The sequence below is a fragment of the Staphylococcus rostri genome, from assembly GCF_002902145.1.
In the GTDB taxonomy this organism is placed as follows: Bacteria; Bacillota; Bacilli; order Staphylococcales; family Staphylococcaceae; genus Staphylococcus; species Staphylococcus rostri.
The window spans coordinates 1-56,528 of sequence record NZ_PPRF01000023.1 but is presented as its reverse complement, the minus strand read 5'-3'; the positions used below and the strand labels follow the sequence as shown (position 1 = coordinate 56,528).

Annotated in this window: 51 protein-coding genes; 34 read left to right on the top strand and 17 right to left on the bottom strand. The window is 39.0% G+C overall.

Features of this window, described 5'->3' with window-relative positions; all coding sequences use genetic code 11:
• The first annotated feature begins 107 nt into the window (after positions 1 to 107).
• Together norA and ybaK are read left to right on the top strand one after the other, a co-directional pair.
• Entirely contained in the window at positions 108 to 1,265 is a 1,158-nt protein-coding gene (gene norA, locus CD122_RS04645; protein WP_103357840.1) for a multidrug efflux MFS transporter NorA, read from the top strand.
• Positions 1,266 to 1,468: 203 nt separating this feature from the next.
• Positions 1,469 to 1,951: a Cys-tRNA(Pro) deacylase gene (ybaK, locus tag CD122_RS04640; protein ID WP_103357839.1), complete on the top strand. Its 483-nt coding sequence runs from the start codon at positions 1,469 to 1,471 to the stop codon at positions 1,949 to 1,951.
• Positions 1,952 to 2,020: 69 nt separating this feature from the next.
• On the opposite strand, the gene CD122_RS11745 is transcribed toward ybaK, so the two are convergent.
• Positions 2,021 to 2,551, bottom strand: coding sequence for a hypothetical protein (locus CD122_RS11745; RefSeq protein WP_142381179.1), 531 nt, complete (start codon positions 2,549 to 2,551; stop codon positions 2,021 to 2,023).
• 575 nt (positions 2,552 to 3,126) lie between these two features.
• Here CD122_RS11745 and CD122_RS04630 point away from each other — a divergent pair.
• From CD122_RS04630 to CD122_RS04610, 5 genes are all read left to right on the top strand, one after another.
• Positions 3,127 to 3,876 (top strand): DeoR/GlpR family DNA-binding transcription regulator, encoded by a 750-nt coding sequence (locus CD122_RS04630; protein WP_103357838.1) that lies wholly within the window; start codon positions 3,127 to 3,129, stop codon positions 3,874 to 3,876.
• A 2-nt stretch (positions 3,877 to 3,878) separates the two neighbouring features.
• Complete coding sequence (gene pfkB / locus CD122_RS04625; protein ID WP_103357837.1) at positions 3,879 to 4,802, top strand: 1-phosphofructokinase; 924 nt, start codon at positions 3,879 to 3,881, stop codon at positions 4,800 to 4,802.
• Position 4,803: 1 nt separating this feature from the next.
• Positions 4,804 to 6,711 (top strand): PTS fructose transporter subunit IIABC, encoded by a 1,908-nt coding sequence (locus CD122_RS04620; protein ID WP_103357836.1) that lies wholly within the window; start codon positions 4,804 to 4,806, stop codon positions 6,709 to 6,711.
• Positions 6,712 to 7,029: 318 nt separating this feature from the next.
• Positions 7,030 to 8,376, top strand: a complete 1,347-nt coding sequence (locus tag CD122_RS04615; protein ID WP_103357835.1) for a hemolysin family protein — start codon at positions 7,030 to 7,032, stop codon at positions 8,374 to 8,376.
• A gap of 337 nt (positions 8,377 to 8,713) precedes the next feature.
• Positions 8,714 to 9,703, top strand: coding sequence for a glycosyltransferase family 2 protein (locus CD122_RS04610; RefSeq protein WP_103357834.1), 990 nt, complete (start codon positions 8,714 to 8,716; stop codon positions 9,701 to 9,703).
• 133 nt (positions 9,704 to 9,836) lie between these two features.
• Here the strand turns inward: CD122_RS04610 and CD122_RS04605 are convergent, their stop codons facing one another.
• The 6 genes from CD122_RS04605 to queC form a co-directional block, all read right to left on the bottom strand.
• Positions 9,837 to 10,094 (bottom strand): GlsB/YeaQ/YmgE family stress response membrane protein, encoded by a 258-nt coding sequence (locus CD122_RS04605; RefSeq protein ID WP_103357833.1) that lies wholly within the window; start codon positions 10,092 to 10,094, stop codon positions 9,837 to 9,839.
• A 70-nt stretch (positions 10,095 to 10,164) separates the two neighbouring features.
• On the bottom strand, positions 10,165 to 10,755 hold the full coding sequence (locus CD122_RS04600; protein WP_103357832.1) for a hypothetical protein: 591 nt from the start codon (positions 10,753 to 10,755) through the stop codon (positions 10,165 to 10,167).
• Between the two features lie 206 nt (positions 10,756 to 10,961).
• Positions 10,962 to 11,648: a type VI secretion system TssO gene (tssO, locus tag CD122_RS04595; RefSeq protein ID WP_103357831.1), complete on the bottom strand. Its 687-nt coding sequence runs from the start codon at positions 11,646 to 11,648 to the stop codon at positions 10,962 to 10,964.
• Positions 11,649 to 11,747: 99 nt separating this feature from the next.
• A complete protein-coding gene (gene queE / locus CD122_RS04590) occupies positions 11,748 to 12,464 on the bottom strand; it encodes a 7-carboxy-7-deazaguanine synthase QueE (protein ID WP_103357830.1) in 717 nt (238 codons plus the stop codon).
• Positions 12,465 to 12,893 (bottom strand): 6-carboxytetrahydropterin synthase QueD, encoded by a 429-nt coding sequence (gene queD / locus CD122_RS04585; RefSeq protein ID WP_103357829.1) that lies wholly within the window; start codon positions 12,891 to 12,893, stop codon positions 12,465 to 12,467. It abuts the gene before it with no gap.
• Positions 12,890 to 13,561 carry a 7-cyano-7-deazaguanine synthase QueC gene (gene queC, locus CD122_RS04580; RefSeq protein ID WP_103357828.1) on the bottom strand — a complete coding sequence of 224 codons (672 nt, stop codon included), beginning with the start codon at positions 13,559 to 13,561 and terminating at the stop codon, positions 12,890 to 12,892. Before queC ends, queD begins: the two co-directional genes overlap by 4 nt.
• A gap of 415 nt (positions 13,562 to 13,976) precedes the next feature.
• Here queC and CD122_RS04575 point away from each other — a divergent pair, with 415 nt between their 5' ends.
• The 6 genes from CD122_RS04575 to ltaS all read left to right on the top strand — a co-directional run bounded on the left by CD122_RS04575 (position 13,977) and on the right by ltaS (position 20,959).
• Positions 13,977 to 14,570, top strand: coding sequence for an anthranilate synthase component II (locus tag CD122_RS04575; RefSeq protein ID WP_103357827.1), 594 nt, complete (start codon positions 13,977 to 13,979; stop codon positions 14,568 to 14,570).
• Complete coding sequence (gene pabB / locus CD122_RS04570; RefSeq protein WP_103357826.1) at positions 14,554 to 15,699, top strand: aminodeoxychorismate synthase component I; 1,146 nt, start codon at positions 14,554 to 14,556, stop codon at positions 15,697 to 15,699. Before CD122_RS04575 ends, pabB begins: the two co-directional genes overlap by 17 nt.
• A 2-nt stretch (positions 15,700 to 15,701) precedes the next feature.
• Positions 15,702 to 16,319: an aminotransferase class IV gene (locus CD122_RS04565; RefSeq protein ID WP_103357825.1), complete on the top strand. Its 618-nt coding sequence runs from the start codon at positions 15,702 to 15,704 to the stop codon at positions 16,317 to 16,319.
• A gap of 230 nt (positions 16,320 to 16,549) precedes the next feature.
• On the top strand, positions 16,550 to 17,230 hold the full coding sequence (locus CD122_RS04555) for a 5-oxoprolinase subunit B family protein (protein ID WP_103357823.1): 681 nt from the start codon (positions 16,550 to 16,552) through the stop codon (positions 17,228 to 17,230).
• Positions 17,230 to 18,234, top strand: coding sequence for a 5-oxoprolinase subunit C family protein (locus CD122_RS04550; RefSeq protein ID WP_103357822.1), 1,005 nt, complete (start codon positions 17,230 to 17,232; stop codon positions 18,232 to 18,234). The genes CD122_RS04555 and CD122_RS04550 overlap by 1 nt, the downstream gene beginning before the upstream one ends.
• 790 nt (positions 18,235 to 19,024) lie before the next feature.
• Positions 19,025 to 20,959, top strand: coding sequence for a polyglycerol-phosphate lipoteichoic acid synthase LtaS (gene ltaS / locus CD122_RS04545; protein WP_103357821.1), 1,935 nt, complete (start codon positions 19,025 to 19,027; stop codon positions 20,957 to 20,959).
• A gap of 253 nt (positions 20,960 to 21,212) precedes the next feature.
• Here the strand turns inward: ltaS and CD122_RS04540 are convergent, their stop codons facing one another.
• Entirely contained in the window at positions 21,213 to 22,028 is an 816-nt protein-coding gene (locus tag CD122_RS04540; protein WP_103357820.1) for a ZIP family metal transporter, read from the bottom strand.
• Between the two features lie 113 nt (positions 22,029 to 22,141).
• Between CD122_RS04540 and CD122_RS04535 the strand changes: the two genes are divergently transcribed.
• The 6 genes from CD122_RS04535 to CD122_RS04510 all read left to right on the top strand — a co-directional run bounded on the left by CD122_RS04535 (position 22,142) and on the right by CD122_RS04510 (position 30,240).
• Complete coding sequence (locus tag CD122_RS04535) at positions 22,142 to 24,016, top strand: ABC-F family ATP-binding cassette domain-containing protein (protein WP_103357819.1); 1,875 nt, start codon at positions 22,142 to 22,144, stop codon at positions 24,014 to 24,016.
• A 10-nt stretch (positions 24,017 to 24,026) separates the two neighbouring features.
• Positions 24,027 to 25,805, top strand: a complete 1,779-nt coding sequence (recQ, locus tag CD122_RS04530) for a DNA helicase RecQ (RefSeq protein WP_103357818.1) — start codon at positions 24,027 to 24,029, stop codon at positions 25,803 to 25,805.
• Positions 25,806 to 25,980: 175 nt separating this feature from the next.
• On the top strand, positions 25,981 to 26,940 hold the full coding sequence (locus CD122_RS04525) for an ABC transporter ATP-binding protein (RefSeq protein ID WP_103357817.1): 960 nt from the start codon (positions 25,981 to 25,983) through the stop codon (positions 26,938 to 26,940).
• The gene (locus CD122_RS04520; RefSeq protein ID WP_103357816.1) at positions 26,937 to 28,451 is read left to right on the top strand and encodes an ABC transporter permease/substrate-binding protein; all 1,515 of its coding nucleotides are present in this window, start codon (positions 26,937 to 26,939) and stop codon (positions 28,449 to 28,451) included. The genes CD122_RS04525 and CD122_RS04520 overlap by 4 nt, the downstream gene beginning before the upstream one ends.
• Before the next feature lie 133 nt (positions 28,452 to 28,584).
• Positions 28,585 to 29,634, top strand: coding sequence for a histidinol-phosphate transaminase (gene hisC / locus CD122_RS04515; RefSeq protein ID WP_103357815.1), 1,050 nt, complete (start codon positions 28,585 to 28,587; stop codon positions 29,632 to 29,634).
• A 75-nt stretch (positions 29,635 to 29,709) separates the two neighbouring features.
• Positions 29,710 to 30,240 (top strand): 5' nucleotidase, NT5C type, encoded by a 531-nt coding sequence (locus tag CD122_RS04510; protein ID WP_103357814.1) that lies wholly within the window; start codon positions 29,710 to 29,712, stop codon positions 30,238 to 30,240.
• Positions 30,241 to 30,974: 734 nt separating this feature from the next.
• On the opposite strand, the gene CD122_RS04505 is transcribed toward CD122_RS04510, so the two are convergent.
• From CD122_RS04505 to CD122_RS04495, 3 genes are all read right to left on the bottom strand, one after another.
• Complete coding sequence (locus CD122_RS04505) at positions 30,975 to 32,486, bottom strand: peptide MFS transporter (RefSeq protein ID WP_103357813.1); 1,512 nt, start codon at positions 32,484 to 32,486, stop codon at positions 30,975 to 30,977.
• Between the two features lie 202 nt (positions 32,487 to 32,688).
• Positions 32,689 to 33,189 carry a preQ(1) synthase gene (gene queF, locus CD122_RS04500; RefSeq protein ID WP_103357812.1) on the bottom strand — a complete coding sequence of 167 codons (501 nt, stop codon included), beginning with the start codon at positions 33,187 to 33,189 and terminating at the stop codon, positions 32,689 to 32,691.
• Positions 33,190 to 33,209: 20 nt separating this feature from the next.
• Positions 33,210 to 34,097, bottom strand: coding sequence for a DMT family transporter (locus CD122_RS04495; RefSeq protein ID WP_103357811.1), 888 nt, complete (start codon positions 34,095 to 34,097; stop codon positions 33,210 to 33,212).
• A gap of 646 nt (positions 34,098 to 34,743) precedes the next feature.
• Between CD122_RS04495 and nrdI the strand changes: the two genes are divergently transcribed.
• The 4 genes from nrdI to CD122_RS04470 all read left to right on the top strand — a co-directional run bounded on the left by nrdI (position 34,744) and on the right by CD122_RS04470 (position 39,037).
• A complete protein-coding gene (gene nrdI / locus CD122_RS04490) occupies positions 34,744 to 35,142 on the top strand; it encodes a class Ib ribonucleoside-diphosphate reductase assembly flavoprotein NrdI (protein WP_103357810.1) in 399 nt (132 codons plus the stop codon).
• Complete coding sequence (gene nrdE, locus CD122_RS04485) at positions 35,105 to 37,210, top strand: class 1b ribonucleoside-diphosphate reductase subunit alpha (protein ID WP_103357809.1); 2,106 nt, start codon at positions 35,105 to 35,107, stop codon at positions 37,208 to 37,210. Before nrdI ends, nrdE begins: the two co-directional genes overlap by 38 nt.
• Positions 37,211 to 37,384: 174 nt before the next feature.
• Positions 37,385 to 38,347 (top strand): class 1b ribonucleoside-diphosphate reductase subunit beta, encoded by a 963-nt coding sequence (gene nrdF, locus CD122_RS04480; protein ID WP_103357841.1) that lies wholly within the window; start codon positions 37,385 to 37,387, stop codon positions 38,345 to 38,347.
• Positions 38,348 to 38,707: 360 nt separating this feature from the next.
• A complete protein-coding gene (locus CD122_RS04470) occupies positions 38,708 to 39,037 on the top strand; it encodes a hypothetical protein (protein WP_103357807.1) in 330 nt (109 codons plus the stop codon).
• A gap of 178 nt (positions 39,038 to 39,215) precedes the next feature.
• On the opposite strand, the gene CD122_RS04465 is transcribed toward CD122_RS04470, so the two are convergent.
• The 3 genes from CD122_RS04465 to CD122_RS04455 all read right to left on the bottom strand — a co-directional run bounded on the left by CD122_RS04465 (position 39,216) and on the right by CD122_RS04455 (position 41,062).
• Positions 39,216 to 39,533, bottom strand: coding sequence for a CHY zinc finger protein (locus CD122_RS04465; RefSeq protein WP_103357806.1), 318 nt, complete (start codon positions 39,531 to 39,533; stop codon positions 39,216 to 39,218).
• A 5-nt stretch (positions 39,534 to 39,538) separates the two neighbouring features.
• On the bottom strand, positions 39,539 to 40,456 hold the full coding sequence (murB, locus tag CD122_RS04460; RefSeq protein ID WP_240624120.1) for a UDP-N-acetylmuramate dehydrogenase: 918 nt from the start codon (positions 40,454 to 40,456) through the stop codon (positions 39,539 to 39,541).
• A gap of 90 nt (positions 40,457 to 40,546) precedes the next feature.
• Positions 40,547 to 41,062 carry a GrpB family protein gene (locus CD122_RS04455; protein ID WP_103357804.1) on the bottom strand — a complete coding sequence of 172 codons (516 nt, stop codon included), beginning with the start codon at positions 41,060 to 41,062 and terminating at the stop codon, positions 40,547 to 40,549.
• 117 nt (positions 41,063 to 41,179) lie between these two features.
• On the opposite strand from CD122_RS04455, the gene CD122_RS04450 reads away from it, so the two are divergent.
• The 4 genes from CD122_RS04450 to CD122_RS04430 all read left to right on the top strand — a co-directional run bounded on the left by CD122_RS04450 (position 41,180) and on the right by CD122_RS04430 (position 45,452).
• A complete protein-coding gene (locus CD122_RS04450; RefSeq protein ID WP_103357803.1) occupies positions 41,180 to 42,064 on the top strand; it encodes an EMYY motif lipoprotein in 885 nt (294 codons plus the stop codon).
• Positions 42,065 to 42,352: 288 nt separating this feature from the next.
• Complete coding sequence (ytxJ, locus tag CD122_RS04445) at positions 42,353 to 42,673, top strand: bacillithiol system redox-active protein YtxJ (RefSeq protein WP_103357802.1); 321 nt, start codon at positions 42,353 to 42,355, stop codon at positions 42,671 to 42,673.
• Between the two features lie 117 nt (positions 42,674 to 42,790).
• On the top strand, positions 42,791 to 43,906 hold the full coding sequence (locus CD122_RS04440; RefSeq protein ID WP_103357801.1) for a glycerate kinase: 1,116 nt from the start codon (positions 42,791 to 42,793) through the stop codon (positions 43,904 to 43,906).
• Positions 43,907 to 44,210: 304 nt separating this feature from the next.
• Complete coding sequence (locus CD122_RS04430) at positions 44,211 to 45,452, top strand: aminoacyltransferase (RefSeq protein ID WP_103357800.1); 1,242 nt, start codon at positions 44,211 to 44,213, stop codon at positions 45,450 to 45,452.
• Between the two features lie 59 nt (positions 45,453 to 45,511).
• Here CD122_RS04430 and CD122_RS04425 read toward each other — a convergent pair whose 3' ends face one another.
• Positions 45,512 to 46,552, bottom strand: coding sequence for a glycosyltransferase family 4 protein (locus CD122_RS04425; protein ID WP_103357799.1), 1,041 nt, complete (start codon positions 46,550 to 46,552; stop codon positions 45,512 to 45,514).
• A gap of 349 nt (positions 46,553 to 46,901) precedes the next feature.
• Here CD122_RS04425 and gdpS point away from each other — a divergent pair, with 349 nt between their 5' ends.
• Complete coding sequence (gene gdpS / locus CD122_RS04420; protein WP_103357798.1) at positions 46,902 to 47,972, top strand: GGDEF domain-containing protein GdpS; 1,071 nt, start codon at positions 46,902 to 46,904, stop codon at positions 47,970 to 47,972.
• Between the two features lie 49 nt (positions 47,973 to 48,021).
• Here gdpS and CD122_RS04415 read toward each other — a convergent pair whose 3' ends face one another.
• A complete protein-coding gene (locus tag CD122_RS04415) occupies positions 48,022 to 49,746 on the bottom strand; it encodes an NUDIX domain-containing protein (protein ID WP_103357797.1) in 1,725 nt (574 codons plus the stop codon).
• A gap of 201 nt (positions 49,747 to 49,947) precedes the next feature.
• Here CD122_RS04415 and CD122_RS04410 point away from each other — a divergent pair, with 201 nt between their 5' ends.
• From CD122_RS04410 to pepT, 3 genes are read left to right on the top strand one after another with little or no spacing between them, the layout of a single operon-like run.
• Complete coding sequence (locus CD122_RS04410) at positions 49,948 to 50,709, top strand: threonine/serine exporter family protein (protein WP_103357796.1); 762 nt, start codon at positions 49,948 to 49,950, stop codon at positions 50,707 to 50,709.
• 15 nt (positions 50,710 to 50,724) lie between these two features.
• Positions 50,725 to 51,228 carry a threonine/serine exporter family protein gene (locus tag CD122_RS04405; RefSeq protein WP_103357795.1) on the top strand — a complete coding sequence of 168 codons (504 nt, stop codon included), beginning with the start codon at positions 50,725 to 50,727 and terminating at the stop codon, positions 51,226 to 51,228.
• 15 nt (positions 51,229 to 51,243) lie between these two features.
• Positions 51,244 to 52,470 (top strand): peptidase T, encoded by a 1,227-nt coding sequence (gene pepT, locus CD122_RS04400; RefSeq protein WP_103357794.1) that lies wholly within the window; start codon positions 51,244 to 51,246, stop codon positions 52,468 to 52,470.
• Positions 52,471 to 52,532: 62 nt separating this feature from the next.
• On the opposite strand, the gene CD122_RS04395 is transcribed toward pepT, so the two are convergent.
• A complete protein-coding gene (locus CD122_RS04395; RefSeq protein WP_103357793.1) occupies positions 52,533 to 53,174 on the bottom strand; it encodes a YigZ family protein in 642 nt (213 codons plus the stop codon).
• Between the two features lie 347 nt (positions 53,175 to 53,521).
• On the opposite strand from CD122_RS04395, the gene fakB1 reads away from it, so the two are divergent.
• From fakB1 to CD122_RS04380, 3 genes are all read left to right on the top strand, one after another.
• Positions 53,522 to 54,400: a fatty acid kinase binding subunit FakB1 gene (fakB1, locus tag CD122_RS04390; protein ID WP_103357792.1), complete on the top strand. Its 879-nt coding sequence runs from the start codon at positions 53,522 to 53,524 to the stop codon at positions 54,398 to 54,400.
• A gap of 240 nt (positions 54,401 to 54,640) precedes the next feature.
• The gene (locus tag CD122_RS04385; protein WP_103357791.1) at positions 54,641 to 55,927 is read left to right on the top strand and encodes a DEAD/DEAH box helicase family protein; all 1,287 of its coding nucleotides are present in this window, start codon (positions 54,641 to 54,643) and stop codon (positions 55,925 to 55,927) included.
• A 167-nt stretch (positions 55,928 to 56,094) separates the two neighbouring features.
• Positions 56,095 to 56,528: ComF family protein (locus CD122_RS04380; RefSeq protein WP_142381178.1), on the top strand; the 434-nt coding region annotated here is incomplete at its 3' end.

The window sequence follows — 56,528 nt, the reverse complement described above, 5'->3', positions numbered from 1 at the left end:
ATGTATTTCTGTACAAGTTTATATACTGAGAATTAACTTCTTTATATAAAGATAGGGATAGTATATAATAATCCAATGCTAAAAATTTGATAACGAAGGAGGTCCACATGAAGAAACAATTTATTATTTTATATATGAATATTTTTCTAGTCTTTCTAGGCATTGGTTTGGTCATTCCAGTATTGCCTATTTACTTGAAAGATTTAGGATTAACCGGCGCAGACCTTGGCGTCATGGTAGCTGCATTCGCATTAGCACAGATGATTATTTCGCCGTTTGGAGGCGCTTTGGCAGATAAATTAGGTAAGAAACTGATTATCTGTATTGGATTAATTTTATTCAGTATCTCAGAGTTTTTATTTGCGGCAAGCCATGTATTTTCATTATTGATTGTTTCGCGTGTACTCGGTGGCTTTAGTGCAGGGATGATTATGCCAGGTGTTACAGGCTTGATTGCAGACTTGTCACTGCCACAAGATAAGGCGCGTAACTTCGGCTATATGTCTGCCATTATTTCTGCCGGCTTTATTCTGGGACCTGGCGCAGGTGGTTTTCTTGCGGAGATTTCGCATCGTATGCCATTCTACTTTGCCGGTGCACTCGGTGTACTCGCATTTTTCGGAACCGTTGCTTTTGTCCAATCACCAAAAGAAGAAACGGGACAAGGCTTTCCACACTTTGAAGCGGCAGAACTTGAAAAGATTCAGGTTAAACGATTCATTACGCCTGCTATTTTAACATTGATTTTGGCGTTCGGTTTATCGGCGTTTGAGACGCTCTTTCCACTTTATACAGCAGATAAAATGGACTTCCAACCGGGCGACATTTCGATTGCGATCACAGGCGGCGGTATTTTCGGTGCCATCTTCCAAATTTTCTTATTCGATAAAATGATGCGCTTTTTAGATGAATTGACGTTTATCACATATTCGTTGATTTACTCTGCCGTTATTTTAGGATTTTTAATCTTTGCGAATTCATATTGGCACGTGATGTTCATTTGCTTCATCGTCTTTATTGGCTTTGACTTAATACGTCCAGCATTGACGAATTACTTCTCAAATATCGCTGGGAATCGCCAAGGTTTTGCGGGTGGATTGAACTCGACGTTCACGAGTATGGGGAACTTTATTGGTCCACTTATTGCGGGTGGCCTATACGACGTAAATATTGAATATCCGTTATTGATGTCTATTCTCTTTATGATGATCGGTTGTGGCGTCATCATGATAGAAAAATTATTGCGTAAACGCGCGACAGCATAATACGAAGATCATGTAAGTGAGATGATGAGCAAGAGGACCCTGTGCTTGCAGTCTCGCTTTTTTGATTTTTGACAAACGATGATGCTAATAGTTCGTGATATAATGAGAGAAAATGTAGTATGAGAAACGAATAGGCAACGACGGTTAAAATAGGTATAGCTGAAATATGGCAACGTTGATTTTGTGTGAAAGGTGAGAGAAAGATGAAAGTGAAAAAAACAAACGCGATGCGCATATTAGATCGCGCAAAAATAGACTATGAAATGCGTACTTTTACTGTTGATGCTGAACATATTGAAGGTTCAGAAGTCGCAGAGCGTATCGGCGCCTCAGAAGCACAAGTATTTAAAACATTAGTGTTAACAAACAGCAATCGTGAATATTTCGTATTTGTGATTCCAGTATCAGGTCATCTTGATATGAAGGCAGCTGCAGCAAGTGTAAATGAGAAAAAGTTAAACTTAATGCCACTCGATGATTTGAAAAAAGTAACAGGCTATATCCGTGGTGGTTGTTCACCAATCGGTATGAAAACCAAGTTCCCAACCGTTATCGATACAGCAGTTGAAAAGATTGACCAAGTATTTGTTAGCGCAGGTCAACGTGGTGTACAAATGGGTGTCGCACCGAGCGATTTAATACAAGCGGCAGACGCAAAAGTCGTTGCAGTTGCAGTAGAAGCATAAAAAACGACGTACAAAGTTTGAGTGAAATCGAACTTTGTACGTCGTTTTTCGTTGTAATCATTTTATATATTACTGATTATTGTGCTGGTTCTGCTGTTGTTGATACTGTTGATTTTGTATGTTTTGTTGATTTTGTATGTTTTGTTGATATTGTTGGTTTTGCTGATATTGTTGATTTTGCTGATATTGTTGATGCATCATATACTGTCTATTTGGTTTATGAAAAGATTTTCCTTTAATGAGAGCGAGTATACCTGAAAGCATTAATAACACACATGTAGGGAAACCAAGGCCTCTAAGCAATAAGAAAATCATAATACTAGCAACAATTAAAATAATACCGATTACTCTCGGGCTTTTATTGAGCATATAACTTAAAACTAAAGTACTTAAACATATAAGCTGTCCTAAAATTGCAACTAGAAAAGGGATGATATCCGAAGTATCACTACCAATAAAACTATCGACCGCACTTGTAATGGCATTACTCATATAATGCAGGAGTAACATAAACATTGAGCCAATAATACCAAGTAAACTCCCAATGACGCCTGAAAATTTGGCTAAATCTGTCTCTAGAAATTCATTTTTGTTAATCATTTGTACATCTCCACTTCTAAACTTAATATCACGATAGGTGTTGAAAAATCTCGGTTTATCGTTAGTATACGATAGTGGATTAACCAATTCAATAATAAAATAGTAAATCAATGAATTAGTTATCGAATTAATTCGCTTTAATAAGTTAGAAATGCTTAAAAATAGCCATACAATGTTAGAGCTATGGCTTATTTTGGACTTCCAATATTTCTTTGCAAAAGGGTAGCCAAAATCTATTTCTATTTTTTGATAGTACCCATTATTTTGACAAAAGTTGTGTATGTCTTGCTATATTGAGTGGATTATTTCGTTACTTTGCACATGATATAGTCCACGTTTTGAATGTCTAGATATATGTTCAATGTCAATCACTTTCTTTTATTAGCAGATTATAAAGCTGATCATATGTGAATTTTTATATGTACGTCACCATAACGATAGCCACATAATTATTGATTGTGATTGCTATGTGTCTTTTTTGTGACTGTATATGACTGAATTTGAATGAGTATGAGCGAATTTGATTGATTTTTGAAAACGAATACAATATACTGTAAGAGAATTGAGGTGGTCAGATGTTAACGGATAAGCGACACGCGTTAATTATTGATGTGTTGGGACAACATAACTTTTTGAGCTTGCAACAGTTGATGGATTATACAGACTGTAGTGCATCAACGATACGTCGGGATTTGACGAAGCTTCAAGCGGAAGGGTTGCTCACACGTGTGCATGGTGGCGCGAAGTTGGTAGCTTTAGCAAAGGAGCCGGAGTTATCGACAAAACGCACACAACATATTGAAGAAAAGATTGAAATCGCTAAACAAGCAGCTAGCCTGATCAATGATGGTGATTGTTTGTATCTTGATGCGGGGTCAACAACGTTAGAGATGATTCCATACATCAGTGCGACAGATATTACAGTCGTGACGAATGGTTTGACGCACGTTGAAGCATTATTAAAACAAGGCATTCGCACATATATTGTTGGTGGCGAAATGAAACCAACGACAATGGCGGTTGTTGGAACACGTGCCGTGAACTTTTTACGCAACTACTGTTTTGATAAAGTGTTTCTCGGCATTAATGGTATTGACGCTACAACGGGGTTAACGACACCAGATGAACGTGAAGCGTTGATGAAGGAAGTAGCGATTCAACAGAGTCAGCAAACATACGTCCTTGCTGATGCTTCAAAGTTTAACCACATACATTTTGCCACAGTGAAGACAGTAGAACCACCGATTGTCATTACATCAGAACACGGGCGTCTGCTCGGTAAAGAGATTTTAGAAACAGCAAATCTGGAACTACTAGGAGGATAATTATGATTTATACAGTAACGTTAAACCCATCGATCGACTATGTCATGTTCGTAGATGGTTTTGAAGCGGGTGCGTTAAACAGAACATCTGCGACTGCCAAGTTTGCGGGTGGCAAAGGTATCAACGTTTCACGTGTGTTACAAACGCTGGATGTACCATCAACAGCACTTGGTTTTGTCGGTGGATTTCCTGGCAAGTTTGTTGAAGAGACTTTGACAGCTGCTGGGATTCAAACAGCGTTTACACAAGTTGATGAAGATACACGTATTAATGTGAAGTTGAAAAGTGGCACTGAAACGGAAATTAATGCAACAGGTCCAACGATTACAGAGGATAATATTGAAGCGTTATTCGCACAGCTGCGTCAAACAACGGCGGAGGATGTTGTCGTTATTGCAGGTAGTGTACCAAGCAGTGTACCGAATACGATTTATTCAGATATGGCGAAGATTGTGCAAGAAACTGGCGCACAGTTTGTAGTAGACGCTGAAAAGTCACTGGTTGAAGGTATTTTACCGTATGGTCCACGCTTAATTAAGCCGAACAAAGTTGAGTTGGAAGAAATGTTTGATACAACGTTAACTTCTGATTCAGATGTACTTAAATATGGCCGTAAGTTGTTAGACAAGGGTGCACAAGCTGTATTGGTATCACTTGGTGGAGAAGGTGCGATTTACGTTGATGGTACACAAGCCTATAAAGTGGCAGCACCTAAAGGCGACGTTATTAATACAGTTGGTGCGGGTGATAGTACAGTAGCCGGTATGGTTGCGGGATTCACACAAGGTTTATCACAACAAGACACATTAGCATTAGCCATTGCATCAGGTTCAGCAACAGCATTTAACGATGACCTAGCAGAACGTGCAATGATTGATACATTATTGAAAAACATCAGTATTACGCAGTTACATGAGGAGGGGTAATATGAGAATTACAGAGTTATTAACAAAAGACACTGTCGCAATGGATCTTGAAGCGACATCGAAAGACGCGGCGATTTTAGAGTTAGCCCAACAATTGAACCAAGCGGGTAAGTTGAATAACTTAGATGACTTCGTGACAGCGATTCATGCTCGTGAAGATCAAAGTTCAACTGGTATCGGTGAAGGGATTGCGATTCCACATGCGAAAGTAGAAGCGGTCAATACACCAGCCATTGCTTTCGGTAAATCTAAAGCGGGTATCGATTATCAAAGTTTAGATATGCAACCAGCACATTTATTCTTTATGATTGCTGCACCGGCATCAGGCGCACAAACACATTTAGATGCACTTGCAAAATTATCAGGGATTTTAATGGATGATAAAGTGCGTGAAGAATTACTACACGCTGAATCACCTGAAGAAGTGTTAGCAATTATTAACAAAGCTGATGATGAAGTAGCAGATGAAGATGAAGTAGTAGCACCAGCTGATTTAGATGCCAATGAACCATATGTGTTAGCGGTAACGGCTTGTCCAACAGGTATTGCGCACACGTTTATGGCACGTGACGCTTTGAAAAAACAAGCGGAAGAGATGGGTGTTCAAATCAAAGTTGAAACAAACGGTGCAGGTGGTATTAAAAATCATTTAACAGCGGAAGATATTGAAAAAGCAGACGGTATTATTGTTGCGGCAGATGTACATGTTGAAACAAATCGTTTTGACGGTAAAAATGTCGTACAAGTGCCAGTAGCAGACGGTATTAAACGTCCAGAAGCATTAATTAATACAGCGCTAGATAAAAGTAGAAAACCTTTCGTTGCTGAAAAAGGCGGCAGCACGTCAGAAGGTAACGATGAAAAGTTAGGTATCGGTAAAACGATTTATAAACACTTAATGAACGGTGTATCTAACATGTTACCGCTTGTTATTGCCGGTGGTATTTTAATGGCAATTGTTTTTATGATTCATCCAAATGCCTTTGATCCAGAGAGCAGTCATTATAATGAATTTGCGGCTACATTATGGCAAATTGGTAGTGAGAGTGCCTTTAAATTAATCGTACCTATTTTAGCAGGTTACATTGCACGTAGTATTGCAGATAAACCAGGTTTCGCAGCTGGTCTTGTCGGTGGTATGTTAGCAGTAACAGGTGGTTCAGGATTCATCGGTGGTATTATTGCCGGTTTCTTAGCAGGTTATGTAACACAAGGTATTAAAGCATTGACAAAGAACTTCCCACAAGTGCTTGAAGGTTTAAAACCAACATTGATTTTCCCAATTTTCTCAGTGACAATCACTGGTTTAGCAATGGTGTATATCTTTAACACACCAGCATCATGGTTGAACAATGCATTAATTTCAGGTTTAGATAGTTTATCAGGTGCCAATGTAGTGATTCTTGGTATCGTGATTGGTGCAATGATGGCAATTGATATGGGTGGTCCATTCAACAAAGCAGCGTACGTATTCAGTACAGCAGCATTAACAGCAGGTAATCCAGAACCAATTACAGCAGCAATGGTCGGTGGTATGGTGCCACCAATCGCATTAGCTATTGCAATGTTGATTTTTGGTAGCAAGTTTACAAAAGCGCAAAAAGGTTCTATCGTACCAAACTTTATTATGGGTGCAAGCTTTATTACAGAAGGTGCCATTCCATTCGCAGCAGCAGACCCATTACGTGTTATTCCGTCAATGATGGTTGGTTCAGGTGTTGCAGGGGGCTTAGCATTATTGTTCGGTTCTCATATCCAAGCACCACACGGCGGTATTTTCGTATTCTTTATCGGTAATAGTGTTGGTCAAGCGTTCCTTACAATGCTTGCAATCGTTATCGGTGCACTTATCGGTGCTGTAATGTACGGTTTATTGAAGAAAAAACCAACAGATGCGCCAACAATTTAATATGTTTAAGAAACAAGACGAGGCTGAGTCAGTTATTGACCGGTCTCGTTTTTAATTTTGCTTTGACGGGTATACTTTATTGTCATATACAACTTGAGTCCTATTTTAATTCAGTCTGGGCATTCTTATGTATAAATCGACAAAAAGTTGTGGTATGATAAAATTATTATTTTTATGTCTGGAGGTAGCTCAATGGGAAGGATTTAGTATGTGCAATGTATCAGAGAATAACTGGAACAGACAAAAACATGACGACATCACTTTCTATTGAGTGGTGCGAAACTAACGGAGGTGAATCCCTAGTTATTAGGGAACTAATTGGATAGTACGACCATAATTTATTTAATTGTATTTTTTGTATTAATTGCATTGACAACTGTCTTTGTAGGTTCAGAATTTGCGTTGGTGAAAGTACGTGCATCGCGAATCGAACAACTGATTGGAGAAGGAAACGGTAACGCGCGCGTTGTGAAAAAGATGATCTCCAATTTAGATTATTATTTATCAGCGTGTCAGCTCGGTATTACTGTGACATCACTTGGACTTGGTTGGTTAGGTGAGCCGCTATTTGAACGCCTGTTACATCCAGTCATTGAATTGCTGCATATTCCTGGGCCATTGGTAACGACGATTTCAGTTGTGACGGCGTTTACGATTGTAACGTATATTCATGTTGTTATCGGTGAATTAGCGCCTAAAACACTTGCGATTCAATATACAGAACGCATCGCATTGTTGTATGCACGCCCGTTATACTACTTTGGTTTTGTGATGAAACCATTGATTTGGTTGATGAACGGCTCGGCACGTTTGATTATCCGCATGTTTGGTGTGGACCCTAACGTTAACAATGAAGCGATGTCTGAAGAAGAACTGAAGATTATCATGAACAACAGTTATCATGGTGGCGAAATTAACCAAACGGAATTGGCCTATATGCAAAATATCTTTTCGTTTGATGAACGTCATGCCAAAGATATTATGGTGCCGAGAACGCAGATGATTACGTTAAACGAACCATTCAATGTAGATGACTTATTGGAGACGGTTAAAGAACATCAGTTTACACGTTATCCAATCACGGAAGACGGCGATAAAGACCATATTAAAGGTTTTATTAACGTGAAAGAATTTTTAACAGAGTATGCGTCTGGTGTACCAATTAAGACGAGTAACTACATTCACGAATTACCAATGATATCTGAAACGACACGCATTAGTGATGCGCTCGTACGCATGCAGCGTGAACACGTACATATCAGTTTAATTATTGATGAGTACGGTGGTACTGCAGGTATTTTGACAATGGAAGATATTTTAGAAGAAATTGTCGGAGAAATTCGTGATGAGTTCGATGATGATGAGGTCAATGATATTGTACAATTAGACGAAAAAACATATCAGATTAATGGCCGTGTGTTATTAAGTGATCTTGAAGAACAATTCGATATTGAGTTTGAAGACTCAGAAGACATCGATACAATTGGCGGTTGGTTACAAGCACAAAATACTGACTTAGAACAAGATGACTTTATTGATACAGTCTTTGATAGATGGGTCATTTCAGAGATTGAGAACCATCAAATTATCCATGTGATTTTACGTTATGAATATAATGCAGAACGTCCAAAAAATATGGATGAAGACGATGTAGATGAAGATTAAGAGATAGAAAGAACAACATGAGGTGGATACAACAGCGCTTTTGGGACACTATTTATTGGTTTCCCAAAGCGCAACTTATACTGTATCCTATCCACGTGCTGTTCTTTTATTTCACTCTTTTACATAAATATATATTTATCCATGTAAATATTTTAAAGACAAGTTATAATAAAGAGTGGAGTGGGTACTAAAATGAGTGAACGAATAAGTATAAAGCATACATACATCAAGTTTTAGAGTACATAGCCATAAATATACGTATGGTTTCACGATTAATGATGGCGGTTTAAGCCAAATGAAGTACCAAAATAATAGGAATGAAGTAGGTGTACGAAGAGTGAAGGTAAGAGTGATTGTTCCTTGTTACAATGAAACAGCTGTTTTGCAACGTACGATCGATAAGTTGCAAGAAATTATGGATGTGGATGCGCAACAACAAGGTTACACGTATGATTTGTTATTTGTAGATGACGGCAGTAAGGATACAACGATTGATATTTTACAAAATGCGGCGGCAAAATCATCTGTAGTTAAATATTTATCGTTCAGCCGTAACTTTGGTAAAGAATCGGCAATGATTGCTGGTTTTGAACATAGTGTGGATTGTGATGCAGTGATCATGATTGATGCAGACTTGCAACATCCGCCTGAGCTAATTCCGGATATGATTAAAGCGTATAGTGAAGGTTATGATCAAGTCGTTGCTAAACGAAATCGTGACGGGGAGTCAGCAGCACGTAAATGGATGACACGTCTGTATTACAAGATGATCAATTACTGGGTGGAAGATATCGAATTAATTGATGGTATCGGTGACTTCCGCTTGTTAAGTCAACGTGCAGTACGTTCGCTTGTAAGCATGGGCGAATACAACCGCTTTTCAAAAGGGTTATTTGCATGGATCGGTTATAATACTAAAATTATTAGTTATGACAACGTATTACGTGATGCTGGAGAGTCTAAATGGTCATTTAAGAGTTTGTTAAACTATGCGATTGACGGTTTAATCTCATTTAATAATAAGCCATTACGTATGATGATTTACCTCGGTGTCTCAATTTTTGGTATCAGTATGCTATATTTGATCTACTTATTAATAGACACATTAATTCACGGTGTTTCTGTGCCGGGATACGTTACGATGATTGCAGCTATTTTACTATTAGGCGGTATTCAACTGATTTCCATTGGGATTATTGGTGAATATATCGGCCGTATTTACTATGAAGTGAAACAGCGACCAAAATATATCGTGCGTGCTGCGAATGTGACACCGCCAACACATGAGCCGTTAGATATTTCTTATACGAATCACATACAAAAGTAAGCATTAAATAATTAAATAAAACGTTATAAAGCCTTGTGGAGTATGTTAAACAACTACTTTATAAGGCTTTTTCTAAAACAAAAACACGCCATATGCCTATGCATACAGCGTGTTTTTATCTATCAAAGGTTGCTTATTTTTTACCGCGAAGTTTACCTAAAATAAGTGAAACAACTGCGATGAAAATAATTGAACCGATTAAGGCTGGGAATACGAAAATACCGCCAAATGATGGACCCCATTCACCAAAGAACATTCCGCCAACCCATGAACCGAGTAAACCTGCGATAATGTTACCTAAGATACCACCTGGGATATCTTTACCTAAAATTGCTCCGGCAGCCCAACCAATGAGACCACCTACTATTAACATGACAATAAAGCCCATTATAATAGCCTCCTTTTAAAATTATATCTTTACGATAATACTGTTATACCCGGTGTTCAAAGTTTTAATCATCTTAATTCAAAATAAATAATTTTTCAATGTATAAAAGAATCCATAAACCCGCATACAAGAGTACGAAAATGTACCAAAATGGCGTGAGGGCAACCATAACGATAAATGCGATTAAGATTAATGTTGTTCCAATCCATAATGGTTGTTTAATTTTCAACTTACGATATAGACGCTGATACCATTCAGAGTTGAACGTGCTTGAAAATAACAGAATCGCACCAAATGCAAAAATGGCGGGCGCAAGATATGGCACTGACATATAGTATGATTGGTCGGCTGTTTGATCTACCACAACGAGTGCGATGCTGATCATAATCGTCACAATGCCAGTTAAAAACTTTTGCTGTTTAATTGCAAATGGCTGATAGTGATGATTTAAATAATATTGTAAGACTGTCCAAATACAATACATCAGTACGGTAAACACTGAGATAAATGTCAGTTTGCCTAGTAAGATTAGATTTATAATGGCGTTCATGGTAATCGCTAATAACACGCTACTAAAGTGAAGTGATTGAAACTGGTGTCGATACATATCAAAGGCGAGTATAACAATGACGACGACGCTATTTAAAATAACAAAAGAGGCCATAGAGTTCTCCTAACTTTTTCGTTTCATCTAACTATTATAACAATATGACAAGCGGATAGCATATAAAATGTGGTGTGTGTTGCAATATATTTATAGTGAAAAAAGTGAATTGTGACAATATGTATTAAAAATATAGAAAAAGAGAGTGAAACAGGAATCTCATTTTGCTAAAAAGATTCCGTTGTTCCACTCCCATCTTTTGGATTCTAGTTATTCAACCAATCATTAATCTTCTGTGTGATTTCATCAAGTTTTGAGTTGACTTTGTCTAACTGTTCTTGCATTTTGTCTAAGTTACCGCTTTGACGTTCATCCTCAGCGTCTTGCAAGTTGTCGATAGTGTCTTCATATTGATTGGCAACTTTGTCAGCTTGCTTGTTATCAATACTGTCACGTAAATCTTGAATTTGTTGTTTCAGTTGATCAATCTTACTTTGTGATTCTGTATCGTTAGACGCAATGCTGTCTTGCGTATCTTTAATTTGTTGCTGCAATTCGGCATCTTTTTGTTGCAATGCTGTTTCTTGTTCATTGAGTGTTTGTTCATCTTGCGTCATCGTGTTATCTGTATCGTTTTGACTACAGGACTTGAATACAAAAAGACCAATGACTAATAGGGCAATCACAAAACCAACGAGCAACCACTTATTTTTGCGATTTGTTCTTTGAAGTTCGGCATCTTTTTGGCGCAAATATTCATAATCATGCGTCTGTGGTTGTCGTGTATTTTTAATAAGGATACCACCAAAAACATCATGTTGTTGCTGATCTGTTAGCGTGTTGATGTTAAGGTCTGTGTTGAGTTGATTGTACTTGTCATAGGCGATAATTGTGCCATCATCTAAAATTTTTTCGACTCTCGGGTAAACGTCAGAATGCTGTGTACGTCGCATCGTATCACTCCTAGTCAGTAGTATGGGGCTGAGACACAATCAATTTGTGTACTGGGAAACCAATAAACACTTTTGTCCCAACCTAGCTCACTTCCTATTCTACACCCCTTTAAGGTTACTCCACAACAATGTATGCAATTGCGGTAAGACGTGCACGCGATTCAATTCGGGATTGGTCATTACGTGGTCAATTAGCCATTCATAGCGTGTCAACAGGCGCTCAGTATGATGCTCCACGTCATCTTCTAAATAAGGATTCCCCACTTGTAAGTAGAATGACAGGTCAGGATAGCGTTTATGAATTTTTTGCGCAAATGCTAAATCCGTCTCATCGAATACAACAACCTTTAAACTGAGCGATGAGGGATTACATTGTCCAATAACGTTATCCAACTGTGCCAAGTCTTGGTCCATGCCAGAACTTGGTGGTTTTGGCGAGATGGTTAAGTCGTGAATTTGGCGCATCCATGGTTGGAATTTTGTCCCTTGTGTTTCAAGCGCGAGTTGAATGCCTTGAGCGTCACATAGGTCAACAAACGATTGTAAATTTTTAAGCAGTGCGGGATTACCGCCTGAGATTGTGACGTGATCAAAGCAATCGCCACCAATTGCTTTGAGACGTTGCCAAATATCTTCAGCTGTTAACATTTCAATCTCGTCACGCATAGAACCGTCCCATGTAAATTTAGAGTCGCACCAGCTACAGCGGAAGTCACAGCCAGCAGTACGAACGAACATTGTTTTACGACCAATCACTTGTCCTTCACCTTGAATCGTTGGACCGAAAATTTCAAGTACAGGTATTTTTGCCGTCATTTACATGTGCTCCTTTGTACGTTTTGGACGATAAACGACATAGCTAGAAGGTGTTTCACGTAAAAAGACTTGTAAGCATTTAGGTGCGTGTGGCAAATCTTTTAAATGGTCGGCAACGATGTCATATATTGTTTGAGCGACGACTTCAGTAGAGGGACTTTTCCCTTCGAACATTGGTAAGTCATTCAATAAATAGTGATCGAATTGGTCGTGGATTAACGCTTTTAAGTGGCTGAAATTGATTAAAAAGCCTGTGTCATCAAGTGCATCGCCACCGATTGTGAGATTGACGAAATACGTATGCCCGTGCGTACGCATACATTTACCCGCTTCAGGTGCAGGAATATAATGTGCTGCTGAAAAGTTAAAGTCTTTATTTAATTCAAAAGTATAGGGATGCTCAACGCTTGGATATATTTGTTGCATCATAATGTACGTGCTCCTTTTTCTTCAAGATATTGTTCTAAACCACGTTGGCGTAATTGACATGCAGGACACGTGCCACAACCATCGGCAACGACGCCGTTATAGCAAGTAAGTGTTTTGTTGCGAATATAATCTAACACGCCGAGTTCATCACTGAGTGCCCAAGTTTCTTTTTTATCGAGCCACATCAATGGTGTATGGATGACAAAGTCACGATCCATCGCAAGACTCATCGTCACGTTCATAGATTTAATAAATTGATCGCGACAATCTGGGTAACCTGAGAAGTCCGTTTCACACACGCCAGTAATAATATGTTTCGCATTAATTTGGTAGGCGAGTGCACCAGCAAATGATAAAAAGAGTAAATTACGTGCTGGGACGAATGTATTTGGAATATCGTCAGTCGAATCAATTTCCATATCTGGTGATGTTAGTGCGTTAGGAGATAGCTGTGATAATAATGACATATCTAAAATATGGTGTTTCAAACCTTGCTCCTGTGCGATTGCTTTCGCCACTTCGATTTCTTTGGCATGGCGTTGGCCATATTCAAACGTAACTAGTTCCACGTCCTTAAAGTGTTGTTTCGCATAGAATAAACAAGTGGTACTGTCTTGACCACCACTAAAGACAACGAGTGCCTTTTCTTGCTTGAGTGCTTTTGACATAATATGTTGCTCCTTTAAATAGTGAGCGTTCCAAGCGGTTTTGAAAAAGGGGCGTAACGTGCTGATTCGGGACAGCTACGTACAAAAAGCATAAAAAAAGTCCGTCCCCATAAAAATAGACGGATACAGACAGTCTAGTTTTTTATAGAGGGTTAATATACGCTAGGAACCTCTGAATGATTATTTTACGTTGATAAATGTAACGCATATAAGGAGAGAAATCAACTATAGATGATGATGTAAGGAAAAGTTGTCTCTTAGTATGGACATCAGTCAGCTAATGCCATTAACCTTAATGTCATCACTTAGGTTCTGCGCAAACGCTAACTGTGCATGTCACACCCTCGTTTATTTTTGTCAATTGATGAGACATTTGTGATAATAGAGATATTACAGTATAAACGAGGCAGAACACATGATTATAATGATTGATAATAAAGATTCATTTACATATAACATTGTTGATTATTTGAAAACAGAAAGTGAACACGATGTCGAAGTAATGGATGTTGATGCTGTGACGATTCCAAAATTAGAAGCGTGTCAACCAGCTGCGATTGTCATTTCGCCAGGGCCTGGTGCACCGGCTGATTATCCAATACTACAAGACGTACTTCGCCATTTTGAACAACGCATACCAATATTAGGGGTATGTTTAGGTTTCCAATTGATTGTAACCTATTACGGCGGTGAGATTGTCCATGCACCATTTCCAGTACATGGTCATACGACACGAATTACACATGACGGTTCTCAGCTTTTTAAAGGGTTGCCGGAGACATTTAATGTGATGCGCTATCACTCATTGATGGCAGCGCCAAGTACTATTAAAGCACCGTTAATTGTGACCGCAACAAATACAGAACATATCATTATGGCGGTAGCACATGAAAGCTTGCCGATTTATGCGGTGCAGTATCATCCAGAATCTATTTTGTCAGAATATGGGCATGCGCAAATACGTAATTTTTTAAGTAAGGTAGGTACAGTAAATGGTTGTGAAGTTTAATTATACCTATTATATAGATGAACAACATACGACACAGTATCGTTATACATTTGATCAGCCGTGTGCGTCATATGTGGCATATACGTTAGATGACGTGGGGAAGGTGGTTGCCCAAGCGGAAAAACACCAAAAAACAGGCGACTATGTTGCGCTCTATTTGGCGTACGAAGCAGCTCCGTATTATAACCAACAGTTCGAAACGTATACGCCGAGTGACGGGATTTACGCAGCATGTTACGCCTTTGATGCACCAGTACATACTGATAAGTTGGACGATGATAAAGGGGATGAACAGTTTGAAATGCCAGCGTTCAAGTTTACAGAGACACAAGACGTGATTACGTCGAGCATTCAGGAGATACAACGCCAAATTATAGACGGTTGGACGTATCAAGTGAACTATACGACACGACTCGAAGCACCAGCAGTAACGCCGATTGCGGCACTGTATGAACGTCTGACACGACAAGCAAACGGTAATTATACGGCACTTATAGATACGGAAGATTTACAAATTGCATCCATTTCACCGGAATTATTTTTCCAAGTAGGGACGTTTGATGGTGGAGAACGTACTGTCATGAGCAAGCCGATGAAAGGGACGATGCCACGTGGGACGACAGCGGCGGAGGATCAAGCGAATTATGAAGCATTACGACAATCGGCGAAAGATCGAGCGGAGAATATTATGATTGTCGACTTATTACGTAATGACATTGCGCGGATTGCTCAACAAGGAACAGTGCGTGTAGGGCCACTATGTGCGATTGAGACATATCCGACTGTGTATCAGATGACAACGATGGTACTTGGAACGATTGCGCAAGAGACGACGTTGAATGACTTGATGCGCGCGTTATTCCCGTGTGGTTCGATTACAGGAGCGCCTAAAGTGAATACGATGTCGATTATTCATCGCTTAGAATCGACGCCACGTCATTGTTACTGCGGTACGATTGGTTTGTTACATCCAGACGGTAATGCGGTGTTCAATGTACCAATTCGGACGGTACAACAATTGGACACACGTTTCGTTTACGGTGTCGGTGCAGGAATTACGATTGATTCAAATCCGGAACAAGAATACAAAGAATTTCAGGATAAAACGCGAATTTTAAAGGGGTCATAAGTATGCAGTTATTTGAAACAATGCGACTGGAAGCGGGGGAGATTCCACGTGAAACATATCACCGCCAACGAATGGCGCGTTCGGCTGAAGCGTTAGGCTATCCTTTTTCAACGATACAATGGCAACAAGTATTAGCTGAGATGCAACGAACATATGCGCATGGGCTACATCGTTTAAAAGTGGTTTTGTCAGCAACAGGCACATTAACAGTGGAAGTCGGCACGCTAGCAGATAAGCCATATATGACTGCACGCCTTGTCCAAATTGATGATCATACGCCACAATGGCAACGGATTAATAAAACGTCTGAACGTACTTTTTTACAACATAACCATCAAACAGATATTGTATTATTTCATGATGCGCATGGTCGGGTGTTGGAGTTTGATATTGGCAACCTAGTCATTGTAAGTAACGGTGAGTATTTTACGCCACGCTATCGTAATGATTTTCTACGTGGTTGTATGCGTCAAGCGTTGTTAGATAACGGCGAGATTAAGGAAGCGGATATTACGACAGAGATGCTTACGCAAGCCATTGAAAAGCATGATAAAATATGGATGATTAATAGCTTGAGAGAGTGGGTTCCGGTATATTTTCAACAAGGTTGTGAGAAGTAAGTGATGGCCATCATAATTGAGATCGCACTATTTATTTTGATGCTATGGTTAGGACGATTTGTCTGCCGTAAGTGTTTGAAACGGCAACAGCGACTTTTAGCGTATGTGTGGATGATTTTTGTTATTATCGTACAAGCAGTGATTATTTATTATTTTGTTGGTGATTTGACTGAACAGATGACCAGCGTGTTGAAAATGTTTTATAATTAAGCGTAAATGAGGTGAAACGGATGAAAGTGTATAGCCAGGGAGACCAAGCGATTGTTGTGTCTTTGCGTGGTCAAGTGACGCCAAAAGCAACACAGCGTTTGCTTGTCTTGAGACACTATTTGAATGAACAAAACTATCCTTTTATAACAGAAATTGTACCGACTGAGACGGATATGTTGATTTCATATGATGCACGAATGATGATGAAACAGCTCGATATTACATCGCCGTTTTTATATATGAAGCAACTGATTGCGGAGATTGATTTATCTGAAGAAAAGTGGAAAAAACAACGTCGCTGTGTAAAAGTGCCGATGTATTATGGTGGGACGCATGGACCGCATCTCGATGGCATTTTGGAAGAATTGAATATGACGAAAGAAATGTTTATTGCGCGTCATGCTTCAGGTGATTATTTCGTGTCTATGATGGGCTATTCACCGGGTTTTCCATATTTATCAGGTTTAGATGAAGCGATTATTGTGAATCATACGGCACCGGATAAGCGTTTTATTCCAGCAGGGTCTGTCATCTTAGAAAATAATAAGTGTGGTATCACAACGACAGATACATATGAAGATTGGCTAGTGATTGGATGGACGCCGCTTAAGTTATTCGATCCAACGAAAAAAGACTTCGCACTTATCTCGCTAGGGGACCATGTGAAGTTTGATGCGTTACAAGAAGGGCGTGAAGCATAATGAGTATTATTATTGAAGATAGTGGGCTCTTTTCTAGTTTCCAAGATTTTGGGCGACCGGGCTATGAACATCTAGGTGTGATTCGCAGTGGTGCGTTAGATGTTTTGGCACATGAAATTGCGAATCGTCTCGTAGGTAATGATCCAAACGAAGCGACATTAGAAATGACGAACCGCATGGCACGTATTCGCTTTACAGAACCTACGTTAATCGCATTATCAGGGGCACAAGCTGTTGCGCATACGGATGATATGCAAATTAAAATTAACAAGCTCTATTTGATGAATAAAGGCGATGTGTTAAGCTTTGACGAATTAAAAAGAGGTGCACGTGTGTATCTTGCAGTTGCTGGAGGTTTTGAATTAGACGAGTGGCTCGGTTCTGCATCAACGGACATTATTTCTAAAATGGGTGGCTTCCATGGACGTGCTGTGAAAGCTGGCGATGAAATTAATATGAAACATAGTTACAATGCGAGACATCGCAAACTATTTGATAACTTGCGAGAAACACGTATGACTAAGTGGGGTGTTGATGGCTACACGTTATCTTTCAACTATCTTTCGGACGTTGTACATGTGATTCCAAGTAAAGGAACGGAAGACTTTGATGCCGATTGTTTACGCGACTTTACGCAACATGAATATAGCGTGACAAGCAAGGCGAATCGTATGGGTATTGTATTAGATGGCGTACCGATTAAAGCGCATTATGAAGGCATGCCACCACATCGTTCTGTAAAACGTGGCACAATCCAAGTGAAAAAAGATGGATCTCCAGTTGTGTTGTTGAATGATCATTATACATTGGGAAGCTATCCACAAGTTGGTACGATTGCGACGTATCATTTATCGAAATTGGCACAAAAACGTCAAGGCTCCAAAGTGAAGTTTCAAATGATTGATATTGAACAAGCAGAACGCAACTTGGTCACTTATCATAAATGGTGTCGTCAGTTTTATGCAGGTATCGAATATCGCATGCACGTGGAGATGAATAAATAGTAGAAGCTGAGATATTAATAGAAACATTTAATTTGAGTTTGAATATTTATATAGATGGCAGTAGCTAAATAGATGTGTGACAAGCCAATGGCATAGTCACACATCTATTTAGCCTTGCCGGGGCACTACAACGAAATCTTTGCTGACGCATGAGATTTCTGCTCTTTAATAGAGAGTATCTTTATATTTTGCCTATTGCATTGACTGGCTCGTTTATATTAGTGGCAGTAGCTGACTGATGTCTGACTACGCTTTTAGCTTGTAACACAACTAGTCAGCCTTGCCGAGGCACTACAACGAAATCTTTGCTGACGCATGAGATTTCTGCTCTTTAATAGAGAGTATCTTTATATTTTGCCTATTGCATTGACTGGCTCGTTTATATTAGTGGCAGTAGCTGACTGATGTCTGACTACGCTTTTAGCTTGTCACACATCTAGTCAGCCTTGCCGGGGCACTACAACGAAATCTTTGCTGACGCATGAGATTTCTGTAGTGCTCCCAGAGAGATACAACTTGAGTCTGAATACAAAAGAAAAATAGTGCTATATAATAGATGTTATGAGTGAATTATTTTGCGCATTAGCTATAGTTACATCGTAAAGAAATAAAAGATGGAAAGTGTTCTTATCGGTTTTCACTTGAAATTTGTCACTAATTCGTATATATTGTTATACTGAACTTGTATTGAATGTTACAAAAAGATTACAAAATGATTAACTTATTAATTTATTTTTAATAGATGACTAGAAAACGAGTATGAACTGAAATAAATAACGGGGGAACACACATGGAAAAAGAAAATAAAAAGATAGGGATTTTTGCGTTTTTCTTACTGACGGTACTCACCATTTCATTGAAAACGTACTTTGCCTATTACGTGGACTTGTCACTTGGCGTTAAAGGACTCGTACAAAACTTAATATTATTGATGAATCCATATAGTTTGGTGGCATTGATTCTGAGTGTCTTTCTATTTTTCAAAGGTAGAAAAGCGTATTGGTTCATGTTCATTGGTGGCTTTTTACTGACGTTTTTACTCTATGCCAATGTTGTGTACTTCCGCTTCTTCTCAGATTTTATTACGTTTAGTACATTGAACCAAGTGAGTAACGTTGACTCCATGGGCGGCGCGGTGAGCGCATCGTTCCAATGGTATGACTTTGTGTATTTCATTGATACATTTGTTTACTTGTTTGTGTTGATTTTCAAACAAAAATGGTTGAGCAAACAAGTTTTCCATAAGAAGTTTGTGCCGGTTGTTATGGCAACAGCGATTGCGCTCTTCTTCTTGAACTTGGCGTTTGCTGAAACAGATCGTCCAGAATTGTTAACGCGTACGTTCGACCATAAATATTTAGTGAAGTATTTAGGTCCATATAACTTTACCGTATATGACGGTGTTAAAACGATTGAAAATAATCAACAAAAGGCGCTCGCTTCTGAAGATGATTTAACAGAGGTGTTGAATTACTCTAAACAGAAAAACACAGAGCCGAACCCAGCATATTTTGGTAAAGCGAAAGGGAAGAATGTTGTTAAAATTCATTTAGAGAGTTTCCAAACGTTCTTAATTAACAAAAAAGTGAATGGTGAGGAAGTAACACCGTTTTTAAATAAACTTGCATCTGGTCAAGATGACTTTAGATACTATCCAAACTTCTATCACCAAACAGGTCAAGGTAAGACTTCGGATGCTGAGTTCACGATGGATAACAGTTTGTATGGTCTCCCTCAAGGATCAGCCTTTTCATTAAAAGGGGATAATACATTCCAATCGTTACCAGCAATCTTGCATCAACAACAAGGTTATACAACGAACGTGATGCACGGTGACTACAAAACGTTCTGGAACCGTGACCAAGTGTATAGACATTTTGGTATTGATAAGTTCTACGATGCAACGTACTATGATATGTCACCTGAGAACTTAGAAAACTTAGGATTGAAAGATAAGAAGTTCTTTGAAGAGTCAGCAGAGTACTTAGATAAAGAGAAAAAGCCGTTCTATTCGCATTTAGTTACATTAACGAACCACTATCCATTCACATTGAGTGAAGAAGATGCGACAATTGCGAAAAGTGATACAGGTAATAACACGGTAGACGGCTATATTCAAACGGCACGCTATTTAGATGAAGCGGTTGAGGAATTTATTAACGACTTGAAACGCCGTGGTTTATATGATGATTCAGTTATCATTCTTTATGGTGACCACTATGGTATCTCAGAAAACCACAACAAGGCGATGAGCGAGTTATTAGGCGAACCAATTACACCGGCAAAATTCAACGACTTAAACAAAACAGGTTTCTGGATTAAAGCACCAGGTGTTGAGCCGAAAGTAGATGAAACCTATGCAGGACAAGTTGATGTCATGCCAACATTACTTCACTTGCTTGGTATCGACACATCGAACTACTTGATGTTAGGTACGGATATGTTGTCTAAAGATCACCAAGAAGTCGTACCATTCCGTAATGGTGACTTTGTAACGAAAGATTATAAATATGTGAACGGTAAAGTCTACAGTAACAAAGATAATGAGCCAATGGAGACACCACCGTCTAACTTAGAACAAATGAAACAACAAGTTGAAACAGACCTTGAAGTTTCAGACAAAATCTTGAACGGTGACTTATTCCGATTCTACAAAAATCCAGATTTCAAAAAAATCGATCCAACGAAATATAAATATGAAGCAGGTTCTAAAGGTCAAAAATAGAGCCGCATAGAAAAGCGACTGGTTATGCACAAGTATATGTGCAAAGCCAGTCGCTTTTTGCTTGGGGTGGAGTCCATCGTTTCTTGATTGCTCGCGTGCCAAAAGCTTAGTCAGAATCGGTAAACTACTGCAATTCCCTTAACTTTCTCGTTCGGTTCTGCTCAAATCTTTACTGCTTTTATCCCAACCTTACATTTAATCAAATTTAAAGCGAGACCGTTTAAACGACCTCGCTTTAATGTGCTTATTTAATTTAACCTAATGCGACGTCTAAAATCATCATGATAGTAAAGCCTATCATGAGACTTAATGTAGCAAGGTCGGTGTTTTCACCTGATTGTGAGTCGGGAATAAGTTCTTCCACGACAACGAAGATCATCGCACCTGCTGCAAATGCGAGTGCGTATGGCAAGATAGGTGTCACGATAAGAACAGCTGCAGCACCGACTGTAGCGAATACGGGTTCGACAAGTGCGGATGCTTGACCGTAGTTAAATGCTTTCCAACGGGATTGTCCCGTAGCATGAATAGGTAATGATAACGCGGCACCTTCAGGAATATTTTGTATGCCGATACCAATTGCTAAACCGAGTGCGCCTAGTAATGTCGCGTGTTCGTTACCTGTTGCGACGCCTCCGAATGCGACCCCAATAGCGAGCCCTTCTGGAATATTGTGCAATGTAATCGCAAGTAAGAGTAACGTATTTTTACTGAGGCCTGTTTCGACACCTTCTACTCGTTGCGTCGTGTCTTGTGCGTTGCGGTGCATATGTGGAATCACATAGTCTAATGAACGAATGAAGACGCCACCAAGTAAAAAGCCGATAGCGGCAGGCAACCATGGTACGGCACTATCTGAACTGCTTTCGATTGCTGGTTGTAATAATGACCAGAAACTTGCCGCAATCATAATACCCGCTGCAAAACCTTGCATGACGCTCAATATTTTGTTGTTGACAGTCTTGAATAAGAACACTGTCGCTGCCCCCAAAGCGGTAAGCAACCAAGTGATTAACCCGGCTAACAACGCTTGCAAGAACGGGGGAATATGTGCAATGTAATCTAACATAGAACGGGTCTCCTTGTATCATTTGAATAGAAAAAAAGGTATAATAAATAGAACTGATTTAAGATTAACAGATATATTCGAGTAAATCTATAAGATAAAAGGAAGTATGTTGGATGGCAGCGTATAAAATTGAACACCTGAACAAGTCTTTTGCGGATAAAGTGATATTTGATGACTTAGAATTTGCAGTTTCAGATAAAGAACGCATCGGCTTGGTAGGGATAAATGGTACAGGAAAAAGTTCATTACTCAAAGTGATTGCAGGGATGGATGAAGACTTTGATGGCGAAGTGACACATCCGAAGCAGTACCGTATTCGATATGCGTCACAACAACAATTTTTGGATGAAGACATGACAGTCTATGACGTGGTGTACAGTGCGGATACGGAAACATTACGTGCCATTAAGCGCTATGAACTTGCGACGGCAACATATGCTGAACAACAAACAGACAAAGCGCTCGAAGCAATGATGGCAGCACAGGCGACGATGGATATGTTGGAAGCTTGGGATTACAGTGCGGAAATTAAGACGATTTTATCGAAACTCGGCATTCATGATACAACGAAACGCATTGGTGAGTTATCAGGCGGGCAACAAAAGCGTGTTGTATTAGCGCGTACATTGATTGAACAACCGGATTTGTTGTTATTAGATGAGCCGACGAACCATTTGGACTTTGAATCCATTCATTGGTTGATTAACTTTGTCAAATCGTACCCGAAGACGGTCGTATTTGTCACGCATGACCGCTACTTTTTAAATGAAGTTGCGACACGTATTGTGGAGTTACAGCATGGAAAGTTGACATCTTATCCGGGGAATTACGAGGCGTATATTGCGATGCGTGCGGAACAAGAAGCGGTACTCGCACGTCAACAAACGAAACAACGCGCGTTATTTAAGCAAGAGTTGGCATGGATGCGTGCGGGTGTAAAAGCGCGAACGACGAAACAACAAGCACGACAAGATCGTTTTAAAGCGCTAGAACAAGAAGTGAAGTCACATCATATGCAAGAGAAAGGGGCATTGAATCTCGCACATTCACGTCTCGGTAAACAGGTGTTTGAACTTGAAGGTATCAGTAAAACAATCAATGGTCGTACGCTTTTTGAAAATCTTACGACGATTATTCAAAAAGGGGCACAAATCGGGATTGTTGGAACGAATGGTGCGGGTAAAACGACGTTACTCAATATACTTGCGGGTGAAGATACGGCATATAACGGTGTGTTGAAAGTGGGGCAGACGGTAAAGGTCGCATACTTCAAACAAACGGATGAACGTTTAAATCAAGATATCCGCATGATTGACTTTTTGCGTGAAGAACAAGAAGTGGCGAAGCAGAAAGATGGAACGACGGTTTCAGTGACGCAACTGTTGGAACAATTTTTATTTCCAACACAAACGCACGGTAAGAAAGTGTACAAGTTATCTGGCGGTGAACAAAAACGCCTCTATTTATTGCGCTTACTTGTGCATCAACCGAACGTCTTACTATTAGATGAACCGACGAATGATTTGGATACTGAAACATTAACGATTTTGGAAGATTATATTCAGACGTTTGGTGGGACAGTCATTACTGTGAGCCACGACCGCTATTTCTTAGATAAGGTTGTTGATTGTTATTGGTACATTCATGACGGTCAAGTCGATATGATTTTAGGACGTTTTGAAGATTATTTAGCGTATAAAAAGGAACAAGAGGCGATTGTAGAAGTTCAAAATCAACCCGCCACACCAGCACCTAAAAAGCCGAAGAAACGTGGCTTGTCATATAAAGAAAAACGTGAATATGAGTTATTGCTGGAGAGAATCGAGGAAGCTGAAACACGTTTGTCAGAAATTGATGAAGAGATGGTCGCAGCACATTCAGACTACTCGAAAATTCATACATTGAACGAAGAACGTGCAGCACTTGAAACGCAATATGAAACAGATATGACACGTTGGAGCGAGTTAGAAGAAATTATAGAACAATAAGAGGGGTAGCATGGAAGAGATCCTATCGTATTATTTCGGATATCAACAATTTAGACCAGGACAGCGTGAGATTATTGACCACGTCTTGTCGGAACATCATACATTAGGCGTTTTACCAACAGGTGGCGGTAAGTCTCTGTGTTATCAAGTGCCGGGCTTGAAGCTATCAGGAACAACGCTTGTCATTAGTCCATTAATCTCGTTGATGAAAGACCAAGTAGATCAACTGAAGACAATGGGGATTTCAGCTGCCTACCTAAATAGTAGCCAAAGCGTTAAAGAACAACAAGAGATTGAAGCGCAACTGCGAGCGGGAGACATTAAGTTTTTATACGTTGCGCCTGAACGCCTAGAACAACAGCGTTTTGTTTCGTTGTTACGCCGTTTATCGATTGCATTAGTCGCTTTCGATGAGGCGCACTGTATTTCAAAATGGGGCCATGACTTCCGTCCGAGTTATCAAGCGGTCATCAACACAGTGCTGAGCTTACCACAAAAGTTTGCGATTGTAGCGTTAACGGCGACAGCAACAGCGGAAGTGCAACAAGATATTATGCAGCGTTTGCACATTCATCCGAACTATGTTGTTAAGACGAGTATTAAGCGACGCAACTTGATATTTGAGGTTAATCCAACATATCAACGTGAGAAGTTCGTTGTAGATTACATTAAACGCCATGCGCAAGATTCAGGTGTCGTCTATTGTGCGACACGCAAACAAGTCGAGGCATTACATCACGCATTAGAAGATGCCGGTGTGTCTGCCACGTTCTATCACGCAGGTCGCACAGCGAAAGAACGAGAAGACGCGCAAAACGACTTTCTATACGATCGGACACGTGTCGTTGTTGCTACGAATGCATTCGGTATGGGCATCGACAAGTCTAACGTGCGCTTTGTGATTCACTACAATATGCCGGGAGACTTAGAATCATACTATCAAGAAGCGGGACGTGCCGGGCGTGACGGTTTAGAAAGTGAGTGTATCTTATTATTCAGCGAACGTGACATTGGCTTGCACGAATATTTTATTACGTCATCGAAAGCGGACGAAGACTATCAAGACAAAATGGGCGAAAAGCTGACGAAGATGATTCATTATACAAAGACGAAAAAATGTTTGGAAGCGACACTCGTGCACTATTTCGAACCGAATGAGCGCCTTGAAGAATGCGGACAATGTAGTAATTGTATCGCTAAAAATAAAACATATGACATGACGAAAGAAGCGAAAATGATCATTAGCTGTGTGGCACGTTTAGGTCAATGTGAAACGCACCAAACAGTCATTCAAGTGTTGCGCGGTGAGCATTCAGATTACATTCAACATCAAGGCTTTGAGCAAGTGTCCACATACGGCATCATGAAAGGTTACACGACGGGCGAGTTACATCATTTAATCGATGAATTGCGTTTTAAAGGATATTTGAATGCACATGATGACATTTTAATGTGTGATGATTCGGTTAAGAAGCTACTTAAAGAAGACGATCATGTCTACACAACACCATTTCGTCGCAAGTCAAAAGAGACGGTTAAAATCAATACGGTTGAAGGTGTCGATCGCAAGCTATTCGAACGTTTAGTCACAGTGCGTCAACAATTGAGTGAACAGCTCAACGTAACACCTGTCAATATCTTTTCAGACTACACATTAGAAGCCTTTGCGAAACGTAAACCGACAACAAAACAAGAAATGATTCATATAGAAGGTGTCGGCAGTTACAAGCTTAAACACTACTGCCCTGTCTTTTTAGAAGCCATTCAAGATTATAAAACAACAGCATAACGCATATAAACACTGGCATGATATTGTGTCAGTGTTTTTGTTCGATATATTAAGTAAATATGATAAACAAATAAGATTATTTTTTTTAGAAAATGTGTTTAAATAATGATAATAGTTTCGTATGTGGGGTAATGGATACATATAAACTGTTAAAAATAAAAAGAGAAGTGAGACGATGATTAAGTTTGAAAATGTATCTAAACGCTACGGCAACAAAACGGTTGTTGATAGCGTCAATATAGAAGTACAGGAAGGAGAATTTTTCGTTCTAATCGGGCCATCTGGTTCTGGCAAAACGACAACGATGAAAATGATTAACCGCCTCATCGATTTGTCTGAAGGCTATATTTATTTCAAAGACAAGCCGATTAGCGACTACTCCGTGTATGAAATGCGCTGGGATATGGGCTATGTGTTACAACAAATCGCCTTATTCCCACACATGTCCATTCGTGACAATATCGCACAAGTACCACTTATGAAACAATGGGATAAGCAAGCGATTGATGCGCGTGTTGATGAATTACTAGAAATGGTCGGTCTAGAACCCAAGCAATTCCGAGACCGTATGCCAAGTGAATTATCAGGCGGGCAACGTCAACGTGTCGGTGTCGTGCGAGCATTAGCAGCCGATCCACCGGTTATCTTAATGGATGAACCTTTCAGTGCATTAGATCCGATTACGCGAGAGAAGTTGCAAGATGATTTGCTGGCTTTACAAAGCAAAATTAACAAAACGATTGTCTTTGTGACGCATGATATTGAAGAAGCGTTCAAGTTGGGTGATCGCATTTGTCTCTTGAATCAAGGGCGTGTTGAACAGATTGGTACGCCGAACGACTTTGTGAAGTATCCGAAAAACGATTTTGTCCGTGAATTTATTGGTAATTTAACAGGTGTGGTACTCAATCATTTCTCACTGGGGAAAATTGTCGAATTGGCAGGCGAACCGGTATCGGATGGTGAAGGTCTGCATTTACCAGTTGTGCATCATGCAGACGCTGTAAGTGATGTGTATCGTGAGTTGGCGACACATGAAGCGGTTATTGTAGAAGTTGATGCACAACGTTGGCGTTTAGCACGTGAAGATATATTCCGCTTCTTATCCCAAAGTAAGGCGGGTGATGTACGATGAATACATTGTTATCAACACTCGTTGAACGAAAGGACGAACTATTCAACGCATTGCTTGAACATATCGAGCTATCATTTATTGCGTTGCTTATTGCCGTATTGATTGGCGTACCGTTAGGCATTTTATTGACGAAAACACCGAAGTTATCAGAACCGATTATTAATGTTGCTGCGGTTCTTCAAACGATTCCGTCATTAGCATTACTCGGTTTAATGATTCCGTTATTCGGTATTGGGACGGTACCAGCCGTTATCGCCTTGGTTATTTATGCGTTATTGCCGATATTGCGTAACACTTATACGGGTATCGTTGGTGTAGATGGCTCACTAATCGAAGCAGCGAAAGGGATTGGCATGAAGCCAGCACGTCGATTGCTGCGTGTCGAACTGCCATTAGCCATGCCTGTCATTATGGCAGGGATTCGTACCGCAATGGTCTTAATCATCGGTACTGCGACACTTGCGGCATTAATCGGAGCAGGCGGTCTTGGTGACTTAATTTTACTAGGTATCGACCGCAACAATACGTCACTTATTTTAATCGGTGCCATTCCAGCTGCCTTGCTTGCGATTCTGTTCGATATTTTGTTACGCGTGCTAAGTAACGTGTCGTATCGCAAAATGATGGTAACATTAGGCGTCGTGCTCGTTATCATGTTGAGCGTGTCAATTGCGCCAATGCTTGCACATAAAGATAATGAGATAACGATTGCCGGTAAGTTAGGAACCGAACCGTCGATTATTACGAATATGTATAAATTGATTATCGAGCAAGATACCGACTATAAGGTTGATGTGAAGGACGGTATGGGCAAAACAACGTTCCTTTTCAATGCGTTAAAATCAGATGAAATTGATGGTTACTTGGAATTTACAGGGACTGTTTTAGGCGAACTGACGAAAGAAACACCGAAGTCTAATGATGCTGCGAAAGTTTATGACCAAGCACGTTCAAGCTTAGAATCCCAATACGATATGACGTTGTTGAAGCCGATGAAATACAATAATACGTATGCATTAGCGGTTAAAAAGTCGTTCGCGGAAGAACATGATTTAAAAACAATCAGTGACTTGAAACGTGTGGAAAGTGAAATAAAACCAGGCTTTACGCTTGAATTTAACGACCGTGAAGATGGCTATCCAAAAGTCCAAAAAACGTATGATTTAAATTTTGAAAATGTAAGAACGATGGAGCCGAAATTACGCTATCAAGCTGTTGAAAAAGGTGAAATCAACTTGATTGATGCCTACTCAACAGATGCGGAACTGAAACAATACGATATGGTCGTGTTAGAGGACGACCAACACGTCTTCCCACCATATCAAGGTGCTCCGTTGTTTAAGCAGGACTTTCTTGAGAAACATCCTGATATTGTGAAGGCATTGAACAAGCTAGAAGGTAAAATTACCGATGAAGAAATGCAAGAGATGAACTATCGTGTTGCTGAAAAAGGGGAACGTCCATACGATGTTGCCAAAGAATACCTTAAAAAACACAATATTATTGATTAATGTCTAAACGTAGGGGGAAAATTCCCTCTGCGTTTTTTAAATGGAAATATAATCGACACTAGCTATTTTTGACTTTAATCGTTATAATAATTAACATATTTTAAATTTTCAGAATTAACTGGAGGTAGTATTTATGAAGTCACAAATAGCACAGTTACGCGCATACACACCTGGCTTATCACCAGAAGCGTTGAAGAAAAAGTTAGGCATTACCGGCGAATTACATAAACTCGCTTCAAATGAGAATGTCTACGGTCCTTCACCGAAAGCCAAAGAGGCAATTAAAACCCATGTGGATGATTTATTTTTATATCCGGAACCAAATGCGCCACTATTACAAGCAGCGATTGCGGAACATTATCAAGTTGCACCAGAGCAAGTGGTTTTTGGTGCGGGCTTAGATGAAATGATTGTGATTATTTCACGTACAGTGATTCGCTCAGGAGATAAGGTCGTAACGAGTGAAGGGACGTTTGGACAATACTTCCATAATGCTGTTGTAGAAGACGCAAATATTGTTCAAGTACCGTTAAATGAAGGGGCATTCGATTTAGATGCAATTGCTGATGCGGTTGATGACAAAACGGCACTTGTATGGATTTGTAACCCAAACAATCCAACAGGTACGTATCATAACGCCGAAGCGATTGAAGCATTTATTCAAAAAATCCCAAGTAACGTAACGATTTTATTTGATGAAGCGTATGCAGAATATGTGACAGCAGACGACTACCCAGACACAGTCGCTTTAATGCAGAAATACGACAATATTGCGATGTTACGTACATTCTCTAAAGCATATGGACTTGCTGGTTTACGTATCGGTTATATTATTGCGCCACCACCACTTGCGGAAAAGTTGAATGTGATTCGACCACCATTTAATACGACACGCTTATCAGAACAAGCTGCATTGGCTGCGTTCCAAGACCAAAGCTACTTACAACAAACAGTGGCAGCGAACAAAGCAGAACGTGATAAGTTTAATGATGTGAATACAACATTGAAACTATATCCAACACAAACGAACTTTGTATTTGTTGAAACAGATCGTGTTGCTGAGTTAGATGAAGCGCTACTGAAAGCGGGTATTATTGCGCGTGCTTTTCCAAACGGTGTCCGTATTACATTCGGATTCCCTGAACAAAATGAAGTTATTCGTCAGGTGCTCGCACAATTTTAGATATTGCTTGATAGGACGTAATGGCAACAATTTGCTATAATAAAGAGAGTTATGACAGTCACAAGGAGCGATAACATGAGAGAATCAATCGGAATTGATATGGACGAAGTTTTAGCGGATACGATAGGTGCGATTTTAGATGAGTTTAACCGTCGTACGCAATTAGGTGTTACAGTAGAACAAATCACTGGTAGAAAGATCTATGATATGATGCCAGAGCACGCAGTCATTGTCCGTGATATTTTAGCAGAAGATGGCTTTTTCGGACGTTTACCGGTCATTAAAGATGCACAAGAAGTCGTTGAAAAGTTGAACGAACATTACGATGTGTATATTGTGACGGCTGCAATGGACGTGCCGACTTCGTTCCATGACAAATACGAATGGTTACGCAAATATTTTCCATTCTTAGATCCACAGCATTTCGTTTTTTGTGGACGTAAAAATATCGCGGCAACTGATTATTTAATTGACGATAATCCAAAGCAGCTCGGTATCTTTAAAGGCAAGCCATTAATGTTTAGTGCACCACACAATCATGGCAATACAGACTTTGAACGTCTTAACAATTGGCGTGAAGTTGAAGCATATTTTTTAAATAAATAATACAAAAAAGGCACCTTTTCTGTCATTCAGAAAGGGTGTCTTTTAATGTAAAAGCGTGAGGAGTGGGACAAAAGCGTTTAACATTTGAGCAGAACCGAACGATGTTATTAATGCTTTTGGCAGTAGCTGACAGTCAGCCTTGCGGGGGCACTACAACGAAATCTTTGCTACGCATGAGATTTCTGCTCTTTAATAGAGAATACCTTTAAGCTTTATCTATTGCATTTACTGATTCAATTATATGAGTGGCAGTAGCTGACTGATGTCTGACTGCGCTTTTAGCTTGTCCGCCAACTAGTCAGCCTTGCGGGGGCACTACAACGAAATCTTTGCTGCGCATGAGATTTCTGCTCTTTAATAGAGAATACCTTTAAATTCACCTATTGCATTGACTACTTCAATTATATGAGTGGCAGTAGCTGACTGATGTCTGACTGCGCCCTTGGCTTGTCACACATCTAGTCATCCTTGCCGGGGCACTACAACGAAATCTTTGCTAACGCATGAGATTTCTGCTCTTTAATAGAGAATACCTTTAAATTCACCTATTGCATTTACTGATTCAATTATATGAGTGGCAGTAGCTGACTGATGTCTGACTACGCCCTTGGCTTGTCACACATCTAGTCATCCTTGCCGGGGCACTACAACGAAATCTTTGCTGCGCATGAGATTTCTGTAGTGCTCCCAAAAAAAGCGCACAATCGCTCGGACTGTACGCTAAAAATTGTATTTTATTTAACACCTTGCATTAAGTTTTTAATAAATGGTGTTGCAATGAATAATAAGATACCGATTGCGATGGCAATGCTTCCTGAATATAAGAAGTATTGGTTAGAGCTAATTGCTGTATAAACTGTAACCATCTGTGCGTTGATACCTTGAGCCATTGCATTAGATAAGAACCATACACTCATCATTTGAGCGGTAAATGCTTCTGGTGCTAGTTTTGTCGTTGTTGATAAACCGATTGGTGATAAGCAAAGCTCACCTAATGTCACGATTAGGAAACTTGCCACTAACCAGAATGGATTGATTAACTCGGCGCCACCTGATAATGGTACGACCATGATTAAGTATGATATACCTGCAAGTAATACACCGATTGCAAATTTCATTACAGTAGGTGGATTAAAACGGCCTAGTTTAACCCATAAGATTGAGAAGACTGGCGCAAGTACAACGATAAATAATGGGTTCAATGATTGGAACCAAGCTGGTGGAATATGGAAGTCAATCAAGCCACCTGTTACTTTTGCTAAGTCTAATTGTGTTTTTGTATCAGCGAACTGTGCTAATACTGTAGAACCTTGCTCTTGAATCATCCAGAACGCAACAGATGCGATGAACAACGGAATGTAAGCAAAGACACGTTTGCGCTCGTAATCTGCTGTTTTCTTGCTCGTAAGCATTTTGATGAAGTAGAACAATGGTAAACCGATACCTAATAGTGTTACAAAGTTTGCTAAGTTTGTAATATTGAGTTGACCCATTAATTGCAAGCCAATAACAACTACTACAATAATGATTAAAACGATTGCTGTTAAGCGGAAGAATTTTGTACGTTCTTCTTTTGTTAAAGGGTCAGGTACTTCTAATCCGGCTAAACCTAAATATTTCTTGTTTGTGATTAAATATGTAAGTAAACCAAAGAACATACCGACAGCAGCAATTGCGAATCCGGCGTGGAAACCAACGTTAATTTGTGTCCAACCAATGATTAATGGTGAAATCAAACTACCTAAGTTGATAGACATGTAGAAGATTGTAAATGCAGAGTCCACACGTGGATCGTTCTTGTCATATAATAGGCCAACTGTTGAAGAAATATTTGGTTTCAACAAGCCTGTACCAATAATTAAGAAGAATAATGCTATTAATAATAATGTAAAGTTATTCGGTAGTGATAATAAAATATGCCCAATCATAATTAAAATACCACCATAGAATAACGCGTGACGTGTACCGATAAGACGGTCAGCAATCCAACCACCAATCACACCACTCATATAGATCAATGCACCGTACATAGAAACGATTTGTAGGGCAACGCCTTGATCAATACCAAAGCCACCTTTGGCTACAGAGTAATAAATGTAGTAAGCTAAAATGGCCTTCATACCATAGTAACTAAACCTCTCCCAAAACTCTGTAAAGAATAGGGTGCTTAGCCCTTTAGGATGCCCGAAGAAACCTGTACGTGGTGTACTGTTCAGAATCTCTTCCTTTGTGTAATGTTTGCTCATAATACTTCCCCTTTCCTTTCTTGAGAGTTAAACACTATTTTATACCTATTAATTAATTTAAACAAGAAAATTCTGAAAAAATAATTTATGCAATTTTGTGACGTTATCGTACAGAAATATTGTGTCGATGTTTTCTAATAGAAGAAAAGAAAATCCCGGCATATACCGTTTGTGTTTCAACAGTATATGTCGAGATTATCATTTAACGATTATCGATTGTTTCTGGATAAAGGTCATGATTCATCATGCGATATTCCGCCATTTTTTCATATTTGCTATCTGGGCGACCGTAGTTTGTATATGGATCAATTGAAATGCCACCACGCGGCGTGAACTTGCCCCAAACTTCAATATAATGCGGATCCATTAATTCGATAAGATCATTCATGATAATGTTCATACAATCTTCGTGAAAGTCGCCATGATTACGGAAACTAAATAAATATAATTTAAGCGACTTAGATTCGACCATTTTGACATTTGGAATATAAGAAATGTAAATCGTCGCAAAGTCAGGTTGCCCTGTAATCGGACAGAGCGATGTAAACTCAGGGCAATTGAATTTAACAAAGTAATCGCGACCTTGGTGTTTATTATCAAATGTTTCCAAGACATCTGGGCGATAGTCAAAGTTGTACGTGTTATTTTGGTTTCCTAGTAATGTAATATCTTGTAAGTCTTCTTTTGAACGTCCTTCAGACATCGTAAGACCTCCTCTATAAATTATGTTTTTGATTGATTGTGTTGGCGACGCTTAGGTGAAGCAGCTCGGCGTGCGACTTCAAACATATAGTAGCTGGCAGTCAAAATAATGACATAACCGATAACCGCGTAAAAGTCCGGCGATTCGCCAAAGAGTACAAAGCCAATTAAGGCAGTGAACAGAATAGATGCGTACGTAAAAATAGAAATGTCCTTCGCAGGTGCATAACTATAAGCAACCGTCACACCAATTTGACCTACAGCAGCTGATAAACCAGCAAAGATTAAATAAGTGATTTGCATCGGCGTCATTGGCTCATATGTGAACAGTACGAATGGTAGCAACGCAACAACAGAAAAGAATGAAAAGTAGAATACAATCGTGTATGGCGCTTCTCGAGTACTCAAAGCACGTACAGCTGTATAGGCACCCGCAGCGAAAATACCAGATAATAAGCCCATAACGGCTGGTAAGACGTCGGACGAGAACTCGGGTTGTACAACAAAGAACATGCCGATAATTGCGACAATCATTGCGACGAATTGATAGCGTTCAATATGTTCTTTCAAAATAATTAAGCTGAGTAAAATCGTCCAAAACGGGTTGAGTTTCATTAAAATGTCTGCATCACTCAATACCATATGATCAATAGCATAAATATTGAGTAGGACACCTGTTAAGCCGAGCATAGAGCGTGTGATTAATAAAGGTTGGCTACTCAACTTACCAAAAAAAGGTTGTTTATACTTCAAGATGAAAAACAAGGGGATAAACATCGCGACGAAATTTCGCGCTAATGATTTTTGAAAGACAGGTAAGTCGCCGGCAAGACGAAAAAAAACTGCCATAAAGCTAAAACCAATAGCAGAAATTAAGATTGCGATAATGCCTTTCATTTTCGAATTCATGCAATCGCCTCTATATAACTAAATTTTCAACGTAACTATCGTAGCACAAAAGCAATGGATGTGCTACATTTCAATTTTTTGATTTTATCATTGCAATGATGATACAGTAGGAACATTGATTTTGTAGAAGAAAGGTGTATAATAAAAGGCGAACGCACGTTCTGTTATCGTTTTTTAAGAAAGTCAAGCGAAAAACCTCCACATTTGTTCAAATAATTTTCTTAAATGTTGTACATATTGATACCATTGCTTTTGACTGTGTTGAGATGTAATACTTCAATATTTTCCTCTTTTAATTCAAGAATATGTTAGGTATAATGTAGCACAGAATGTAGTGTTCGACAGACGAATAACACACTATATATTGTGTTTTGTACAAGTTGAATATGGTATGTACGATGTAGAGGGGATGCTTACATATGATATGGATTCGTATACACGTTTCATATCGCGTAATTGTTCGGTAAGCGAATAACGTTGATATAAAAGATATCGTGGCTTATCGACATAAAGTATTTGGACGAAACCGAAATGTATGTTCGTGTTTTGGTACTTTGATTGAACCTATGAAGTACAATTGGGGAATGTGAATATCGAGAGTCATAACGCACTGTTAAGAGATGGCGTTTGAAAGGCGGTCATTTTTATGAAAGTTGTTTTTTATTCTTTTACAGGCAATGTTAGACGATTTCTTAAAAGAACAGAATTAGAAGATATATATGAAATTACAGAAGCCAACGCCTCTGAAAAGATTTCAGAACCCTTTATTTTAGTAACAGGAACGATTGGTTTTGGAGAAGTTCCAGCGCCTGTTGAACAGTTTTTAGCTGAGAATAGCACATGGATACAAGGTGTAGCGGCAAGCGGCAATCGCAATTGGGGAAATAATTTTGCGAAAGCGGGTGTGACAATCTCACAAACGTATGACGTTCCGTTACTGATGAAGTTTGAGTTGCACGGCACTTTGAAAGATACTTTGGAGTTTAAAGAGAAGGTGGTTAATTTTGATGAAAGCTATGGAAGAGAAGCATTACAATCATATTGAGTTAAATAATGAAGTAACGAAACGCAATGAGAGTGGCTTTTTTAATTTGGAGAAAGACCAAGAAGCATTAAACGTATACTTGGAAGAGATTCACGACAAAACAGTCCACTTTGATAACGAGCTTGCCCGCCTTCACTTTTTAGTGGCAAATCAGTTTTATTACAATGTTTTCAACGACTATACTGAACCACAGTTGACAGATATTATGGACTTCGCGAATGCATTACCATTCCGCTTTGCAAGCTATATGTCCGCAAGTAAGTTCTATAAAGATTATGCACTTAAAACGAATGATAAATCACAATATCTCGAGAATTATCATCAGCACGTGACAATCGTATCATTGTACTTAGCGAAGGGTGACGTAGCACTTGCGAAACGCTTTATCCAAGCGATGATTGACCAACGCTATCAACCGGCGACGCCAACGTTTTTAAATGCTGGTCGAGCAAGACGTGGGGAATTAGTGTCATGTTTCTTATTAGAAGTAGATGATAGCTTGAATTCTATCAACTTTATCGACTCTACGGCGAAACAATTGAGTAAGATTGGTGGCGGTGTCGCAATCAACTTATCTAAGCTACGCGCACGTGGTGAAGCGATTAAAGGCATTAAAGGCGTTGCAAAAGGGGTATTACCTGTTGCAAAAGCACTTGAAGGTGGCTTTAGCTATGCAGACCAACTCGGTCAACGTCCAGGTGCCGGTGCCGTTTATTTAAACATTTTCCATTATGATGTGGAAGAATTTTTAGATACGAAAAAGGTAAATGCGGATGAAGATTTGCGTTTATCAACAATTTCAACAGGTTTAATTGTACCGTCTAAGTTTTTCGATTTAGCAAAAGAAGGTAAGGACTTCTATATGTTTGCGCCACACACGGTAGAACAAGAGTATGGTGTGACGTTGGATGATATTAACATCGATGAGTACTACGATCGCCTTGTTGAAAATCCAAACATTATGAAGAAACGTAAAGATGCACGTGAGATGCTGAATATGATTGCGCAGACACAATTGCAATCAGGTTACCCGTATTTGATGTTTAAAGACAATGCGAACCGTGTACACGCGAATAGCAATATCGGTCAAATTAAGATGAGTAACTTATGTACGGAGATTTTCCAACTTCAAGAAACATCTATTATTAACGATTATGGTATTGAAGATGAAATCAAACGTGACATTTCATGTAACTTAGGATCATTGAATATCGTGAACGTGATGGAATCAGATAAATTCAGAGATTCTGTACATACGGGTATGGACGCTTTGACAGTTGTGAGTGATGAAGCGAACATTCAAAATGCGCCGGGTGTAAGAAAAGCGAACAGCGAATTGCATTCAGTAGGTCTTGGTGTGATGAACTTACACGGTTACTTGGCGAAAAACCAAATTAACTATGAGTCAGAAGAAGCGAAAGACTTTGCGAACGTATTCTTCATGATGATGAACTACTATTCAATCGAACGTTCAATGCAGATTGCGAAAGAACGCGGCGAAGCATTCAAAGGCTTTGAGTTATCAGACTATGCAAGCGGTCGTTATTTTGAACGTTATACGTCAGAAGACTTCTTGCCACAATATGACAAAGTACAAGCACTATTTGCACCACATCAGATTCCAACACAAGAAGATTGGCGTGCACTAGAAGCAGATGTTAAGAAATACGGTTTATACCACGCATATCGTTTAGCGATTGCGCCAACACAAAGTATTTCTTACGTACAAAATGCGACAAGCTCTGTCATGCCGATTGTCGATCAAATTGAACGTCGTACGTATGGTAATGCTGAGACATTCTACCCAATGCCGTTCTTGTCACCACAAACAATGTGGTACTACAAGTCAGCGTTCAATACAGATCAAATGAAGTTAATCGATTTGATTGCGACGATTCAAACGCATATTGACCAAGGTATCTCAACGATTTTATACGTAAACTCTGATATTTCAACACGTGAATTGGCACGTCTGTATGTCTATGCACATCATAAAGGACTTAAATCATTGTATTACACACGTAACAAGTTATTGAGTGTTGAAGAATGTACAAGTTGCGCAATTTAATCATGCGCCATGCATTGTAAATAGCAAGGTTAAAAGTGACAATGAATAGTAGTGAGGGATTACTTCTATTCACATATTCGAAGCGGACGGCAGCATCTTTAGCAAATAAGATTGCTGTCGGACTTCGTATAGATGAGTGTTGGAAAAATGATAGATAGGAGATTTTTTATGTCAATGATTGCTGTTAATTGGAATACACAAGAAGACATGACGAATATGTTTTGGCGTCAAAACATTGCGCAGATGTGGGTGGAAACAGAATTTAAAGTTTCAAAAGATATTGCAAGTTGGAAGACTTTAACAGAAGCAGAGCAAGATGCATTCAAAAAGGCGTTAGCGGGTTTAACAGGACTTGATACGCACCAAGCAGATGACGGTATGCCGTTAATTATGATGCATACGAAAGATTTACGTAAAAAAGCGGTTTATTCTTTTATGGGAATGATGGAACAAATCCATGCCAAAAGTTATTCGCACATTTTTACAACGTTATTACCATCTAGAGAGACGAATGAACTGTTAGACAAATGGGTGCTAGAAGAACCGCATTTAAAGTTCAAGTCTGAAAAGATTGTCGGTAACTATCATAAATTATGGAAACCAGAAGCGTCTATTTACGATCAATATATGGCGCGTGTATCAAGCGTGTTCTTAGAGACGTTCTTATTCTACTCTGGTTTCTACTATCCGTTATATTTAGCGGGTCAAGGACGTATGACAACGTCTGGCGAAATCATCCGTAAGATTTTATTGGATGAATCGATTCACGGTGTTTTCACAGGCTTGGATGCACAAAGTTTACGAAACGAGCTGTCAGAAAGTGAAAAACAACGTGCAGATCGTGAAATGTACAAGTTGTTGGAAGAACTTTATGCGAATGAAGAATCATACACACGTAGCTTATATGAACCGATTGGCTTAGCGGAAGACGTATTGAATTACGTTCGCTATAACGGTAACAAAGCGTTATCGAACTTAGGATTTGAGCCATATTTTGAAGAGCGTGAGTTCAATCCGATTATCGAAAACGCCTTGGATACAACGACGAAAAACCATGACTTCTTCTCAGTAAAAGGTGACGGTTATACACTCGCATTGAATGTAGAAGCATTACGTGACGAAGACTTTTTATTTTAATAGAGATAAAGAAGCGGTACACACATATTTGGGTATATGTGCGTACCGCTTTTTCGCTAGTTGGTTATGGTTGTGGTGTAAATTAATGTTGATATTTAGTAAGAAAATAGATATACTCCTTTTACTTATACTGTATAGTGCTAGATGATGAGTATGGCAATGAAAGATGTGAAGAAGCGCATGAAATTATTAAGGGTCAGAAATATAAAACCTAATTTCATGGAACTAAAAAACTACAGGGTGAAGGCTGATTATCATAATGAACGTTTGACAAATCATGAAATCAATGAGGTAAAAAGATTTGTCAAAACTTTTGATGACAGTTACCAAATAATATTCAATGAATTGTGAGGTTTTATTATGAGTGACGGTAAAGAAATTCTTAGCCCAATGATTACGCATGCAGTGGATGACTTGAATAAAATGAGCGGTTTCGAAAATAAATTTGTATGTCGTTATGATGCTCAAAATGATTGGTATGACATCATGCATTCAATTGAAAATGATATACAGCAGAATGATGAAATAGCAAAAATGGTGTCAGACATTCTGTATCATCATTTAATTAGCCAAGGTGTATATAACTTTTCGTTTTATGAAGATAAACATGTGATTGCTAAAAGTACTTATGAATTTGAGCCAAATGTTAATAAGCATATAGAAGATAAAGTAGTGACAATGCGCAATTAGTAAAATGTACTAAAAGTCGTAGGGGCTGAGACATTAGCTGACTGGGGTGCTAATACGTCACGCATACTCAGCCTTGTAGGTATTGGGTAGCGGCTGTCCTACGCCATAAATCCTAATAGTAATAGAGATAAAGAAGCGGTACACACATATTTGGATATATGTGCGTACCGCTTTTTCGTTATACGTCAAAGTAATGATGATAATGCAGTTGGCATCTGCTATTGAAAAGTGACTGGCAGTTTGGACAGTGCGTCACTTGCATATACGTTTGAATCGTCATTTCATGCTGACAGACGCCACATAAGATGGCTTTCGTCTGTTCAAAGGTGTCAGCGGGCCACTGTTCAGGTGGATGTGTTTCCGCTTCGTTATGACAATGAATGCAAGGGTAGTACTTATCACAACATTTGAATTTAATTGCGATAATATCGACCTCTGTATGGTAATGTGTGCATCGCGTCTCGTTATCAACTGTTGCCCCATAAACGTGTGTCATCGTGATTAGTCCTCTAACGGTTCGCCGATAATACGCACTTCACGTTCCAATGTCACGTCAAACTTTTCTTTGACGACTTGCTGTACATGCTTGATTAAGTTCTCGTAGTCTGTCGCTGTCCCATGATCAACATTGACCATAAAGCCCGCGTGTTTTTTAGACACTTCAACACCACCGACACGATGTCCTTGAAGTTCGGCGTCTTGGATGAGCTTGCCTGCAAAGTGACCAGGTGGACGGCGGAATACGCTACCACATGACGGATATTCAAGCGGCTGTTTCGATTCACGACGCTCCGTCAAATCATCCATCACTTCTTGAATTGCTTCTTGTTTGCCAGGCGTGAGTGTAAAAGCTGCTTCTAACACGACATAGTGCTCGCTTTGAATGATACTATTACGATAATCCAAAGCCAATTCGTTATGTGTCAATTGAAGCATATCGCCTTTTTCATCAATGACACGTGCGTAGTCGATGACATCTTTAATTTCACCACCATAAGCGCCCGCATTCATATAAACAGCGCCACCGACTGAGCCTGGAATGCCACAAGCAAATTCCAAACCAGTTAATGATAAGTCACGTGCTTTACGTGAGACATCAATAATAGCCGCACCACTACCTGCGACAATCGTTGCATCGGCTGCTTGAATGTGATTGAGTTCGAGTAAGCTCAATACAATGCCTCGAATACCACCGTCACGAATAATAATGTTAGAGCCGTTACCCAAATAGGTCACAGGGATGTCATGTTCATACGCATATTTAACGACTTGCTGAACGTCTTCATAGCGCTTGGGCGAAATATAAAAATCTGCAATGCCACCCGTTTCTGTATACGTATATTTTTTGAGTGGTTCATTCACTTTGATGATTTCTTTTGGAACCATTTGTTCAAGGTCTTGCAAGATGTTAGTGCTCATTCTGTGTAACATCCTTTCTTTTATCATTATCTTTATTTTACCTGTTCTGAGTGTTGAAAGTCATGTATCAACCTATAAAATTAATAAGTGTTATAACATTTTGCCCAGTTGTGTGAAAAGTTGTTGTTTTCCTATTTCGTAGTCACGAATTGTTTGACTTGATGTCAGTAAGGCTTGTTTTTGTTGTGCGAAGAAAGCAATCGCATCAGGCGACGTCGTTAATAGGTGATCGAGCGCAACATAATGGTCGAATAAGTCTGTGTTGCGTTGTAAAATATGAAGGCGTACTTGTTGTTTTAAGTCAGACAAGTTATTAAAGCGTGCCATCATCACTTTTTTATGGTACGTATGATGTAAACGATAAAAACCTGCATAGTTTAAGCGTTTCTCATCAAGTGATGTAATATCATGTAAGTTATCAACACCGACTAAAATATCAAGTATCGGTTCAGTCGGATAATTAAAATGCTGCGTGCCACCAATATGTTGTGTTGACTTAACAGGTGAGTCTAACAGGTCGAACAACAACGTGCGGTAATGCGCATATTGTTGAGCATAATCATCTTTCGTCGCATGTGTGACAAAAGGTTGAACATCTGAATACATGCGTTGTCCTCCTTATGGATTCATTCATACAGGTCTATAATTCTGCATTACTATAACACATATTATTTTCAAGTTAAATATGTTTCGGTATAATACGAGGTGTTAAGGGGTGCTATCATGAAAAAATTTAAAACCATAATGACATTTTGTATTGTCGTTGTCTTTGTTTTAACCGCTTGTAGTGGCCAGTCGCAAAGTGATAAAACAGCCTTTGATGCACAATTAACACGCGTTGCAGACAAAGAAAAAGTATTCAACCAAACATTAGATGACATGGCGCTATACAAGTTGAAAGATTTAGGGCAAGGGGATACGACAGACGAAAGTAAAAAAGTATTCCAAGCATTCGATACAAAAATTAAAAAACAGCTCAAACCGAAATTCCAAGCATACAATAAGGCAGTACAACAACTACCGGCTTCTAATGATGATTTGAAATCCGTTAAACAAGCCTATGTCAAAGGAATGAAGGGGAAAGAGAAAGAGATTCAACGCCTCGAAGATTTTGTGACACAATGTATCGCATCCATTGAGGCTAATGAAAATATTTTAAATGATACACAAGCCTTTGAATCACATCGTGGTCACGTTGAAGCGTATATTGCAGAAGCACATTCGACAGCAGAGGGTGCTGAAGAAAGTGCTGCGTTAGAAGAGATGTTAGAATCACAGAACGACAAGATAAAAACGAGTGCAGAAGAAGCTGCAGGGCATAATGATGATGGCAAAGAAGCGCAAGTGTATAGAGATGAAACGATTCCGCTCATTCAACAACAAATAAAAGCATTAAATCAGAAACAGCTCCATAATAATGCAGTGAGTCAAGCAAGACAAAGTGCCATTGAGATGTATTATGATCTTGAACGTTATTACGAAACGCGTGTGAAAACAATTGAATATAGTCAAGCGTTAGCGAAAATCGATGTAAATCACTTGGTTACATCATCAGAACAGCTAGAACATTATAACGACAGTTTTCAACAAAAATATGATGCATTATAAATGATTGCACACGATTGAATGAGGGTATAAATAACGAAGAGGCGAACACATTATGAGTGTAGAAGTACTTGTCATGGGGGAGACAGTGTTTCTGGCTAAGCAAAAATAATGCGGGCCTTACTTACGATATTTGAATGATTGATAATATATTGTTCAGTAAGCGAAGATAAATTTAAAGGTTAACAATCAAACGTATAATGTGTATAATGGTAAACATTACGAAATTTATATGAGATGATGGTTTGCCAGAGAGACGAATTGAAATTTTACTTAGAGGTGAAGAACGTCATGGCTATTAAGCTAACTTCAATAGAACAATTCGAACAAGTGATTACAAACAATCATGATATTTTTATTTTTAAACATAGTAATACATGTCCTATTTCAGAAAATGCATTAGATCAATTTAATAAATTTTTATATGAGCGAGATATGGATGGCTACTATCTCATTGTGCAACAAGAACGTGAACTATCCGACTATATTGCGGATAAGACAGGTATCAAGCATGAAACACCACAAGCGTTTTATTTTGTAGATGGTGATGTAAAGTGGCATGATAGTCATCAAAATATCAATGTATCTTCACTTGCGAAAGCAGAAGGTTAATGACAGAACAGTAAGAACGTGATGGGCACTCAAGTCAATTGTTGAGAGGCTACGCGTTCTTTTTTGATGCGATTTTATGGTAAAATGAGAAGATGATTGAATGAATGAGGTGACAAGATGAAAGTACTAGTAGCCATGGATGCATATCATGGTATTATTTCCAGCTATGATGCCAATCGTTTTGTTGAAGAAGCGGTTGCGAGTCATATTGAAGATGCAGACATTGTACAAGTGCCGTTGTTCAATGGACGTCACGAGCTATTGGAAGCTGTCTTTTTGTGGCGTTCTGGTACACAGTATCACATTGATATACATGACGCGCAAATGCGTCCAGTAGAAGCAACGTATGGCCAAACAGAAGAAGGTTTAACTGTTATTGAAGCGAGTCAATTTTTAACAGCAGACGTCCCATCTATACAACAAACAAGCTATGGTTTAGGTGAAGTGATTAATCATGCACTTGATAAAGATGCCAAACATTTCGCGATTTCAGTAGGCGGAACGCAAGTGTTTGACGGCGGTGCGGGTATGTTACAAGCACTGGGTGTCCGTTTTTATAACGACGAAGGACAACAAGTCGATATGCGACAAGGTGCAGGGCAAATCAAATACATTCGTCGTATTGATGTTTCAGGGCTCCGTGATGATATTTATCAAGCGCGTATTCAAATTTTGAGTGATTTTGACAGTCATTTGTACGGCAAGAAAAGTGAAGTGATGCAACGTTATCGTGAAATCGGTATGTCGCGTGACGAAGCGGTAGAACTTGATAACTTACTGTGGTATTTTAGCGAATTGTTTAAAAATAACTTACGCATTGCGCTGGGGCCTATTACACGAGGCGGTGCTGGTGGTGGCATTGCCGCTGTTACACATGCTTTATTACGTGGGGAAATTGTCACAAGTCATGTACTTGTAGACCAAATTATGGGCCTAGATGAACTTGTAGAACATGCAGACTTGATTATTTTTGGAGAAGGCATCAATGAACAGGATCAACAAATAGAAACTTCTTCATTGCGCATTGCTGAATTGGCACAACAATACGGTAAGCCATGTATCGCAATTTGTGGAACATCTGATAAGTTTGCACGTTTTGAAACATTAGGTGTTACAGGTATGTTTAATACGTTTATTGAAATGCCGACTGCTTATCCAGACTTCAAGCTAGGCATTCAATTGCGTAACTATACGATTCAAGCGATTAAATTACTGCAAGCAACATTATCATAAGTATGCAATTATAATAAATCGTATACTAAACATAATGATATAGTATTTTATTAGAGTAAATTGATTAAGTTGACGGTTATATGTAAAAAGTGTACACTGAGCATAGTGAATTTTTGGAGGGATACCCAAGTCTGGCTTAAGGGGACCGGATTTTATATCTGGTTAGGAGCTTTATGCTTGCGTTGGTTCGAATCCTTCTCCCTCCGTAAACTTTTGAGACCAGGCATTGTTATGATGTCTGGTTTTTTCTATTTTATGGTAGAATAACGATATGTTAACTGATAAAAAAGGAGCTGTTTGATTGATGGAGTTTGGTCGTTTGAATCAACAAGAGTATCAAACATTTGTTCAAGAACATTTTTCGCATTATACACAAAGTGCTGAGCATTTCGCTTTTCGTGATGTGAATCAAAAAGATGCCCATCTCGTAGGTGTGAAAGATGAGAATGGTACAGTTTTAGCAGCATGTTTACTGACAGAAGCAAGAAGTTTAAAGTTCTTTAAATATTTTTATACGCATAGAGGACCTGTCATGGATTACAGTGATTTGAATCTTGTGAAGTTTTTCTATAGCAACCTAACAAAATATTTGAAAAAGCATCAATGTCTATATGTTTTAACAGATCCGTATTTATTAGAAAATTTGCGTGATGCGAAAGGGAATATTGTAGAGGATTACGACAATAGCTTATTTATCAAGCAAATGGAACAGCTCGGTTATCAACATCAAGGATATACAGTAGGTTATTCACAAATGAGCCAGATTCGTTGGCTATCTGTTCTAGACTTAGCAGATAAGACAGAAGACCAATTATTGAGAGAAATGGATTACCAAACAAGACGTAATATCAAAAAGACGTATGAAATGGATGTACAAGTGCGTACGTTATCAATAGACGAAACAGACCGCTTCTTTAAGTTGTTTAGAATGGCGGAAGAAAAGCACGGTTTTAAGTTTCGTGATCAAGACTACTTTGAAAAGATGCAACGTACGTATCCGAACAATAGCATGTTAAAGTTAGCGTACATTGATTTGGAGAACTTGTTAGAAAAGCAAAAAGTTCAACATGAAACGTTACGTAAAGAACTTGACGAAGCGGAACAAAAGCTACAAGAAAATCCAAATTCTAAAAAAAGTAAGACGAAACATCAACAAGTTACACAACAATTTGAAAAACAAGAGAAGAAAATTGCCCAAACGGAATCACTGATCGAAACAGATGGTAAGGTGTTAGACTTAGCTGCGGCATTGTACATTTATAACGAACATGAAATGTATTATTTATCCAGTGGCTCGAACCCTAAATATAACGCATATATGGGCGCATATCGACTACAATGGGATATGATTAAGTTTGCGAAAGAACACAATATTGATCGCTACAATTTCTATGGTATTACAGGTGACTTTAGTGATGATGCCGAAGATAAAGGTGTGCAACGCTTTAAAGAAGGCTTTAACGCACATGTGGAAGAGTATATCGGTGACTTTATCAAGCCTGTCAAACCAATTTTCTATAAGTTATATCAATTATTAAATCGCTAAAAAAAGCCGTATTTTTAAAAGGTGTGTAGACACTTTCTAAAAATACGGCTTTTGTTATATTAACGTCGACGTGCAATCATGTTGAGCAATGGGCGATAGTCGTTGTCGATGAGTCCGGTAAATTCAACAATCAACTCAATCGTAATAATAATTAAGATAATCATTAAGAAAACGCCCCAAGGTTGTGATAAGTACAGAATCACACTTACAACACTGAACATAATCGCGATAGAATAAATTAAAATAACGGTTTGGCGATGCGTGTAGCCCAAGTCTAATAATCTATGATGTAAGTGAGACTTGTCGGCTTGCATAATATGTTGGCCTTTTTTCACACGGCGTACCATCGCAAACAACGTATCGATAAACGGCACGGCTAAAATCACAACTGGGAAAAATAACGAAATTAACGTAATATTTTTAAATCCTAAAAGTGATACAAAGCCAATGATAAAGCCGAGTAATAGCGCACCATTGTCACCTAAAAAGATTTTGGCTGGATGGAAGTTGAAAACTAAAAATCCGAGCAGTGCACCAATTTGAACGCTACATATCATAATAATAAAAATATTACCTTGTAAAATCGCAATGAATGCAATTGTGACATAGGCGATAGTAGAGACACCGGCGGCTAAGCCATCTAAACCGTCAATCAGGTTAATGGCATTGATAATCGCAACAAACCAAATGATGGTAATAGGAATGCTCAACCAACCAAAGTGAATAATAGGTCCCATTGGTAGTGAGATAAAATCAATTGTGACACCATACATCACAACGATTGATGCAGCTGCTACTTGGCCAAGTAGTTTCAAGACGGGCTTGATATCGTACAAATCATCGATAAGGCCGACTATATAGATTACAATCGCACCAAGTAATAGTGGTTTCGTTTCACGCTCAATTGGATGACCTAACCAAACGCCAATAAAAAAAGCGATTAAGATGACCGCGCCACCCATCATCGATATCGGTTGTGTATGGACTTTGCGAAAGTTTGGTTTATCAACAATATCTAATTTTTTGGATACTGCAATCACAATGGGTGTGGCGATTAAGCTGACAATCATTGAGACTGCAATGAGTGTTAATGTATACATCAGGTCACCCTCATAACTAAGTTAAATTACTTTAAAATAATAGCTGCTATTTTTGAAGTAAAACGCGATAAATAGGCTATAATATTAAATCTTCAAGGGAGTAGCTTTTTATTACTGCTCATCCTTATTTAGGTAGGGCGACAAAACTTAAAATAAGATTTCGAGCTCGTACCCTATATGAGAATTATAAAGTTTTATTTCATTTTCTAACTTTATTTATCTTATCACATCTTATCCCAATAAGGCTCCTAAAATAATAGTATTTCTTTGTGTCTTTTTACTAGCATAGCTGATGACAAAAAATGACTTTTCCCATACAATAGATGATGATGTAAAGGAGACGAAGCTTATGATTGAAGCAATTATTTACAATATTTCAGTCACAATCGCAGGTATTTATTTGTTCCATCGTTTGCAGTATGCGGAATCACACGATTTTCGCTTTTCTAAAAGTTATATTACTGTCTTAATGACAATCGTTGGCTTACTGCTAACTTTTTATCCAGTGCCGATCGCTGGCTATGCGATTCAGTTATCATTTGTACCATTATTATTTTTAGGACGTTACACAAATGGCTTTTACACATTTATCTCAGCAATGATTATTGCGCTTGTTGGCTATTTTGTGCTTACAATGCCACTTGTATTTGCCATTGCACTGATTATCATTGCAGCCGTCGCAAGTACAGTTGGTCCATTTATTAAATATAATCATATTATTGCAATTCAAATTTTAAATGTCATCAGTATTGTGATTTTATTATTGATTGCATGGTTAGCGCCAAGCTACGATATTCTTGAAGTGTTATACATGGTGCCGTTATCGATTGTCGCAACTTTAGTAACGGCTGTGTTCTACGTCGATTTGCATCATTTCTTTAGCTTGATAGAACGCTATGAAAATGAAGAAACGATTGATTACTTAACAGGACTCGGCAATGTTAAAGAATTTGACCGTCATCTGAATGAAGTATCGAATAAAGCACAACAACAGTCTCAAAGTCTTGCTTTACTGTTGATTGATATTGACGGATTTAAAGATGTCAATGATGAACATACACATAGCGCAGGAGATGCCGTACTGAAACAAATGGCGCATTTATTAGAAAATTATGTGCCGAAACAGACGAAAATCTTCCGTAATGGTGGGGAAGAATTTTCAGTCGTGTTACGTAATTATTCTTTAGATGAATGTGTGAAACTTGCAGAAAGTATTCGTGTAGCAGTCGAAAAATCAAGTTTTCATCTGCCAGACAAAACGGTTATTAAATTATCTGTATCTATCGGTGTCGGTTATTTAACAGATGATGCATACAAATCGCAACGCAAAGTCTTTAAAGATGCCGATGATATGTTACATGTGGCTAAAAATGAAGGTCGCAATAAAGTGATGTTTAATCCAATTATTAAATTACAATAGTAGAAAAGCCCTCAAAACGTGAGAAGACGTTTTGAGGGCTTTTGCACTTTTAGGCGTTGTGTAAATGAACAATTGCATCTTTAATATGTGGATTGAGAGAATCGTATTGATGAATGTCGGTTGCATCAATCCAAGCGTAGTGATCGAATTCACCACGATCAATTTGGATATTAGAAATATCATCAATTTTCACGTGATACGTATAGACACAGCGCTGATGGGCTTTATTGATGAACTGGTAGCCCAAGCAGCTAAAGTCGGAAATGTCGAGGTTCGTTTCTTCTTTAGCTTCACGAATGATGGCAGCGTCCATACTCTCGCCGTATTGTACCTTGCCAGCTGGTACATTCCATAGGCCGGGTGCAACTTCAACGTCTGGACGGCGTCGACATACTAAAAACTTACCGTTATGTTCAATAATTAATTCCACCGCAAAACGGAAATGTGACATATCAAGCTTTTGTGCCATGTGTTGGTGTAGGGCAGTCAGTATTTCTACTTCTTCTTGATGTGCAAGAATATTTGAATGTGATTCATTATGGAAGAAAAAGTCATCTAGTGCGTTAATAGAAACGACTTGATTGCGTCCAATATGACGTGTATATCTGGAGGCATTCGTTTCAATATCTGCTAATGTCAGTTTTTCAAAAGGCGCACCCCCGAGAATGGCTGTATTTTTGAAAATAGTGATGTCAAAATAGGGTGGTTGTCCATTTTCGGATGTATAGCTAATGACTTGAATCGTTATTAAAGGACCAACACTCACTTCTAAAAATTCACGATAAGTTGGCTTTTGTTCTTTATCGCTTAAAGAAGCAGTCGGTAATTGTGCATCACCAGCCTGTGTCAATTGTAGGTTGGCAGTTGCAATCTTATGATGTTCATCATCGACATAATCGATCATGGCAGATAGTTCAAATTCACCAAAGTTTTGAATGATATTGAGATGATGATAGGCGTCGTCATTGTCAAAAAAGCTTAGTTGCTCATTAAATGCTTTGCCATAGTATTTAAAAAAGTCGCTCGGTCGATAATCAGACACATGATAATTTTTCTGGGCTTCAATAAAGCCATATTTTTTATTAATGTCGGTAAAAAAGGTAAGTAATTCAATTAAATGATAGCCATCGTGCATGAGTGTGCCATAGCCATACTTATAAGGCTGCGTTTCTTTGAGTGCTGTATCACTTGGTAAGTACCAATGATCGCTCGATGAGGAAATATTGATTTTATTAATAGGAACGTTATATGTTTTTACAATTTGTTCAATCGTATCTCGCACATATTGATACCCCTTATGTGTGCGTTTCAATGATTGAACTTCAAATAATGTGTCGCCATTTGCTTGCCATTTTTCAACAAATGCCTGAAAGTTTTCGCTGATTTGCGATGAACCAACAGCAGTATTGGTATACATAGGCGTTGTAAGTGGCTTGTTACATAAAATATGGAGCTGTGCATTTAAACAAAAGTCAATGTACATTTCATGGCTGCGTGGCTCTGTAGCAATAATCGCATGTGTGACTTGTTCTTGCGTTACAACATCATGCAACCTCTTATGCACTTCAGAAGATAGCTTACGTTCATATTTCACACTATCATCTAAAAAAAGCGTTTCACAGGGTGTTTGGCTATCAGCGACTAACGCTTCAACCTGTGTTTTTGCTGACTGCAGTTCTACGATAATAATCTTGCTGAAAGTTGTTTCATTGCTCAAATAGTGCCAATACATATTTTGTGCATGCCTACCTAGGCCAAATAATAAACACTTCATGAGTGCATCCCCTCCTTGTATCAGAATTGTACAAATAATGCAAAAAGTTGTCAAAATGATTTATTCAATTATTAATAATTGCACTGATAAGCAATCTTCGTTCAAAAAGTTGCACGTATTTGTCTTTTTGTATTGCAACACCTGTTATTACAATGTAGACTGACAATTGATTTGACGTATTAAAACAAAGGAGGCTATCTCATGCCTGAAGCATTGACGATTATAGATGAAAATAAAGTCATAGATGTTGTATTACTTGCTGGCAAGGTATTGCTAGAAAGTGGTGCCGAAACGTATCGTGTAGAAGATACAATGGGACGTATTGCGGCGAGTTTCGGTTTGGAAGATACATATTCTTTCGTAACATCAACGGCGATTATTTTTTCACTGAACGACCGTACGAATACGCGTCTCGTACGTGTGCGTGAACGGACAACGGATTTAGAAAAAATAGCGATTGCGAACAATGTTTCTCGTAAAATTTCGCGCAACGAATTGTCATTGGACGAAGCGAAGTCGGAATTGATTCATTTAGAACAAGCATCGTTACAGTATTCGTTTGTTGTGAAGTTTTTATCTGCTGCCATTGCATCCGGATTTTTCATGTTTATGTTTGGTGGTGTCCGTCACGACTTCCCGTTTGCGGTACTTGCAGGGGCGGGGGCCTTTCTGACATTCGATATTGTACAACGCTTTATTCAGATTAAGTTCTTTTCAGAGTTCATTAGTTCAATGGTCGTAATTATGATTGCCGCCTTTTTTACTAAGATAGGTTGGGCTATAAACCAAGATATTATTACCATTGCAGGTGTAATGCCACTCGTACCAGGGATTTTGATTACCAATGCCATTCGTGACTTAATGGCCGGTGAATTACTCGCAGGTATGTCACGTGGTGTTGAAGCTGCCTTGACCGCATTTGCCATTGGTGCAGGTGTTGCGATTGTCTTACTTATTTTTTAGAGAGGGGGAGTTACGTTGACGTTGGTATTTTATTACGTTGCACAGTATTTAATTAGTTTTATTTCAACGATGTTATTTTCTATTCTATTCAACGCACCAAAACGTTTACTCGTCGCATCGGGTTTCGTTGGTGCGATGGGATGGATTATTTATAAATTTACGCTCGATTTGAATTACGGTACCGTTATGGCTGCCTTTTTCGGTAGTTTTATTTTAGGGATGATGAGTCACACGATGAGTCGTCACTATAAACGACCGGTTATTATCTTTATCGTGCCGGGAATTATCCCGCTTGTACCAGGGGGCGCAGCGTATGAAGCAACACGATTGTTAGTAACGAATTCCTATACCACTGCAGTGAACCAATTTTTAGAAGTGACATTGATCTCAGGTGCCATCGCATTCGGCATTTTATGTGCGGAGATCTTTTACTATATCTATACACGCATTAAACAAGGGTATGGTAAACTTAAAGGCAAAACATATCGCAAAGGTTATCATATGAATAACCGCATATAAGAGGAGTGTATGAGGATGAAAGAAGCAATCATTGAAAGACTTACACGTTATGTCACAATCAATACGCAGTCGGATCCTAAGAGTGACACGACGCCTTCAACAACACGCCAGTGGGACTTATTGCGTGTGTTAGAAGAAGAACTCAAGGCGATGGGACTTGAGACAGATATGGACGCGCATGGGTATCTTTTTACGACATTACCATCTAATATCGATAAAGATGTGCCGACAATTGGCTTTTTAGCACACGTCGATACATCGCCTGACTTCAATGCAGCGAACGTTAACCCACAAGTCATTGAACAATATGATGGTGGCGTCATTCAACTCGGTGACTCTGGACGTGAGATTGATCCGGCAGTCTTTCCGGATATGAAGAAAGTTGTAGGACATACACTCATGACGACAGATGGTACATCATTATTAGGTGCAGATGATAAAGCGGGTATCGTGGAAATCATGGAAGCATTGCAATATTTAACGACACATCCAGAAGTGCCACATGGTCGTATTCGCGTGGCGTTTACACCAGATGAAGAGATTGGTAGAGGACCACACCGTTTTGATGTTGAGCGCTTTGATGCTGACTTTGCATACACAATGGATGGTAGCCAATTAGGTGAGTTACAGTATGAAAGTTTTAATGCAGCTGAAGCGGTTGTGACGTTTGAAGGTGTCAATGTACATCCAGGCTCTGCAAAACATAAAATGGTTAATGCATTGAACTTGGCAATGTACTTTAACCAATTGTTACCGAGTGAAGAAGTGCCGGAACATACGGAAGGCTATGAAGGTTTCTATCATTTGATGCAATTGGAAGGAAATGTCGAAAAAGCGACAGCACAGTACATTATTCGTGACCATGACCGTACGACGTTTGAAAAGCGTAAGCAACAAATGATTAACATTCAACGAGACATTAATGCACGTTATCACTATCAACCTGTGAACATTGTGATTAACGATCAGTATCATAATATGGCGGAACAAATTTTGCCACATCCACATATTATCGACTTGCCTAAAGCAGTTTTTGCTGATTTAGGTATTACACCAAATACAGAACCAATTCGTGGTGGTACGGATGGTTCACAACTGTCATTTATGGGATTACCGACACCGAATATTTTTACAGGTTGCGACAACTTCCACGGGCCATACGAATATGCTTCTATCGACGTGATGAAGTTGGCAACACAAGTGATTATTGGTATTGCACAAAAAGTAACGGAAACAGAATAATCGTATACAAAAGGACTGATGACTTATTAAAAGCCGTCAGCCCTTTCTTTTTATAGGATATATTATTGTTCTTCAAGATCAAATGGTAGGCGTTTGACATCGTCTTCTACCAAGTCGAACTTCGCTTGTGTATGTGTGTTTAAGAATGTGATAAATGCATCACGTTCTTCTTCAATAACGTCGATATGATACGTCACTTTGTCTGTATAAACGGTGTCGCGCAAGAAGAACGTTGTTGACTGCAACTCGTATTCAAATTTACCAGTCAAGTCGTAATCAATCGTTACTTGCATTGGAATGGCAGGGCGCAGAACGATGCGACCGACATCTTGAATAACGTCACGCACAGCACCGCCATATGCGCGAATGAGACCGCCTGTACCTAGTTTAATGCCGCCAAAATAACGTGTAACGACAACCGCTGCATTATGGACATCGAGCTTTTTCAACATTTCCAGCATTGGGACGCCCGCAGTACCACTTGGTTCACCATCATCACTTGCCTTCTGGATATGCATCGTATCGCCCACGGTATATGCAGAACAGTTATGTGTGGCTTCACGGTGTTCTTTTTTCTTTTGAGCAATAAACGCCTTTGCATCTTCTTCAGTTTCAACTGGGATAATATGTGCGATAAACCGCGACTTGTTAATTACATTTTCAATTTCATGTTCGCTTTTAATTGTAATGACTGAACGTGTCATGTCTGTCATCCTTTACTTCAAAATTTCTTAGTTATGATTATACTATATTTTGTAACGGAAATAATAGTTAGCGATGTCTAATGAAAGAAAACGTATTCAAATTTCTTAGCAAAAATAATACATGAAATTTAGGTTAAAAGGATGTATGATAGTAAGAGGCAAAAAGGAAAAAATCAAATACAACTTGTTAAAAGATTTAATAAATGTATCATTATTGAGTATACAAAGTGAAAGTATCTACCGTACATAGAATCGTTAAAGCGAGTAATCAATTGTTAAATGTAGTACACTGAACCTTGTATCTCGTTTGAACAAGAATGTGTCAATTTATAGAGGAGGACGATGAGATGAAGATAGCTGTGATGACAGACTCAACAAGCTATATACCTCAATCTATCTTAAAGAAACATCATATACGCACAGTTCCATTGAGCATTACTTTGGAAAATGGCGAAAACTATAAAGAAAATGAAACAATTTTTGCGGACGAGTTCTTTTCCATTTTAGAACAATCCGAAACAATTCCAACGACAAGTCAACCAGCGATCGGTGAAATGATTCGCGCGTATGAAGCATACAGAGATGAAGGCTACACAGATGTTATCGTCGTTCATTTGTCGAGCGGCATCAGTGGTGCATACCAAACAGCCATTCAAGCTGCAGATATGGTAGAAGGCATCAATGTATTCCCATTTGATTCTAAGATTGCCTGCTTACCTGAAGGGGCTTTTGCGTTACGTGCGATCGAATTAATCGAAGCGGGTAAAGAGGTCCAAGAAATTTTAGCAGACCTTGAAGCAATGCGTGAAAATACAGGTGCATACTTAGTAGTAGATGACTTGAAGAACTTGCATAAAAGTGGACGTATTACAGGTGCACAAGCATGGATTGGTAACCTGTTAAAAATGAAACCAGTCTTAACATTTGAAGATGGTTTAATTGTTCCTTATGAAAAAGTGCGTACAAAAAAACGCGCATTAAAGTTAATTGAAGACAAAGCGATTGAGCTTGCGAATCAATATGAAGATCCAACGATTATGATTATTGGTGGCGATAACAAAGAAGAGTCACATCGCGTTTATCAAGAGATGATTGAGCGTTGTCCTGATAAAAATGTTGTCTTCTCTGAGTTCGGTCCAGTTATCTCATCACACTTAGGTTTAGGAAGCTTAGGTATTGGTGTCACAGACCGTCATATTGATTTTCCAGCAGAAGATGAAAAATAAGCATGAGACAGGAATCACATTTAAAAAGGTTCCGTTGTCATAGCCAGGCAAGGTTAAGTAGGCGTAAAAAAGCCCTTCAACTACTTGTCTTATCCATGAAATCTCAAACAAAATTGAATTAGTGTTATATGCATATAAAGCCGTTAAAAATTCATGAACTGAATTTTAGCGGTTTTTGTCATTTCTCCAAGTCATTTTATGTGTTCGTACGTGTAATAAAATACAAAGGGGGAATGGTGTATGTTGTATGGTCAGTTGGTTAATGATAAAGCACAGTTAACAACGGAACAGGTACGTGAGGAAACGGTTGGTGTAATTGAAGTGGATGGTACATGGTGTTGTAAACAATGTGGGACACAGAGAAAAGAAGATTTTTATACGTATACATCTAGTGTGTCGAAAATGCCAGTGACCTATTGTCGAAGGTGTATTCATATGGGGCGTATGTCGACGGTTGATCCTATATGGTTAACAGAAAGTGTGAATAGGTGTTCTGACGGGCACTATGCGTTGCCGTTTACGTTATCTGAGCAACAGCAATATGCGTCAGATAAGGTTTTACAAGCTGTGACGACGTATGACACACTACTCTTGCATGCGGTCACAGGTGCTGGAAAGACGGAGATGATTTTTGCGGCAATTGCTTATGCACGGCAGCGTGGTAATAATGTAGCAGTTGTCTCACCACGTGTAGATGTGGTCATTGAAGTAAGCAAACGCTTGTGTGAGGCATTTTGTGACGAAGCGATAGATGTGCTACATCAAGCAAGTCATCAGCAATATCATGGCCATTTTGTTGTATCAACAGTGCATCAGTTATATCGTTTTAAAGGTCATTTTGATGTCATTTTTGTTGATGAAGTAGATGCATTTCCGCTATCGATGGATGAGACGTTAATGAACGCGTTAACGCAAGCGAGTAAGGAGCAACATAGTGTTATTTATATGACTGCAACGCCACCAAAGTCGCTGATACGACAAGTTGGACGACAGCAAATTGTAACATTGCCTGCCCGTTTTCATCGTCATCCGCTCGTTGTACCGACATTCAAATATTTTAAAGTGCGTTATCAGCGTATACAACCTTACTTATTACGACGTATGTTGGACCAACAAACAGCCGGACGTACGACTTTATTATTTTTTAGTGACATTGATGCTATGTGTCAGTTTTACAAAACCTATGAAGATTATGTGGAAAATATGTGTTACGTGTATAGCGAAGATCCGCAACGCTTAACGAAAGTGGAGGCATTGCGTGACGGACAGTATTCGATTGTGCTCACAACAACCATTTTGGAACGCGGATTTACGATGGCAGCATTGGACGTATGGGTTATGGAAAGTCATCGTTATTCTGCGGCAGCCTTGATTCAAATTGCAGGTCGTGTTGGACGTAAGACGATTTGTCCAACAGGCGATGTGCTGTTATTGCATGAAGGGCGTACGCATGCGATGTATCGCGCACGAGCAGAAATAAAACGAATGAATCGCCTTGCGACAGAGAAAGGGTGGATTGATGGATGAAGTGCTTCGTATGTCGTATAGATATTGTTGAGACGCTGAGCTTCAGTAATTTATTTGAACCACCGCATTTATTATGTGACAGGTGTCGTACACGGCTTTCAGAATGTAAAATAGCGCATGATGCACGTTGCACATATTGTAAGGGGTATTTGATAGACGGCAGTTGCATGACGTGTGAACATTTAAGTAATTGTCCGGTTCGCTTTCATCAGATTTATGCACCGTTTGGTTATGATGGTTTGATGAAAGAGATGATTCAGCAGTATAAGTTTATGAAAGATGTGGCACTTGCGGAAGTGTTGGCGCGATATATGTGTTGGCCCAGTTTAACGTATGATATGGTTGTTCCGATGCCGTCTTCTCCGGATAATGATTGTGTTCGGACGTTTAATCCAGTCAAATATGTGTTAGACGTACGGAATATTCAATACGCTGATATTTTGACGATGACGCATCGACAGAAACAGTTCGATTTGACGAAAAAAGAGCGCTTTCGAATCAGCAATCGGATTAAAGTTGATAATGAAATAAACCTCGAAAACAAAAGTATCTTACTTGTAGATGATATTTACACAACGGGCAAAACAGCGCATAATACCGC

Bases quoted from the DNA above. Each gene is read 5' to 3' on its own strand.
- ybaK (WP_103357839.1), top strand. From the start codon at position 1,469: ATGAAAGTGAAAAAAACAAACGCGATGCGCATATTAGATCGCGCAAAA.
- CD122_RS04520 (WP_103357816.1), top strand. From the start codon at position 26,937: ATGAATACATTGTTATCAACACTCGTTGAACGAAAGGACGAACTATTC.
- tssO (WP_103357831.1), bottom strand. From the start codon at position 11,648: ATGCGACGTACACAGCATTCTGACGTTTACCCGAGAGTCGAAAAAATT.
- ytxJ (WP_103357802.1), top strand. From the start codon at position 42,353: ATGGCTATTAAGCTAACTTCAATAGAACAATTCGAACAAGTGATTACA.
- nrdI (WP_103357810.1), top strand. From the start codon at position 34,744: ATGAAAGTTGTTTTTTATTCTTTTACAGGCAATGTTAGACGATTTCTT.
- CD122_RS04495 (WP_103357811.1), bottom strand. From the start codon at position 34,097: ATGAATTCGAAAATGAAAGGCATTATCGCAATCTTAATTTCTGCTATT.
- ltaS (WP_103357821.1), top strand. From the start codon at position 19,025: ATGGAAAAAGAAAATAAAAAGATAGGGATTTTTGCGTTTTTCTTACTG.
- CD122_RS04575 (WP_103357827.1), top strand. From the start codon at position 13,977: ATGATTATAATGATTGATAATAAAGATTCATTTACATATAACATTGTT.
- CD122_RS04385 (WP_103357791.1), top strand. From the start codon at position 54,641: ATGTTGTATGGTCAGTTGGTTAATGATAAAGCACAGTTAACAACGGAA.
- CD122_RS04600 (WP_103357832.1), bottom strand. From the start codon at position 10,755: ATGGCCTCTTTTGTTATTTTAAATAGCGTCGTCGTCATTGTTATACTC.
- CD122_RS04415 (WP_103357797.1), bottom strand. From the start codon at position 49,746: ATGAAGTGTTTATTATTTGGCCTAGGTAGGCATGCACAAAATATGTAT.
- gdpS (WP_103357798.1), top strand. From the start codon at position 46,902: ATGATTGAAGCAATTATTTACAATATTTCAGTCACAATCGCAGGTATT.
- CD122_RS04510 (WP_103357814.1), top strand. From the start codon at position 29,710: ATGAGAGAATCAATCGGAATTGATATGGACGAAGTTTTAGCGGATACG.
- CD122_RS04455 (WP_103357804.1), bottom strand. From the start codon at position 41,062: ATGTATTCAGATGTTCAACCTTTTGTCACACATGCGACGAAAGATGAT.
- murB (WP_240624120.1), bottom strand. From the start codon at position 40,456: ATGAGCACTAACATCTTGCAAGACCTTGAACAAATGGTTCCAAAAGAA.
- pabB (WP_103357826.1), top strand. From the start codon at position 14,554: ATGGTTGTGAAGTTTAATTATACCTATTATATAGATGAACAACATACG.
- hisC (WP_103357815.1), top strand. From the start codon at position 28,585: ATGAAGTCACAAATAGCACAGTTACGCGCATACACACCTGGCTTATCA.
- queE (WP_103357830.1), bottom strand. From the start codon at position 12,464: ATGACGGCAAAAATACCTGTACTTGAAATTTTCGGTCCAACGATTCAA.
- CD122_RS04395 (WP_103357793.1), bottom strand. From the start codon at position 53,174: ATGACACGTTCAGTCATTACAATTAAAAGCGAACATGAAATTGAAAAT.
- CD122_RS04410 (WP_103357796.1), top strand. From the start codon at position 49,948: ATGCCTGAAGCATTGACGATTATAGATGAAAATAAAGTCATAGATGTT.
- nrdE (WP_103357809.1), top strand. From the start codon at position 35,105: ATGAAAGCTATGGAAGAGAAGCATTACAATCATATTGAGTTAAATAAT.
- CD122_RS04540 (WP_103357820.1), bottom strand. From the start codon at position 22,028: ATGTTAGATTACATTGCACATATTCCCCCGTTCTTGCAAGCGTTGTTA.
- norA (WP_103357840.1), top strand. From the start codon at position 108: ATGAAGAAACAATTTATTATTTTATATATGAATATTTTTCTAGTCTTT.
- CD122_RS04465 (WP_103357806.1), bottom strand. From the start codon at position 39,533: ATGACACACGTTTATGGGGCAACAGTTGATAACGAGACGCGATGCACA.
- recQ (WP_103357818.1), top strand. From the start codon at position 24,027: ATGGAAGAGATCCTATCGTATTATTTCGGATATCAACAATTTAGACCA.
- CD122_RS04555 (WP_103357823.1), top strand. From the start codon at position 16,550: ATGAAAGTGTATAGCCAGGGAGACCAAGCGATTGTTGTGTCTTTGCGT.
- queC (WP_103357828.1), bottom strand. From the start codon at position 13,561: ATGTCAAAAGCACTCAAGCAAGAAAAGGCACTCGTTGTCTTTAGTGGT.
- fakB1 (WP_103357792.1), top strand. From the start codon at position 53,522: ATGAAGATAGCTGTGATGACAGACTCAACAAGCTATATACCTCAATCT.
- CD122_RS04450 (WP_103357803.1), top strand. From the start codon at position 41,180: ATGAAAAAATTTAAAACCATAATGACATTTTGTATTGTCGTTGTCTTT.
- pfkB (WP_103357837.1), top strand. From the start codon at position 3,879: ATGATTTATACAGTAACGTTAAACCCATCGATCGACTATGTCATGTTC.
- CD122_RS04620 (WP_103357836.1), top strand. From the start codon at position 4,804: ATGAGAATTACAGAGTTATTAACAAAAGACACTGTCGCAATGGATCTT.
- CD122_RS04565 (WP_103357825.1), top strand. From the start codon at position 15,702: ATGCAGTTATTTGAAACAATGCGACTGGAAGCGGGGGAGATTCCACGT.
- queF (WP_103357812.1), bottom strand. From the start codon at position 33,189: ATGTCTGAAGGACGTTCAAAAGAAGACTTACAAGATATTACATTACTA.
- queD (WP_103357829.1), bottom strand. From the start codon at position 12,893: ATGATGCAACAAATATATCCAAGCGTTGAGCATCCCTATACTTTTGAA.
- CD122_RS04440 (WP_103357801.1), top strand. From the start codon at position 42,791: ATGAAAGTACTAGTAGCCATGGATGCATATCATGGTATTATTTCCAGC.
- CD122_RS04525 (WP_103357817.1), top strand. From the start codon at position 25,981: ATGATTAAGTTTGAAAATGTATCTAAACGCTACGGCAACAAAACGGTT.
- CD122_RS04630 (WP_103357838.1), top strand. From the start codon at position 3,127: ATGTTAACGGATAAGCGACACGCGTTAATTATTGATGTGTTGGGACAA.
- CD122_RS04430 (WP_103357800.1), top strand. From the start codon at position 44,211: ATGGAGTTTGGTCGTTTGAATCAACAAGAGTATCAAACATTTGTTCAA.
- CD122_RS04470 (WP_103357807.1), top strand. From the start codon at position 38,708: ATGAGTGACGGTAAAGAAATTCTTAGCCCAATGATTACGCATGCAGTG.
- CD122_RS04535 (WP_103357819.1), top strand. From the start codon at position 22,142: ATGGCAGCGTATAAAATTGAACACCTGAACAAGTCTTTTGCGGATAAA.
- pepT (WP_103357794.1), top strand. From the start codon at position 51,244: ATGAAAGAAGCAATCATTGAAAGACTTACACGTTATGTCACAATCAAT.
- CD122_RS04505 (WP_103357813.1), bottom strand. From the start codon at position 32,486: ATGAGCAAACATTACACAAAGGAAGAGATTCTGAACAGTACACCACGT.
- CD122_RS04550 (WP_103357822.1), top strand. From the start codon at position 17,230: ATGAGTATTATTATTGAAGATAGTGGGCTCTTTTCTAGTTTCCAAGAT.
- CD122_RS11745 (WP_142381179.1), bottom strand. From the start codon at position 2,551: ATGATTAACAAAAATGAATTTCTAGAGACAGATTTAGCCAAATTTTCA.
- CD122_RS04425 (WP_103357799.1), bottom strand. From the start codon at position 46,552: ATGTATACATTAACACTCATTGCAGTCTCAATGATTGTCAGCTTAATC.
- nrdF (WP_103357841.1), top strand. From the start codon at position 37,385: ATGATTGCTGTTAATTGGAATACACAAGAAGACATGACGAATATGTTT.